General features: G+C 34.8%; 48 protein-coding genes and 1 pseudogene (2 of these 49 cut by a window edge). 45 read left to right on the top strand and 4 right to left on the bottom strand.

The genetic code is table 11. The annotated features are described in order from the left end of the window. The 23 genes and pseudogenes from cas9 to ACTJFD_RS01830 all read left to right on the top strand — a co-directional run. A protein-coding gene (cas9, locus tag ACTJFD_RS01940; protein ID WP_442259350.1) for a type II CRISPR RNA-guided endonuclease Cas9 crosses the window boundary here: on the top strand, window positions 1-2402 show its 3' portion. The gene continues 1051 nt to the left of window position 1, outside the view; the window shows 2402 of its 3453 coding nt (coding positions 1052-3453); its start codon lies off the left edge, out of view; the stop codon is at window positions 2400-2402. A gap of 660 nt (window positions 2403-3062) precedes the next feature. Beyond that, a complete protein-coding gene (locus ACTJFD_RS01935; RefSeq protein WP_442259349.1) occupies window positions 3063-3962 on the top strand; it encodes a LysR family transcriptional regulator in 900 nt (299 codons plus the stop codon). Window positions 3963-4034: 72 nt separating this feature from the next. After that, window positions 4035-4973 carry an NAD(P)H-binding protein gene (locus ACTJFD_RS01930; protein ID WP_442259348.1) on the top strand — a complete coding sequence of 313 codons (939 nt, stop codon included), beginning with the start codon at window positions 4035-4037 and terminating at the stop codon, window positions 4971-4973. A gap of 83 nt (window positions 4974-5056) precedes the next feature. After that, entirely contained in the window at window positions 5057-5314 is a 258-nt protein-coding gene (locus ACTJFD_RS01925; RefSeq protein WP_442259347.1) for a hypothetical protein, read from the top strand. Between the two features lie 157 nt (window positions 5315-5471). Further along, on the top strand, window positions 5472-5810 hold the full coding sequence (locus ACTJFD_RS01920) for a PadR family transcriptional regulator (RefSeq protein ID WP_442259346.1): 339 nt from the start codon (window positions 5472-5474) through the stop codon (window positions 5808-5810). Then, on the top strand, window positions 5800-6657 hold the full coding sequence (locus ACTJFD_RS01915; RefSeq protein WP_442259345.1) for a hypothetical protein: 858 nt from the start codon (window positions 5800-5802) through the stop codon (window positions 6655-6657). Before ACTJFD_RS01920 ends, ACTJFD_RS01915 begins: the two co-directional genes overlap by 11 nt. Window positions 6658-6715: 58 nt before the next feature. Continuing rightward, a complete protein-coding gene (locus ACTJFD_RS01910) occupies window positions 6716-7471 on the top strand; it encodes a MerR family transcriptional regulator (protein WP_442259344.1) in 756 nt (251 codons plus the stop codon). A 158-nt stretch (window positions 7472-7629) separates the two neighbouring features. Then, window positions 7630-8538, top strand: a complete 909-nt coding sequence (locus ACTJFD_RS01905) for an ABC transporter ATP-binding protein (protein ID WP_442259343.1) — start codon at window positions 7630-7632, stop codon at window positions 8536-8538. Further along, the gene (locus ACTJFD_RS01900; protein WP_442259342.1) at window positions 8531-9295 is read left to right on the top strand and encodes an ABC transporter permease; all 765 of its coding nucleotides are present in this window, start codon (window positions 8531-8533) and stop codon (window positions 9293-9295) included. Before ACTJFD_RS01905 ends, ACTJFD_RS01900 begins: the two co-directional genes overlap by 8 nt. Window positions 9296-9313: 18 nt before the next feature. Continuing rightward, entirely contained in the window at window positions 9314-9526 is a 213-nt protein-coding gene (locus tag ACTJFD_RS01895; RefSeq protein ID WP_442259341.1) for a DUF3955 domain-containing protein, read from the top strand. A 132-nt stretch (window positions 9527-9658) separates the two neighbouring features. Further along, a complete protein-coding gene (locus tag ACTJFD_RS01890; protein ID WP_442259340.1) occupies window positions 9659-10255 on the top strand; it encodes a PepSY domain-containing protein in 597 nt (198 codons plus the stop codon). Between the two features lie 107 nt (window positions 10256-10362). Then, window positions 10363-11337: an ABC transporter substrate-binding protein gene (locus ACTJFD_RS01885; RefSeq protein ID WP_442259339.1), complete on the top strand. Its 975-nt coding sequence runs from the start codon at window positions 10363-10365 to the stop codon at window positions 11335-11337. Between the two features lie 12 nt (window positions 11338-11349). Next, a complete protein-coding gene (locus ACTJFD_RS01880; protein WP_442259338.1) occupies window positions 11350-12090 on the top strand; it encodes an ABC transporter ATP-binding protein in 741 nt (246 codons plus the stop codon). Beyond that, window positions 12087-12839: an ABC transporter permease gene (locus ACTJFD_RS01875; RefSeq protein WP_442259337.1), complete on the top strand. Its 753-nt coding sequence runs from the start codon at window positions 12087-12089 to the stop codon at window positions 12837-12839. The genes ACTJFD_RS01880 and ACTJFD_RS01875 overlap by 4 nt, the downstream gene beginning before the upstream one ends. 22 nt (window positions 12840-12861) lie before the next feature. Then, window positions 12862-13995 (top strand): VanZ family protein, encoded by a 1134-nt coding sequence (locus ACTJFD_RS01870; protein ID WP_442259336.1) that lies wholly within the window; start codon window positions 12862-12864, stop codon window positions 13993-13995. 233 nt (window positions 13996-14228) lie between these two features. Further along, window positions 14229-15359: an MFS transporter gene (locus tag ACTJFD_RS01865; protein ID WP_442259379.1), complete on the top strand. Its 1131-nt coding sequence runs from the start codon at window positions 14229-14231 to the stop codon at window positions 15357-15359. A gap of 95 nt (window positions 15360-15454) precedes the next feature. Continuing rightward, entirely contained in the window at window positions 15455-16051 is a 597-nt protein-coding gene (locus ACTJFD_RS01860) for a nitroreductase family protein (RefSeq protein WP_442259335.1), read from the top strand. 125 nt (window positions 16052-16176) lie between these two features. Continuing rightward, window positions 16177-17680 (top strand): annotated as a pseudogene (locus ACTJFD_RS01855) (phosphomannomutase/phosphoglucomutase). Beyond that, complete coding sequence (locus ACTJFD_RS01850) at window positions 17681-18016, top strand: nitrous oxide-stimulated promoter family protein (RefSeq protein WP_442259334.1); 336 nt, start codon at window positions 17681-17683, stop codon at window positions 18014-18016. Between the two features lie 293 nt (window positions 18017-18309). After that, window positions 18310-19755: a proline--tRNA ligase gene (gene proS / locus ACTJFD_RS01845; protein WP_442259333.1), complete on the top strand. Its 1446-nt coding sequence runs from the start codon at window positions 18310-18312 to the stop codon at window positions 19753-19755. A gap of 209 nt (window positions 19756-19964) precedes the next feature. Continuing rightward, on the top strand, window positions 19965-20714 hold the full coding sequence (locus ACTJFD_RS01840; RefSeq protein WP_442259332.1) for a helix-turn-helix domain-containing protein: 750 nt from the start codon (window positions 19965-19967) through the stop codon (window positions 20712-20714). A gap of 121 nt (window positions 20715-20835) precedes the next feature. After that, a complete protein-coding gene (locus tag ACTJFD_RS01835) occupies window positions 20836-21039 on the top strand; it encodes a helix-turn-helix transcriptional regulator (protein ID WP_442259331.1) in 204 nt (67 codons plus the stop codon). Continuing rightward, on the top strand, window positions 21029-21559 hold the full coding sequence (locus ACTJFD_RS01830) for a DUF3278 domain-containing protein (protein ID WP_442259330.1): 531 nt from the start codon (window positions 21029-21031) through the stop codon (window positions 21557-21559). The genes ACTJFD_RS01835 and ACTJFD_RS01830 overlap by 11 nt, the downstream gene beginning before the upstream one ends. A gap of 92 nt (window positions 21560-21651) precedes the next feature. Here the strand turns inward: ACTJFD_RS01830 and ACTJFD_RS01825 are convergent, their stop codons facing one another. Next, window positions 21652-22011: a hypothetical protein gene (locus tag ACTJFD_RS01825; RefSeq protein ID WP_442259329.1), complete on the bottom strand. Its 360-nt coding sequence runs from the start codon at window positions 22009-22011 to the stop codon at window positions 21652-21654. Window positions 22012-22093: 82 nt separating this feature from the next. On the opposite strand from ACTJFD_RS01825, the gene ACTJFD_RS01820 reads away from it, so the two are divergent. Then, window positions 22094-22666, top strand: coding sequence for a DUF3267 domain-containing protein (locus ACTJFD_RS01820; RefSeq protein WP_442259328.1), 573 nt, complete (start codon window positions 22094-22096; stop codon window positions 22664-22666). Here the strand turns inward: ACTJFD_RS01820 and ACTJFD_RS01815 are convergent. Further along, entirely contained in the window at window positions 22621-23517 is an 897-nt protein-coding gene (locus ACTJFD_RS01815) for an RluA family pseudouridine synthase (protein ID WP_442259327.1), read from the bottom strand. The genes ACTJFD_RS01820 and ACTJFD_RS01815 overlap by 46 nt on opposite strands. A gap of 168 nt (window positions 23518-23685) precedes the next feature. Here ACTJFD_RS01815 and ACTJFD_RS01810 point away from each other — a divergent pair, with 168 nt between their 5' ends. The 8 genes from ACTJFD_RS01810 to ACTJFD_RS01775 all read left to right on the top strand — a co-directional run bounded on the left by ACTJFD_RS01810 (window position 23686) and on the right by ACTJFD_RS01775 (window position 43936). Then, entirely contained in the window at window positions 23686-25833 is a 2148-nt protein-coding gene (locus ACTJFD_RS01810; RefSeq protein ID WP_442259326.1) for a PBP1A family penicillin-binding protein, read from the top strand. Window positions 25834-25921: 88 nt separating this feature from the next. Next, window positions 25922-26269, top strand: coding sequence for a YlbF family regulator (locus ACTJFD_RS01805; RefSeq protein WP_442259325.1), 348 nt, complete (start codon window positions 25922-25924; stop codon window positions 26267-26269). A 107-nt stretch (window positions 26270-26376) separates the two neighbouring features. Continuing rightward, window positions 26377-27597, top strand: coding sequence for a metallophosphoesterase family protein (locus ACTJFD_RS01800; protein WP_442259324.1), 1221 nt, complete (start codon window positions 26377-26379; stop codon window positions 27595-27597). Beyond that, a complete protein-coding gene (locus tag ACTJFD_RS01795) occupies window positions 27594-30347 on the top strand; it encodes an AAA family ATPase (RefSeq protein WP_442259323.1) in 2754 nt (917 codons plus the stop codon). The genes ACTJFD_RS01800 and ACTJFD_RS01795 overlap by 4 nt, the downstream gene beginning before the upstream one ends. Continuing rightward, window positions 30344-31288 carry a 3'-5' exoribonuclease YhaM family protein gene (locus ACTJFD_RS01790; RefSeq protein ID WP_442259322.1) on the top strand — a complete coding sequence of 315 codons (945 nt, stop codon included), beginning with the start codon at window positions 30344-30346 and terminating at the stop codon, window positions 31286-31288. Before ACTJFD_RS01795 ends, ACTJFD_RS01790 begins: the two co-directional genes overlap by 4 nt. A gap of 529 nt (window positions 31289-31817) precedes the next feature. Beyond that, window positions 31818-36827: an InlB B-repeat-containing protein gene (locus ACTJFD_RS01785; RefSeq protein WP_442259321.1), complete on the top strand. Its 5010-nt coding sequence runs from the start codon at window positions 31818-31820 to the stop codon at window positions 36825-36827. An 81-nt stretch (window positions 36828-36908) separates the two neighbouring features. Continuing rightward, on the top strand, window positions 36909-40349 hold the full coding sequence (locus ACTJFD_RS01780) for a hypothetical protein (RefSeq protein WP_442259320.1): 3441 nt from the start codon (window positions 36909-36911) through the stop codon (window positions 40347-40349). Between the two features lie 164 nt (window positions 40350-40513). Continuing rightward, on the top strand, window positions 40514-43936 hold the full coding sequence (locus ACTJFD_RS01775) for an InlB B-repeat-containing protein (RefSeq protein WP_442259319.1): 3423 nt from the start codon (window positions 40514-40516) through the stop codon (window positions 43934-43936). Window positions 43937-43984: 48 nt separating this feature from the next. On the opposite strand, the gene ACTJFD_RS01770 is transcribed toward ACTJFD_RS01775, so the two are convergent. After that, a complete protein-coding gene (locus ACTJFD_RS01770; protein ID WP_442259318.1) occupies window positions 43985-44767 on the bottom strand; it encodes a class A sortase in 783 nt (260 codons plus the stop codon). A 278-nt stretch (window positions 44768-45045) separates the two neighbouring features. Here ACTJFD_RS01770 and ACTJFD_RS01765 point away from each other — a divergent pair, with 278 nt between their 5' ends. From ACTJFD_RS01765 to acpS, 7 genes are all read left to right on the top strand, one after another. Further along, window positions 45046-45819 (top strand): hypothetical protein, encoded by a 774-nt coding sequence (locus tag ACTJFD_RS01765; protein WP_442259317.1) that lies wholly within the window; start codon window positions 45046-45048, stop codon window positions 45817-45819. A gap of 156 nt (window positions 45820-45975) precedes the next feature. Next, window positions 45976-47019 (top strand): D-alanine--D-alanine ligase, encoded by a 1044-nt coding sequence (locus ACTJFD_RS01760; protein WP_442259316.1) that lies wholly within the window; start codon window positions 45976-45978, stop codon window positions 47017-47019. Window positions 47020-47087: 68 nt separating this feature from the next. Further along, window positions 47088-48455 (top strand): UDP-N-acetylmuramoyl-tripeptide--D-alanyl-D-alanine ligase, encoded by a 1368-nt coding sequence (locus ACTJFD_RS01755; RefSeq protein ID WP_442259315.1) that lies wholly within the window; start codon window positions 47088-47090, stop codon window positions 48453-48455. A gap of 108 nt (window positions 48456-48563) precedes the next feature. Further along, a complete protein-coding gene (locus ACTJFD_RS01750; RefSeq protein WP_442259314.1) occupies window positions 48564-50153 on the top strand; it encodes a DEAD/DEAH box helicase in 1590 nt (529 codons plus the stop codon). Window positions 50154-50293: 140 nt separating this feature from the next. Then, the gene (locus tag ACTJFD_RS01745) at window positions 50294-50953 is read left to right on the top strand and encodes a deoxynucleoside kinase (RefSeq protein WP_442259313.1); all 660 of its coding nucleotides are present in this window, start codon (window positions 50294-50296) and stop codon (window positions 50951-50953) included. Between the two features lie 31 nt (window positions 50954-50984). Next, entirely contained in the window at window positions 50985-51689 is a 705-nt protein-coding gene (locus ACTJFD_RS01740) for a deoxynucleoside kinase (RefSeq protein ID WP_442259378.1), read from the top strand. A gap of 22 nt (window positions 51690-51711) precedes the next feature. Beyond that, window positions 51712-52068 (top strand): holo-ACP synthase, encoded by a 357-nt coding sequence (acpS, locus tag ACTJFD_RS01735; protein ID WP_442259312.1) that lies wholly within the window; start codon window positions 51712-51714, stop codon window positions 52066-52068. 156 nt (window positions 52069-52224) lie between these two features. Here acpS and ACTJFD_RS01730 read toward each other — a convergent pair whose 3' ends face one another. Then, a complete protein-coding gene (locus ACTJFD_RS01730; RefSeq protein ID WP_442259311.1) occupies window positions 52225-52620 on the bottom strand; it encodes a hypothetical protein in 396 nt (131 codons plus the stop codon). Window positions 52621-52711: 91 nt separating this feature from the next. Here ACTJFD_RS01730 and ACTJFD_RS01725 point away from each other — a divergent pair, with 91 nt between their 5' ends. From ACTJFD_RS01725 to priA, 6 genes are all read left to right on the top strand, one after another. After that, window positions 52712-54424 carry a patatin-like phospholipase family protein gene (locus tag ACTJFD_RS01725; RefSeq protein WP_442259310.1) on the top strand — a complete coding sequence of 571 codons (1713 nt, stop codon included), beginning with the start codon at window positions 52712-52714 and terminating at the stop codon, window positions 54422-54424. Next, window positions 54414-54632 (top strand): YdbC family protein, encoded by a 219-nt coding sequence (locus ACTJFD_RS01720; protein ID WP_442259309.1) that lies wholly within the window; start codon window positions 54414-54416, stop codon window positions 54630-54632. Before ACTJFD_RS01725 ends, ACTJFD_RS01720 begins: the two co-directional genes overlap by 11 nt. Before the next feature lie 15 nt (window positions 54633-54647). Next, window positions 54648-55538 carry a YicC/YloC family endoribonuclease gene (locus tag ACTJFD_RS01715; RefSeq protein WP_442259308.1) on the top strand — a complete coding sequence of 297 codons (891 nt, stop codon included), beginning with the start codon at window positions 54648-54650 and terminating at the stop codon, window positions 55536-55538. 115 nt (window positions 55539-55653) lie between these two features. After that, the gene (gmk, locus tag ACTJFD_RS01710) at window positions 55654-56268 is read left to right on the top strand and encodes a guanylate kinase (RefSeq protein WP_442259307.1); all 615 of its coding nucleotides are present in this window, start codon (window positions 55654-55656) and stop codon (window positions 56266-56268) included. After that, a complete protein-coding gene (gene rpoZ, locus ACTJFD_RS01705; RefSeq protein ID WP_442259377.1) occupies window positions 56269-56580 on the top strand; it encodes a DNA-directed RNA polymerase subunit omega in 312 nt (103 codons plus the stop codon). 140 nt (window positions 56581-56720) lie between these two features. Beyond that, on the top strand, window positions 56721-57671 hold the beginning of the coding sequence (gene priA, locus ACTJFD_RS01700; RefSeq protein WP_442259306.1) for a primosomal protein N'. It continues 1467 nt past the right edge of the window; the window shows 951 of its 2418 coding nt (coding positions 1-951); its start codon is at window positions 56721-56723; the stop codon falls past the right edge of the window.

Here is a 57671-nt window from a genome sequence, read left to right as displayed (position 1 = left end):
TAGCTAATTATCGGAATATCAAAAAAAAACTACTTAAAGAAAATATCGACATTAGTGACTGGCCGAATGATTTACTAGATGAGTTGGGACGTATTTTAACTTTAAATACTGAAAATGGTGAGATACGCCGTTTTTTAGAAAACCCTAACTTTCAAGAAGCTTATCCTGTCTTAAAAGCAATCGATTTAGATAAAATAGTTAAAAACAAAGATTGGTTTACTCGAGGGATTCAACAAAGGTGGCATCGATATTCTTTGAAAACGATGAAATTGTTAATTCCGGAATTAATAAGAAGTAATCAATCTGAAGAATATCTTTTAAAGAAGCTGGGTTTACTTGATGAACAGGAAAATCGTTACTTAAATCAAACGGAACTAGATTTAGAATATTTGTCAAAAAATATTTATAATCCAATGGTCAATAAAGCAGTACGACAAATGGCTAAAATTTTTAATGAACTTTATAAAAAATATCCTACAATCGATTTTATTACTCTTGAAATGCCTCGAGATGATAGTGAAGAGGAAATTAAGAAACGGAGCCAACAATTTAAAAAGAAAGTTGATTTAGAAAAAGAACGTGCGTTTTCTGAGTTTGCATCAAAAGCAGAGATTGATGAGGAGCAGTTATGGGGAAAAATTTATCGATCTAAACATTTGTTGACGAAGATTAGATTATGGTATCAACAGCAGGGGGAATGTTTATATTCAGCTGAAGAGATAGACGCAACGCTTCTGTTGAAGAATCCGGAACAATATGAAATAAATCCAATTCTTCCAACGTCGCTTTGCTTTGATGATAGTTTAAATAATAAAGTGCTTTGTTCTCTAGAAGTAGCTAAATTAAAAGATCAGCAGACTCCTTATGAAATGATAATAGAAGGCAAAGGGCGTTCTTTTGAAGATTTTAAAAAACAAGTAGAACAAATGAAACGTTTAGATAAAAGAAAGAAAGACTATTTATTATTAACAAGTAATCTGTTGGAACCAGAAGTTGCTCGTTCTTTTATTTTACGAAATCTTATTGACATGCGTTACGTGTCTCGAATCGTTTTTAATGAATTTCAACAGTTTATTAAAGGCAATCAGTTGGAAACTCAAGTGGCGATAGTTAGGGGGAAGTTTACTAGCTTGTTACGTCGAAAATGGGATCTTGAGCGGGATTATGAAACGTATCATTATTATGCGATGAAAGCAGCCGTTTTAGCTGTGATCCCGACATTGGATATTTGGGATAAACTGGATGTTGTATTTATACCCAAAAGGGTTCAAGGTCGTGATGTTACGATTTTGGCTAGTAAACGATTACATCAAACTGAATTTGAAGCGGCGACGTTTAACGAGCCCTATTTAAATTTTATTGAAGAAGTGCGACAATTGACGCTTCCGATTGAGAAAAAACAATTGAGTCAACATTCTTATCGAAAAATGGTGAAATTCAGCCATCAAGTTAATAAAAAAGTCAATCGTAAAATTAGTGATGCCACGTTATATGCGACGCGACTTCAAAAACTAAATAAAGATAAAGAAGTCACAGATTATATTCTAGGAAAAATAAAAAATATTTATACATTTTCGGGTTATCAAAAGTTTGCTAAGATTTATGAAAAAGATAAAGCCCGTTTTTTGATGTATCATCATGATCCCCAAACATTTAAAAAATTGGAAAAAGTGTTAGAAGAGTATTTACCTAAAGATCAAAATGGGGTATCAGGAGAGCGGGTTAAAAAATTATCAATGAGCCCTTTTGAACGTTATCGCCAAGAACATGGCTATTTAAAGAAATACGCTAAAAAAGGGGATGGACCTATCATTCGCCAAATGAAATTTTATGATAAACAATTAGGGACCCATCTTGATATTACTCCTGACGAAGCCAAAGGTAGAAAAGTTATTTTACAATCTTTAAAACAGTGGCGAACAGACGTTTACTATAATCATACGACAGAAAAATATGAAATTATGGGGATAAAATATTCGGATCTTTCTTTCAATGAAAAAAATCAGTATGGTCTTTTCTTAGAGCAGTATGAAAAAATTAAAATAGAAGAACAAGTCTCTGCAAAGGCTGAATTTATGTTTTCTTTGTATCGTAATGACCGAATTAAGATCATTGATTTAGTGAAGGATGAAGAGGTTGAGCTATTATTTGGCTCACGAAATAGCCCTAATAAAAAAGGGTATGTTGAGTTAAAGCCAATTAATAAGCCACGTTTTTCAAAAAATGAAAGGTTACCTGTTTATGGTAAAGTAGCTGCAAGTGGTCAATTTATTAAACGGTTGTATCAAGCAAACTGTCTGATATTTAAAGTGAATACAGATATCTTGGGAAACCCTTATTATATTAGTAGAGAAGGAAAACACCCTAAGTATTTAATTGACAATAAACGTACGTTTTGCTAAGATGAGCGTGTGAAGGACGCTTCGCACCGTTATTGAATCTTTAAGAACCTACAAAAATAAGGCTTTATGCCGTATTTCCCATTCCTTTTAAGGAATGGGTTTTTTTATTTTAAGTGATAAAAAGACTTGCTTAATAATCGATAGTCAATTCACTTTAATTGTTTTAGAATAAAGAAGGTTGGCCAATACAATCATATTTTAAACTCAAGAAAGATTCAATAACGGAATTAAAGAAAGTGTGTTTTTGAAGAAACAAAGTTAATAGACGGTAGTTATTAAAGGGGGGTATCTTCTATGGATGAATACTGTTTGCTTGACAAGGATGCACATATGAGTTTAACGTATGAATTAGACACTGGATTAAATGAACTCTTTTTAGTTAATGGAAGGAGGAGTTTTTGTACTCTTAAAGATTCAATAATGTTATTATTAAATCTCTTTTTGGTACAAAGACGAGAAAACTTTTAAAAAAGTTTTAGTCCTCCTTCCTTTGTGATATAATTAAGAAAACAAGATAACGGGACTATAGTTTTTGTACTCTTAAAGATTCGGCGGACCAATAGCAAAGGCGCATCCATCATGGATGCGCCTTTGCTATTGGCTTTTCTATTAGAAATACTTTAAACTTAATGATAGTAAATAAATAATGGGGACTTGTCGATGAATAGTGATAAATTAAAATATTTTATAGATATTGTTGAAGAAGGAAGTTTTACAAAAGCAGCAGCAGTAAATTTTGTATCACAAACAACTGTGAGTCAACATGTGGCATCATTAGAAAAAGAATATGAAGTCAAGTTAATCAATCGAAATAAAAAACCTGTAGAATTAACAGAAGCTGGTAAAATTTTCTATCTTGAAGCTAAAAAAGTGATGGTTCAATATCTGAAATTAGAACAACAAATGACCGCTTTAAAACAAGAGAAAACGAGTGTGAAAATCAGCTATCACTCAATTGTTGAGCTGAATAGCTTGGTTAGAGTCATCCAGAATATTTCTGAGATGGAGCATATTGAAATTGAATTAGAGAAACGTGCGATTAACACATTAGCTGATAGCTTAAAGCAAGGACTAACGGATTTAGCGATTGGTATTGATTCAGAATTTGCAGACCATCCTGAAATAAAAACGATTGAATTAGCTGAAGGCAAATATGCAGTGATGGTTGGAGAAAATCATCCGTTATATCATTCAGATTATGTTGAAATAAAGGAAATCTATCAATATCCGCTGGTTATGTTATCGCCAAGAGTGATTGGTAAATCTTATCAAATGATGATTGATAAGGCAGAAAACGAAGGATTTATACCTAATATCGTTCAACAAGTAGAAGATGCGGAGACTGAGATGTTTTTAATTCAGACAAAAGATTTGATTGGTTTTTTCCCAGAGACGTATCCGCTAGGAGTGGAAAATCAATCTTTAAGATTGATTCCCTTAAAAAAAAGTCTTCACACCTATAAAATTGTTTTAGCTTATCTTGGTCCGCCAGAGGCATTTGCTATTAATAAAGTCCTTCGTTATGTAAAAAGTGAGATAAGGAAAAGCAATGGCAGATAAACTATTCTTATTGGCGATAGTGAACTTATTCACATATAATTAGGTCATCAAGAGATAGGGGAGAGATTCAAGATGACAAAATTAATTTTAACAGGGGTCGATGGAAATTTAGGGAGTCATGCAGCCGAACAATTAATTAAATTAGCAGATAAAGGCTCATTGGTTTTTTGTGGTTATGATTCAGATAGTTTAGCTAAATATAAAAAACAAGGAATTGATACCAAACAAGTTGATTTTAATCAAGCAATAGATTTAGCTGAACAGTTTGAAGGGGGAAATGTTTTAGCTTTAATTTCAATGCCTTTTGTGGGAGAAAAGAGACAGAAAGCACATAAGAATGTCATTGATGCCGCAAAAGCAGCAGGAATTTCTAAAATTATTTATACTTCTTTAGTTAATGCAGCAGATCCAACAAATCCGAGTGTTGAGAAAATCGATCATGCTTTTACAGAAGATTATATTAAAAAGAGTGGTCTAGATTATATCTTTTTGAGAAATTCACAGTATGCTGAAGCAATGATTACGAATTATTTTATGTACGCTGAAGGGGACGGTGTGCTTAAGAATAGTCAAGGGGCTGGTAAGATGGCTTATATTTCTCGTCAAGATTGTGCAAAAGCTGTGGCACATGCCTTACTTGCCGAAAATGAGCATCAAGCTATTTTGAATATTAATGGTGCTGAATTAATGACAATGACTGATTTTATTGAAATTGGTAATCAAGTAACTGGTGCAAGAGTCACGTATCAAGAATTGACCGATGAAGAAAATTATCAAGAATTTGACGCGCTTGGTGTCCCAAGAACAACAGAAGGTCTGTTTGCAGCAGATTCAAAAGCACCTTATTCTTCTGATGGAATGGTTACTTTTGCTCAAGCCATCCGTGAAGACAAAATGTCAGAATTTACCCAAGATTTTGAAAAATTAACAGGAGAAAAACCAAAAACTGTGCGTTATATGTTTGAGAATGCAGCTGATTATCAAGTGGGCGCACGTCATTCTAAAGATTAAGATAAAAATAAGGTCAAGATAAAAAAAGCGACTTTAGTGTTTCATTCATGTTATACTCAGCTAAATTAAAAGGAGTGATTGAATTGAAACCTGAAGAGCTTTTTTCTCAATTTCAAAATTTATTAGAAAATAATTCGTTAACCGAAGCACAATCTTTTCTAGAAGAAAATATGGGAAACCTAGGTGACTATGGCTCCCAAGCCACAGAGATGTTATCGCAATTTGATGCGAGCGGTTTATTAGACTCCGTGGGTAATTTACCTGAGCAAGCTTCAGAAATCATATCTCAAGTAACAGAAGGTGGCTTTTTAGAGACGCTTTTTTCAATTTTTAAAAAATAATAAATTAGACTTTAAATAGTCTTGGATTTCTTATGATGAGAGTATCCAAGGCTATTATTTTTGTTTGCTAGTATGCTTTACAAACTAGTTAAGATATGTTAGTTTTAATGCATGGTAAGATGTAATACATACTAGTGTGAAGAAGAGAGGGGAGCTTTTGAAAGAAACTCAATTATTAAAAGGGGTTTTAGATGGTTGTGCTTTACAAGTCATTAGTCAACAAGAAATTTATGGGTATGAACTGGTTCAGTATTTGAGAAACCATGGATTTCCTAATATGATTGGCGGAACAATTTATCCTCTTTTACAAAAGTTAGAAAAGCAAGGATTGATTGAGAGCCGTTTAAAACCATCGCAGGAAGGACCTGACCGAAAGTATTTCTACTTAACGAATGAGGGGAAAGAGCATTTGAAAAAATTTAAAGAACAATGGTTTTCTTTAGTTGCTAAAGTAAATCAATTGATTGAAGTGGAGGATCAAGACAATGACAAATGAGAAACAAGAAAAAAATTATCGTGAATTGACCAATACATTAGAAAAAAAATTAAAAAAAGGAAATGTAACTTATTTCGATGATTTAAGAAGTTATCTTTTAACAGCAGGAATATTTTACAATGAAGCAGTTGTGAATCAACAGGTCTATGAAATACTAGTTGATATTTTGGAGGCGCAAAAAAATGGTGAAATAGCGGAAGACTATTTCGGTAAGAATCCTCAGCAAGTTGGAAATGAGTTAATCAAAAACTTTCCTAAAGAAAATGCCAAAAAGAAGCTAACATTTAGCTTATATATTATGTGTGCATTTTGGGTTTTTCAATTGGTGAGTGACTTAGCGAAACCTGGCTTACTCCAATTAAATATTTTAAGCTATTTGGTAACAGGTCTTTTGTCAATATTAGTGGTTCAATTTATCTTTTTCTTAGTTCATCGTTCTATTTATTTGAAACCTACTAATCCGTTACGTAAAAATAAAATCGTTGGTTTTATTTTCCTTTGGGTGATTGCGACGATTGTCTTAGCTGGTTATATTGGCATTTGGATGAAGATGCCGAAAGTTTTAATGTTACCTATTCCCTATCCCATTGATATTGTTCTTATTCTAGCTTTGGTCGGTGGAATTAGTTTTGTTGTGATGAAGGAGAAGATGCGTGAATTTTATCCGATTTTTTTGTTTATTACCGTACTAGGTGGCATCGGTTTGATTTCACGGTTCCCAATGACAGCACACTTATTATCGGGTAAAAATGGATCAATGATTATTTTAGGGATTATCATTGTGACTTATATTATTTATCTATTCTTTTCTAATCGTCAAATGAAAAAATTTAAAAAAACGAAATAAGGTCTTGACCTTCTCGTGACGGTATCCTTTAGACTAATTTTGTGGAGGAGGAGAGTCAATGGAATATACGATCAAAAAAATGGCTGAACTTTCAGGGATAAGTCCAAGAACCTTACGTTATTATGATGAAATTAATTTATTAAAGCCGGCACGAATTAATTCCTCAGGGTATCGAATTTATGGTGAAGCGGAAGTTGATTGTTTACAGAAAATATTAACGTTTCGTACACTAGATTTTTCCTTAGAAACGATTAAACAAATTTTAAACACTTCTAAAGAGGAAGTCGAATCGCTTTTACACCAACAAGAAGTGTTTTTGTTAGAAAAGAGAGAGCAAGTCAACGAAACATTAGCGATCCTTCAACACACTTTAAAAAGGTATGAGGAGGAAAATAAAATGTCAGATGAGCAAAAGTTTGAAAAATTAAAAAAGCAAGATGTAACTAAAAATGAAACAAGGTATGGTCGCGAACTTCGGGAACGTTATGATGAGCAACAAATTATTCAATCGAATGAACATTATCTTAATTTAGATCAATCAACGTTTAAATCCATGCAAAAAACAGAAAATAAACTCGTCGATTTGATGCGTGATTATTTAGTGTCTGAAACACAAAACAAAGAATTACGCTTCAAAATTTTTGAAACGCACAAAAAATGGTTAACTTACTTTGGAATGACTTATAGCAAAGAGTATCATCAAGGTTTGGCTCTCATGTACCAAGAAGATGAGCGCTTCAAGGATTACTACAATCAAAAAGCAGTCGGTTTTGCGGAAGCTTTGAGCGGTATTATTTTAGAGTTTGCAACATAATTTAACGTTATAAAAAATCGTTTTTTTTGATTTTTTATAACGTTTTTTTTATTAAGAAATTCTTAATTCAATAAAAACATATCGTAAAACGATAAAAAAGTATTGCTTTTTAATAAAAAAAGAATTATGCTAGATTTAATAAAAGGAGGGCCGATTGGATGAGTGCAGATGTTTTAGTTTTAAAGAATGTTCATAAAAAAATTAAAGGAAAAACAATCATTAATAATCTTTCATTTCAAGTAAAAGAAGGTGAAGTTTATGGTTTTCTTGGTCCAAATGGAAGTGGTAAAACCACCACGATACGCTTGATAACAGGATTGATTAAATTGAATGGGGGGCAGATTTCAATTTGTGGTCATGATATTACAAAACAAAGAGAGAAAGCTCTTTCTCATATTGGTGGGATTGTTGAAACCCCAGAACTCTATGAATACATGACAGGACGTCAAAATTTAAAATTATTTGCTAATATGGCGACCCCAAAAGTTGATAATCAGCGAATTGAAGAGATGATTCAATTGGTTGACTTGGTAGAAGCGATTGATAAACCAGTCAAAAATTATTCGTTAGGAATGAAACAACGCTTAGGTATAGCACAGGCGTTACTTCATCAACCAAATCTCTTGATTTTAGATGAGCCAACGAATGGTTTAGATCCAGCAGGGATACGTGAGATGCGTGATTATTTCCGTTACTTAGCTGAGAAAGAAAAAGTGACGATTTTGGTTTCTAGTCATTTGTTAAGTGAAATCGAATTGATGTGTGATCGGATTTTAATTATTAAAAATGGTGATTTTATTAAAGAAATTAATTTACATGAAACGCATCAAACGGAAAATAAAATTCGAGTGATTGTCGATAATCCAGATTTTGCCTTAACGTTACTTGAGGCTAAAAAAGTGAATAACCAATGCATTGAGATTGATAGTGAGTATGGGGAAATCCCTAATATTTTAATGTTATTAATTAGCCAAGGTGTCCGTGTTTATGAGGTAACTCCTCAAATTAAGACGCTGGAAGATGAATTTTTAGAAATGACGAAAGGAGGTTTACCTTCTGATGTTTAATTTGATAAAAAATGAGTGGTTAAAAATAACGGTTAGAAAATATAATCTGATCTTTTTAGTTGTTTTGCTAGTTTTACAATTAGCGAGTGCTTTTATTATCCGTTCATGGGAGCCAATAGGGCAACGTTTTCCAAATGCAGCCACGTATACGCAATTTAATTTTGGTGTGACCTTTTTTTTACTAACGATGTTTAGTATAACGTTGATGGTTCAGTCTTTCTCAAACGAGTTCCAACAGGGAACTATTAAACAATTATTGATTCGACCTAGAAAACGTGTTGCGATTTTAATAGCTAAGCTTGTTGCGGTCTTGACCTTGTCTATTTTGTATCAGGTTCTAGCAGCAGGAGTTTCAATCCTTTTTGGTGGAATTTTATTTGGTTGGGACACGAAAGAAATTGGTTGGTTAACTTTACTTAAACTAGCAGCATATGAGTTTTCTCCCCTTCTATTTTATGTTGTTTTAGCGTGTTTACTAGTGGTAATTTTTAAAACGACGCTTTTACCTGCCTTGGTGACACTACTACTTTTTTTGTTTCAAGCACAACTAGTGAATCTTTCTGGATTAATTTTAAAAAAAGCAGATCGGTTTTTTATATTGAAGCATGTTGCTTTGAAAAACTATGATTCACAATTGGCAATGAGTGATCCGCCAATGTCATTTAATTTAATTACGTCGGTTTTATTTATTTTATGTCATTTATTGATAATGTTAATCATCGCGAGTCTCATTTTTGAAAAAGAAGATATTTTATAAAAAGAAAAGAGGAAAAATATGAAGAAAATTATCGTTTCAATCATTATTTTATTAATTGGTGTGGTTTGTTTAATGGGTGGAAAACTTGCGCCAAGTGAAGTCCTTCCATCAGGTCAATTATCAGAGCCTTTCTTTTTCTTGTTACCGATTGGTTCTTTATTAGTTCTAATTGGGTTGATTGCTTTAATTGTTAGCTTGATCTTAACCGCTAAGTCAAAAAAAAGAGGTTAAAAAGGAAACCACTCTGAAATTTAATTCAGAGTGGTTTTAAAAAATAAATTTTTCTTTATTTAATTCATAAAACGAGAGTATTTAGCTTTTTTTTGTTAAACTAAAGTGGACTAATTTGAAGGAGGAAGAACATTGAAAAAAAAATATCTCTTAATCGGTTTAACTTTAGCAACGACTTTATCGTTAGCGGCTTGTTCTAAAGCAAATGAAACAGGGAATAAACAATCGTCAAATAGTAAAACAGAACAAGCAAGCAAGCAAAAAGATGAAAACTCAAAATTGACAGGATTAAAAGTATCTTTAGAGGAAGCCGTTGATAAGTACCAAGAAACGTATCCAGACACAGATATTACGAGTGTTGAGTTAGATTCTAAATTGGGTGATGTTTATTATAATGTCAAAGGTCGCGATGACGACCGTGAATATGAGATTTCAGTAAACGCTGAAACACAAGAAATAAAAAAAGGTCGCGATGAAAAGATTGATGCCGAAGAACAAGGGAAAGAGCAGCGTGAGGCTGAACGACTTGATTTAGCTAAGGTAATGAACCCAGAAGAAGCAATAAAAATTGCTGAAAAAGAAGTGGGAACAGGACATGCGACGGAAGCTGAACTCGATAAAGAGTTGTCGATTACTTTTTGGGATATTAAAATTAAAGATGGTTTGAAAGAAACCAACGTTAAAGTTAATGCCGTTTCAGGCGAGGTTCTAGAAACAGAAAAAGACTAAAAATTAAAAGGGTTGAAACAACTTGCCTAGCATTTTGTTTCGACCCTTCTTTTTTTTGTTGTATAATGAAAGACGTGGCAAATTTTAAAGTATCATAGGAGGAAAAAATGAATTACAAACAATTAGTATCAGGTTTAATTATTGCAGGATTGGGTTTTGCTCTAGCGGGGTGTACGGCTAAGCCGAAAGAAAAAGAATCGGTAACGAAACAAGAAAATCAAGAGAAATTATCTCTAAGTTTTGGAGCAATGCCTGCGGTGGATAGTCTACCTGTTTATATAGCTGAAAAAGAGGGATATTTTAAAGAGGAAGGCCTTACTTTAGATTTACAACGCTTTAAATCTCCTAAAGATCGAGATGCGGCTTTTTCAAGTGGTCATTTAGAAGGAGCAAATTCGGACTTAATAGCAGTAAGTGCTTATCAAATGGGTGATTTGGAGGCTAAAATTGTTAGTCAATCGAGTGGGACATTTTCAATTTTGACAGGGGATGAATCTGTCAAATCGCTGAAGGAATTAAAGGATAAGAAAGTAGGCTATGCGAAAAATCAGGCACCCTTTTATTTTTTAGATCAAGCCGTGGAAACAGAAGGTCTGAGTGTTAATGATTTAGGGTTTGAAGAAGTTCCACAGATTCCAGTTCGTGTAGAATTAGTAAAAAACAAAAAAATTGCGGCAACTGTTGTTCCTGAGCCTTTTCGAACGATTGGTTTAGCTAGTGGTCTAACTGAATTAGCGAATAGTAATGAATTAGACATTCAGACGACGGTTTTTGCCTTCACTGCTCAAGCTTTGAAAGAGAATAAAAAAGCCATTCAAGCCTTTTATCGCGCTTACGATAAGGGGGTCGATTATTTAAATACACATGAGCTAGATGACTATTATGATGTGTTAGAAAAAAATATCGGTTTTTCTCAAGAGATTAAAGATCAGGTTGAATTACCTAAATATGTTCATGCGAAACAAGTCGATGAAAGCCAGTTAAAAGCGGCTTTTGATTGGTCAACAGAACAAGGGATTTTAACAAAGAAATGGCAAACCAATGATGTTTTAAGTTCCCTATTATCAGAAACTAAAGATTAAGGAGGAGAGAGCATGCTTCGTCTAGAGGAGATTAGGCTAGCGTATGAAGACCAAACCATTTTGGAGAAGATAAGTTTAGACGTAGCGACGGAAGAGCTAATCACCCTTATTGGACCAAGTGGAACGGGTAAATCTTCTTTAATTCGTGGCGTGATGGGGTTAGTTCCTTTGGCAGAAGGCCAGGTTTTATTGAATCATGAGCCCATCTCAACTAAGAAACATGCGTTGGGATGGATTCCACAAAATTATGGCTTATTACCTTGGCAGTCTGTCGAGGTAAACATTATGACAGGTATTCGTTTAAGACATCAAGACTGGACGCATTCCAGACAGCAATTATTCGATCATTTAGTTGAAACGCTTGATTTAGAGCGAGTGCTGAAAAAATATCCCAGTCAATTAAGTGGCGGACAGCAGCAACGTGTTTCAATTGCTCGAGCCTTGTTGCTTGATCCGGATGCTTTATTTTTAGATGAACCTTTTTCAGCCTTAGATGCGTTAACACGAGAAAAAATCCAGCTTTTATTTTTGACACAATGGTCTGAACGTCCGGTACCAACCATGATGATTACTCATGATGTCGAAGAAGCTGTTTATTTGGGGCATCGCATTGTCTTATTGTCTGGGCAACCTGCAACGATTAAAAAAGTTTGGCAAAACCCGTGCGTGAACTATTTACCAGAGGAACGTCGAGAACATGCTGCTTTTTATCCGTTGGTTCAATCGATTCGAGAGGAGTTACGACAAGGATGAAAAAAAAGCGATCGCAATCAAGAAGTACTTTTTTAGCTTTACTCGGTTTATTAATCGCTTGGACGCTACTTAGTAAGTGGCTAAATCAATCGATGCTTCCTAGTCCTTTGCTTGTTTTTAAACATCTTCTAACACTTAATCCGACAGAGGTTTTTTATCATTTGTATAATAGCTTAGTTCGTCTGTTTTGGGGGATTTTGTTAGCTGTTGTGGTGGGAACAGGAATCGGTTTATTGATGGGACGCTCACAAAAGTGGAATCAGTGGCTAGATCCCTTGGTTTACTTAACTTATCCTATTCCCAAAGTTGCTTTACTGCCGATTTTTATGTTGTTATTTGGTTTAGGTGATTTATCTAAAATTATCTTGATCGCTTTAATTGTTGTTTTTCAAGTAATTCTTTCGGTTCGAGATGGAGTTAAAGGGATTCCGACAAGCTATTATGAAAATTATCGTGTTCTAGGTGCTAGTGGATGGCAGATTTTTCAAAAAATTACACTGCCCAATGCACTATCTTCTGTTTTAAGTGCGATTCGAGTCGCTTTAGGTACAGCAATCGCTATTTTGTTTTTTACAGAAGTGTATGGAACTCAGTATGGCTTAGGTTATTTTATTATGGATGCTTGGGGTCGATTAGATTATCTAGATATGTATAGCGGTATTTTTATTTTGAGTTTGGTGGCTTTTTTATTATTTTGGGTCATTGACAAAACTGAACATTTTTTGTTAAAGTGGCGTCAATATACTTAAAAAAAGAAAAGAGGTGCTTTGAATGATTCGGACCTATTTGACACCGATTATGGTTGCGTTAGGGACATTTATCGTATTGGCTTTTTTAGGAACGGTTCCATGGGCTATTTATCAATATCGAAAGCATGGGTATTTAAACTTTTGGCGAAATTTCATGATTTTTTCTTTTATCTTTTATGGATTAACAGCCTTTTTCTTAGTCAGTTTGCCTTTTCCAGAAACGCGACACAATGCCCCTCTTTTACAAGGGACTGGAGTTCAGTTGAACCCTTTACATTTTTTACAGACCTTTCAACAAGTACCAGGTTTTGATTGGCGTGCCTCTAATACGTATCCATTATTGATAAAATCCTTTACATTTTTAGAAGTTTTTTTTAATGTCTTACTGTTGGTGCCGTTAGGCGTTTATATTCGTTACTTTGTCAAAAAGATCTCCCGTTGGTATTGGGCATTATTGGGAGGGTTTGGTACTTCTTTATTTTTTGAAGTTTCTCAGATTACTGCTTTCTTTGGCTATTTTGACCACCCTTATCGTTATTTTGATACCGTTGATCTTGTGATGAATACAACAGGAACGTTATTGGGCTTTTTCGTTGCTCCTTTGTTCTTGTTTTTTATTCCAAATCGAGAGGAACTTCAAGTACATGATGAGAAATATCGTCCAAATCAGTTAGCTTCATATGGTGCCCAATTGATTGATGTTTGGTTAAGCTTAAGTGTGGCTAGTTTTTTAGCACATTTACCTTTTCACACAGGACTGGTAGCAATCGATCGTTTGTTATGGGGCTTTTTATTAGTCGTTATTATGCCCTTATTTTTTAAAGGTCGAACATTGGGTGGTTTAGTTGTTCGGATTCGTTTGCAGCCAGTTGATCAAGCAAAGACCTTTATTTCACCTTTGTTTTTACGTTATCTTTTGATTTTTTTACCAGGTGCCTTTGTCGAATTTACACAATTAATTAATACAAAACAAACGATGAATAAAAGTCTAGTGGTGATTCAAGTAACTTTGTCGATCGTTGTATTTTTAATGTATGCGATGATTACAATTGATATTTTACGTAAGTGGCTCAAGAAATACCCAGAACCTTATTTTAATCAATACCCAAAAGTTGAAGCAGTTCGTTATGCTAAGAAAAAGAAATCAAAAAATTGAGGTTTAAATAAGAGTGAGATAATCGTTTTAAAGAAGGAGGCTGGCCGATAAAAGGTCAGCCTTTTGTTTTATTTTTATTCTCCTTTTTTCATGAAAATTAAAAAAATTTCTTTTCAAAATTTTGAAAGTATGGTTTAATAGTAAAAATACTTAAAAAAGGGAGTTGATTGTTCGTGTCTAGAGAACAAAAGAAGGTGCTTTTAGCCACCGCAGCAGGAATTGGTTTAGAGAATATGGACATTATGTTTTTAGCTTTTTCGTTATCCTCCATTATTCAATCTTTTCATATTAGTGGGACGCAAGCAGGTTTGATTGCGACAGTAACTAATTTGGGAATGTTGGTTGGGGGTATTTTTTTTGGACTCATGGCCGACCGTGTTGGACGTGTTAAAGTTTTTTCTTATACGGTTATTGTTTTTAGTCTCGCTTCCCTTTGTATGTTCTTTGCTTCAAATATCTATTTAGTTTATCTCTTTCGTTTTATTGCGGGATTGGGAGCAGGTGGAGAGTATGGGGCTTGTATGTCTCTAGTTTCCGAAACATTTGATAAAAAGAATTTAGGTAAAGCCTCTTCTGTGGTTGCAATAGGTGCTCAAGTTGGAGCAATCATGGCCGCTTTACTTGCTTCTCTGATTATTCCAAGATTTGGCTGGCAGATGTTATATGTAATCGGGGTTCTACCTGTTCTACTTGTTCTTTGGATCCGCCGTGATATTAAAGAACCTGAAGTTTTTGAAAAAACAAAAACAAAAAATGAACGCCCTAGAATAGGATTATTGTTTAAAGATAAAAAGACAACGTGGCAAACGATGGGTCTAACGCTGATGGTAACGGTTCAGATTGCGGGCTACTTTGGTTTAATGAACTGGCTCCCTTCCATTATGCAACAACAACTTGGCTTATCGGTTTCAGGTTCTTCTCTTTGGATGGTGAGTACGATTATTGGCATGTCTTTAGGAATGTTAACCTTTGGAACGGTAATGGATAAATTAGGTCCTCGTCTTTCTTTTGGGATTTTCTTATTGGCTTCATCGGTGACAGTCTATCTATTGACGTTGGCGAAGGGGCAATGGTCTCTTTTATTAGCGGCGATTATTGTCGGCTATTTTATTAACGGGATGTATGGTGGTTATGGAGCGATTATTAGTTCGCTTTATCCGACAGAAATTAAAGCAACGGCAAACAATTTTATTATGAATGTTGGTCGAGCAATCGGTGGCTTTTCATCAGTCTTAATTGGCTTTATAATGGATCAATACTCATTAATGGTAGTTGTGATGTTTTTATCTATCATTTATTTGATTAGTTTTGTAGTCATGTTAAGTTTACCCGGATTAAAAAATTATCTCGCAAAAAACAATTAAAAAAGTGAGCATATCTTTTTACTTACAAATAGTAAGCATGTATACTATTATTTGTTAAGTTAATTCATTTAAATAGAAAAGGATCGGTGCAATACATGCCAGAATTTATGAATATATTAAAAAAACGTCGTTCAATTTACACTTTAGGAAAAGAAGTATCTTTAAAAGATGAAGAAATAGAATCTTTAATCAAAGAAGTTGTTAAACATTCACCAACAGCATTTAATTCACAAACACAGCGAGTGGTTATCTTATTTGATAAGGCTCATCAAAAATTATGGGATCTCACAGAAACAGCATTAAAACCGGTAACGCCACCAGAAGCATTTCCAAATACTCAAGCTAAGTTACAAGGTTTTTCTCAAGCCAAAGGGACTGTTTTGTTCTTTGAAGATACTGATATTGTCAAAGGGTTGCAAGAGCAATTTGCTTTATATGCCGATAATTTTCCAGTGTGGTCTGAACAAGCAAGTGGCTTAACGCAATCGAACGTTTGGTTAGCTTTATCAGAAGCTGGACTTGGTGCTAATTTACAACATTACAATCCATTGATTGACGCAGCTGTTCAAAAAGAATGGTCTCTCCCAACAACATGGAGCTTACGTGCACAACTTGTTTTTGGTTCAATTGAAGCGGATGCCGGTGAAAAAGAATTTATGGATGAAACAGATCGTTATCAAGTTTTCCACTAAATTTAAAATAATAAAAGTTGGTATGAGGTCAGAAAGCTGGCTCTCATACGAACTTTTTTCTATTTTTATCCTATGTTATAATGATAAAAATGAAACCCTTTTCTAAAAGAGAGATGGAGGAAAATATGGCACTAACAGAATTAATGAACGGTTCTGATATTCGTGGGATTGCGATTTCAACCGAAAAAGGTCAGGCAAACCTGACTAAAGACGTTACGAATGTAATTGCTCAAGGAATTTTAAAATGGTTTGATGAAAAAAAAGAAAAATTAGAGTCACCCTTAAAAATAGCGATTGGTCATGATAGTCGCTTATCCGCAAGTGAACTAAAACAGGGATTAATCGAGGGGTTTTTAACACAAGAAGTGACGGTTTTAGATGTTGGCTTAGCGACGACACCCGCTTTATTTATGGCGACTCAATTTGCGGAAACCAAAGCGGATATCGGTGTGATGATTACCGCGAGTCATCTTCCTTTTTATTATAATGGGATTAAGCTCTTTACTAAAGAAGGCGGTGCTGAACATGAAGATATCGAATGGATCTTGACCGCTGCTGCAACTTACCAGGTAGAAAAAGGAAATATTGGTAGCGTGACTGCTCAAGAGTTACTCCCTTTATATGCGCAAGATTTAGTAAAAAAAATCCAAGAAGGGACAGGTACGGCTCAACCTTTGGCAGGATTTCATCTAGTTGTCGATGCCGGTAATGGGGCAGGAGGTTTTTTTGCAGCGGCTGTTTTAGAACCACTAGGTGCTAATACCGCAGGCAGTCAATTTTTAGAGCCGGATGGTCATTTTCCTAATCACATGCCAAATCCAGATAATAAAGAAGCGATGGCGAGTATTCAATCGGCTGTTTTGAAGGAAAAAGCGGATTTGGGTATTATTTTTGATACGGATGTTGATCGAGCGGCAGTTGTTGATGCTTCAGGGCAAGTGATTAATCGCAATAATTTAATTGCCGTATTAGCAACAATGGTTCTGGAAGAGGTTCCAGGAAGTACGATTGTCACGAATTCACCGACATCGAGTCATTTAAAGGATTTTATTGAATTATTAGGAGGTCATCAAGTTCGTTATTTATGTGGATATCGAAATGTAATTAATAAAGCAATCGAACTCAATCAAGAAGGAATTGAAACGCCACTAGCGATTGAGACGAGTGGTCATGCTGCATTTAAGGAGAATTACTTTCTTGATGATGGTGCTTATGTGATTGCTAAAATTTTGATGCTCTTACCAAAATTACGTGAAAAAAATCAAACCATTAGTGATCTGATTGCACAATTACAACAGCCTGCTGAAGCTGAGGAAGTTCGCTTTAGGATGTGTGAGGTTGATGATCGAAAATATGGGGTTAAAATCATCGATGAGTTGGCTTCATTTGTAAAAGAAACGGCAGGAATGATTGAAGATCCAGAAACAGATGAAGGTATTCGTGTGACACTGACTTCACCGTTGGGACAGGGTGCGCTTGAGTTTGCATGAACCTCTTTTAGTCTTACAAGTCGAAAATGATGAATTCGGTAAAAATCAAAGGGTCTTTGAAACGTTGGCCCCTTTTTTCAATCGGTATGCTAACTTAGATATTGAGAAGCTTAAAAATCGGCTTGAGTCAGGTCAGTAAATGAAAGAAAAAAATCAGGGACCTCGGATAACATTTGAACGAAAAACAGTCCAAGCGATGATTGAAATTTATTATCGTCAATTCAAAGATGAAACCTCAAGAGAGGAAAAAGAAGAAGTCATGGAGTATGCGATGCAACGCCTTGATTTTTGTTGTTTTGGTGAAGAAAAACCAACATGTAAAGTCTGTCCTGTTCATTGTTATAAAAAAAGTTATCGTTTGAAAATGCAAAAAATTATGCGTTACTCGGGTCCGCGAATGTTACTCTATCATCCGTGGATGTCTTTTCAACATATGTTTAAAGAAAAAAGGTACCAACGTAAAATTGACAATTGATTTTAAGAATGTTACTATTCAATTTGACTATGCCGTATACATAGAGAGAAATGTTTTAGGACTAGTAAAGGAATCTTGACGATTGGATTAGAGAGAAGTCGCTTGCTGAAAAGACTTTATCGTATAAGCCCTTGAACCTGCCTACTGAGATAATATTTATAGGTTTGATACCTTTATCATCACATAAGTTGTAAAGTAAACTCTACTTTGAAGCAAGGTGGTACCGCCATTTTAGGTCCTTGCGTCAAAGTAGTTTTTTTTATTTTTAAATGACCACTATAGGAGGAAAAAAAATGGCTAAAAAGCAAGGTTTTGTTAAACAAATAACAAGTCGTGATGACGATTTTGCCAAATGGTATACAGATGTATGTTTAAAGGCTGAGTTATGTGATTATTCAAGTGTGAAAGGGTGCATGATTTTACGCCCAACAGGAACTGCATTGTGGGAAAACTTAAGAGACATTATTGATGCTAAGTTGAAAGCAACGGGACATCAAAATGTGACAATGCCAATGTTTATTCCAGAAAGTTTGTTATTAAAAGAAGCCGAACACGTTGAAGGTTTTGCGCCAGAAGTTGCGTGGGTAACTCACGGTGGCGACAAAGAATTAGAAGAACGTTTAGCTATTCGTCCGACTTCAGAAGTTCTATTCTGTGAACATTTCAAAAAAATTATTCATTCACACCGTGACTTACCTATTTTATATAACCAATGGGTAAGTGTTGTGCGTTGGGAAAAAAATACGCGTCCTTTCTTAAGAACGACTGAATTTTTCTGGCAAGAAGGTCATACTGCTCATGCGACTCATGATGAAGCAGAAAAAGAAACATTAGATATGTTAGCATTATATGTGTATATTTGTGAAGAAATTTTAGCGATTCCAGTAGTTTCTGGTTTGAAATCAGAGAAAGAAAAATTTGCAGGTGCAGAAAAAACATATACAAATGAAACCTTGATGTATGATGGAAAAGCGCTTCAAATCGCAACATCACATAACTTAGGTGATCACTTTGGTAAAGCGTTCGAAATTACTTATGCGGATAAAGAAGGTAAAGAACAAAACGTCTTTACGACTTCTTGGGGAATTACAACGCGTTCAATTGGTGGGATGATCATGGTTCATAGTGATGATCGTGGTCTAGTTTTACCTCCACGTATCGCACCAACACAAGTCTTGATTGTACCAATTGCACAACATAAAGAAGGCGTTCTTGATAAAGCATATGAGTTACGTGATCAATTAAAAACAGACATGACGGTCGCAGTTGACTCTAGTGATAAACAACCAGGATGGAAGTTTAGTGAAGCTGAGATGAAAGGTTATCCAATTCGTTTAGAAATTGGACCGAAAGATATCGAAGCTGGACATGTGGTAGCCGTTCGTCGTGATACTTTAGAAAAAGTAACATTACCATTAGATTCTAATTTAAATGAAACACTTCAAACGTTATTAGATACTATTCATCAAGATATGTTTGTTGCTGCTAAGGCTCGTCAAGATGAAAAAACACGTGAAGCCCACACGGCAGAAGAATTCTTTGAACTGATTGAAGAAGGTGGTTTCGTGATCGCTCCTTGGTCAGGGGATCCTGCTGTTGAAGAAATGATTAAAGAAAAATGTGGTGCCACTTCTCGTTGTTGGAGTTTCGCTCGTCAAAATGATGATTTAACAGGTGTTAAAGATTTATGGAATGGTGAAGATGCGAAATATATGATGCATTGGGCTAAAGCTTACTAAAAAAATAACCTCATGTTCTCTTTTATTATAAAAGAGAACATGAGGTTTTCTGGTAATAAAAGATTATTCCAACGGCTGTGAATTTTATTGAAAGCTAGTGTTAACAAGGATGCTACGGATTGTAGCAAGATAAAATTGAGGTTAGCCACAGATGAAAGCTATGTTTATTTTAAAAAAATATCATAATAAAAAGAAGGAGGTGAGTTTGAATGGAACTAAATGAACGTTTAAAAAGTGCTCGAACGAATAAAGGTTATACACAGCAAGAAGTCGCAGATATTTTACATATATCAAGAACAACCGTTTCAAGTTGGGAGGTCGGGCGAACGCTACCAAGTTTAGCTTTTGTGGTTGATTTAAGTAACTTATATGACTTGTCTCTGGATATTTTATTAAAGGAGGACATGGCCATGGTTGAACAAACGACTAAAGATGTCAAAGCAAAAAAATATTATAAAGGTCTACTTATTGGGATTGTTTCTACAGTCTTACTATTGTTTACGGTGAGCGTGATTTGGCTAATAATTGTTAAGAAAGACTATCAATATTTGGAAAAAAATTGGGAGCCTATTCAAGATAGTTTTATCTACCGAGAAGGGACAATTACAATGATGGCGCCTAAATTTAATTTAAAGGAAGAAGTTCGTTTTTCTTTATTTAGGAAAGAACCAATCTGGATCATGAGTTATTTTGAAGAGGAGACGACATCTAAGGTGAGTTTAATGTTTAGACAGGATAAAGTCTTTGCTAGTGTCCCACTCACTAAAAATCAATCCATTTCTGGAGATGTTAGAATTGACGAAAAAATCCAGATGATTCCGGATCAGGATAATGTAGGCACGTTAATGATGCCAGAAACGATAGTAGTAGTGAATCAATTTTTAACTGAAAATAAGAAAGAATTAAAAAAATTGTATAAAGCTACTAAAAAGCAGTATCGCTTGGTTAATCAAAAATAATTAAAAAGGGTAGCCTAGAAAGGTTATCCTTTTTTTATTTTTTTATTGTGTCACATATACTTGACTTTCTATGAAACTGAGCATAGAATTAAGTCATATATATATGACAAAGGAGATTGCAATGAATCGAGTCCGTGACTATCGTCAGATTAAGAAAATGTCACAATTGGCATTGGCCAAAGAGATAGGAGTGGCTAGGCAAACGGTGAATTTAATTGAAAATAATAAATTTAACCCATCGTTAGAATTGTGTATTAAATTAGCACGAGTATTAGGAACAGATTTAAATCAGTTGTTTTGGGAGGAAGAAAAAGATGAAAAGTAAAGAAACAATGACACAAAAATTATTGAAGCGCTTATTAGGAATTAATGGAGTCTTTGATGAGTATCGTGAGCAAGAGGCAAATCGGATAGGAGCCAACGTTTTTGCTTGGTTGTGGTGGTACTTGATGCTTTCAAATATGATTGCTTTTATGGTTGCAATAAAATATCCAGTTATTACATTATGGACCTTACTCAGTGTACATACCATCGTTTTTGCCTTTATCATTCCAGCCTATCTGCTGTTAGCTGTCTCCGACCGTAAGCTAGATGAGTATGAGGTGACCGAAGAAGAGGAGCCTAAAGTCAAAAGAAGAATGAAGAAAAAAGCCGTTTTATCTGCTGTTTTATTTATGTCACTTTTTGTGATTCAAGATATCGTTGATATCATGATTTTTGATGGTAAGTGGCAGGATTTAGTTAGTCTACCTCGAGTCATCGGTTTATTTATAGGAGGCTGTTTTTTTGGTGGGGTAATGTACTCACTCGTGTTAGTTAATTTAAGAAAGGCACCAAAAGAATAATCAATTGTTTAAGGTAAATTGAACGTGGTCATTCAAATAGAAAAACTTTTTTAATTCTTCTCCAAATGAGAAAAATCAAAAAAGTTTTTAGATTATTTTTTTGGAAACTTTTCAAATACTTTTTTTAATTGGTTTTTGTTAGTTTGATACTTATAAACGATATGAAAAATACCAGCACACATTAGCGTGATACTGTAAATAAAATTCTTTTCCCAAAAGATAAAACCATCAATTACAGCAATGGCACTAAGCATGATGAAAAAAGAAAGGTACATAGAGCTGAACATTTTTTTGACAGTCATTTTTTGGAAATAGGCTTCCCATTCTAATGAAGTCAAGGGTCTGAATCGCTGTTTTAATTTATAAAAAACAACCAGAAGTCCAACAGATGCAAGGGCGGCGATTTTAATTGAGATTATAAAAATAAAAAATGTTTCAATAATAAATAACATAGTAACTCCTTTAATGATAAAATTTCAAGATATACAAGATGAATTAAATAGGCTAAAATGAGAATTGAAAGAGGTGAATCATTTGAAGTTATACCGCTCGTTAAATCTTTTAGACAACGAAAAACTAATAAAAAAATTAAATCTTTGGTCACTTGCTTTAACCGTTTTATTTTTTCTTTTATTTATAGCTCTTGCGGTTTTTTTAAAGCCATCATTCACATTCAATTATTCTCTTAGGCAATTGTTTTTTATTTTAATTTTACTTGTTGGTTTTGTGCTTTTACATGAAGTAATTCATGCTTTTTTCTTTAAATGGTTTAATCCAAAAGGAAAGGTCCGTTTTGGATTTAAAAGTGGAATGGCCTATGCAACGAGTCCTGGCTCATTATACCGTAAGAACCCGTTTTTAGTCATCGTATTGGCTCCTTTTGTAGTCATTACTTTATTATTAGTCATCTTGCTATGGATGAACGTTCTTTCTCCGGAAGTTTTCATTATCATAGGAACATTCCATAGTTCTGCTTGTATTGGTGATTTTTATTATGTTTATTTGCTCTTAAGGTTACCTAAAGACGTTCAAGTTGAAGATACTTCTGTGGGTATTGATTTTTATTTTCCAGAAAAGTCATCATTTTGGTTGGATAATAAAGGCTGAGCTTCCACACAAATAGTCTCCTTAGTAAAGGGATGAACCAGTGATAATTCTTTAGCATGTAATTGTAAACGGCTCACTTTTCGGGTGAGTCTTTTTTCATATAGAGGATCACCGATAATGGGGTGCCCAATGGCTTCTAGATGAACTCTAATTTGATGCGTTCGCCCAGTTTCCAATTGACACGTTACCCAGGTTGTTTTAGCTGTTTCTTTGAACGGTGTGACGTGCGTGACCGCTTTTTGACCCTGTTGTTCGTCAACCACCCGTTTGCGTCGATCTTGGCGGTGGCGTCCGATTTTTTTATCAATAGTAAAAGGCTCGGTAGAAGCAAAGTGTCCCGCGACTTCTGCTTCATAGAGACGTTGAATGCCTTTTTGTTCTAAAATCCGACCCAAAATAGGTAAAATCACTGGATTTTTAGCGAATAAAATAGCGCCACTAGTCTCTTTATCAAGACGATGAACAACGTAAGGGACTTGATTTTTTTCTTTGAGATAAGCTGCGACATCATTAAAGAGTGTATTGGTTTCATCTGGTTGATTAGGATGTGTTTTGACTCCGACTTTTTTATTTAGAATAATCAGATGTTCATCTTCAAAAAGAATATGACAGTTTGCTTTATTTCCGAATTGAAGAGTAGGGAGTGGATAGTCACTTTCTTCAAAAATTAAAGTGATAAGATCACCGGCTTGGACCTTTTCATGAAATAAGATAGGTTGTCCATTACAAAGGACATTTTTACGAGTTCTTAGGAAGTGTCGGACTTTCCGTGGAATCAGCCAGTCCTGTTCTAATAGATTTCTTATATCGGTAGGTTGTTGTGTCTTGGGTAAAGTTATACTAAATTTCATTATTTAAGCTCCTAAAAATTAACGTATTTTTAGAAATTGTAACACAGAAAATTAATAAATTCATGTCATGATAGGACTGAAATGAATTTAAGACTTTAGTAGCATACGGAAAAAGCGAGTTTATGCTAAAATTAAGGAGCAATTATAAAAGGTAGCAAAGGAGTTTATATGGACTTTAAAAAAATAATAGCGACCATTAAAAGTTACGCTATTCATGCGTGGCAGTGGTTCAAACCTTATTGGAAGAAGTTTTCAACAAGCTTTGGTCGGATTTGGAAAAAATACCACCTAACCAAAGTCGTCCTGTTATTAATGTTAACAGTGACATTAGTGACGAGTACTTATTTATTTTATTTAGCCAAAACGGCAAATATTGATACCTTAAAAACAGGGTTGGAACAAGTCACAACGATTTATGATGACAAAGGCGAAGAAGCGGGAACTCTAGCTGTTTATGGAGCGAAAGGGAGCTTTGTTCCGATTGACCAAGTCTCACCTTATATTAAAGACGCTTTAATTTCTACTGAAGACCGTCGTTTTTATAAGCATCATGGGTACGATGTGAAAGGAATCGCTCGGGCCGTGGTTCGAAAAGTGGTTCGGCGTAATAATAGTGGGGGTGGTGGGAGTACCATTACTCAGCAATTAGCAAAGAATGCAAAATTGACACAAGAACAGACCTTAACAAGAAAAGCGAAAGAGTTATTTTTAGCAATCGAAATTGAAAAAAAATATTCAAAAGATGAAATTTTAGAGATGTATCTCAATAAATCTTATTTTGGTAGTGGGGTTTGGGGAGTCGAAGATGCGTCAAAAAAATATTTTGGAAAAAGTGCTAAGGATGTAACGATAGATGAAGCGGCAGTCCTTGTCGGGATGTTGAAAGGTCCGAGTATTTATAACCCGATTGATCATATGGATAATGCCATTGCTAGACGAGATACAGTGCTTTCCGTCATGGTTGATAATGGTAAGTTAGATGAGGCGACGGCACAAACCTTAATGAAAGAACCTTTATATTTGACGGATACCTATCAGCCAGATCATGATTCTTATCGCTATCCTTATTATTTTGATAAAGTGATTGACGAAGCAGTTAAAGTAACGAAATTAGATGATAGTGATATTTCAAATGGTGGGTATAAAATTTTTACGTCATTAAATCAACAATACCAACAAGGTATGGATACGACGTTTGCTAATGATAGTTTGTTTCCTCCGAAAGCTTCAGACGGGGCAATAGTTGAAGGTGCTTCTGTCGCTTTGGACCCTAAAACAGGAGGAGTGCTGAGTATTATTGGAGGGCGAGATTATCAATATCGAGGGTTAAATCGAGTAACAGATTCAAAATTACCACCAGGCTCAACGATGAAACCTCTCTCTGTTTACACCCCTGCTTTGGAAGCGGGGTATAAGCCGGATGATATTTTACAAGATCAAGCACTCGATTATTATGATGTGAAAAATTATTCGCAAACCTATAGTGGGGAAGTTCCAATGTACGAAGCTTTAGCCCAAAGTTTAAATGCCCCTGCTGTTTGGTTAATGCATGAAATTGGGATAGACCGTGGATTTAAGAAAACAGAGCAATTTGGCGTCACACTTGATGAAAAAGATCGCTACTACGGATTGGCATTAGGTGGCTTGACGAAAGGAACAACGCCATTATCAATGGCAAGTGCGTATAGTGTTTTTGCTAATCAGGGGATGCGCAAAGAACCACATTTTATTACTCGAATTGAAGATCCAACAGGTGTGATTATTTACGAAAATCAAAAAGCAAAAGAAAAACGGGTGACAACCCCAGAAGTTGCTGATTCGATGACAAGTATGCTCCAAAGTGTTTTTAGTTCTGGAACAGGGATAGAAGCTAAACCACAGGGATATACCATTGCTGGTAAAACAGGAACCACAGAGAATACAAGTGTGGACGGCATGTCAAAAGATCAGTGGATTATCGGTTATACACCAGATGTGGTCGTGACGACTTGGATTGGTTTTGATAAAAGTGGTCCAGATCATTATCTAACAGGATCGAGTGGCAGTAATTTAGCCGGAATTTTTAAAGATGAAACGCAACGGATACTAGCGGCCTCCCCCAACACTTCTTTTACAATAAAAGATGCCAGTCAACCAGAGGAAGAATCAAGTACCAGTCAACAGTGGGGTGAACAATTGGATGATATTGGTGATAAAGTCAAAGAAGGAGCGAGTACAGTTGGTGGTAAGGTTAAAGAAGGAGCGGGTCGTTTAACTGAAGGTGTTCGGGAAGGTGCACAACGAGTTGGTGATTTTTGGTCGAAAATCTGGGAATAAAAAGGAATGGATAGGCTTTTAAAAGAAAGCGTGTTACAATAAAAAAGTACATCATTCAAAAAAGATAAGTTAAGAGGAGCGAATTAAGATGACAGTTAATATTTATGATACAGCTAATCAATTAGAACGTGAAATTCGTGAAACAAACGAATACAAAGCTTTAGAAACAGCTTTTAAAAATATGAAAGCTGACGCAGCAGTTTTTGAATTATTTACAGAATTCCAAATGTTGCAAGTAACGTTACAACAAAAACAAATGCAAGGTCAAGAAATTACAGAAGAAGATATTTTAGCTTCTCAAGAATTATCAGTTCGTGTTCAAGAGTCAGAATTAATCAAAGCATTGATGGAGAAAGAACAAACTTTCAGTAATGTCATCAATGATTTAAACCAATTAATTATGAAACCTGTTCAAGAATTATATCAATTAGACTAAAATTAAACCAAGAGATAACCTTCCTTTGAAAAAAGGGGAGTTATCTCTGTTTTTTTGTAGCAAATTCTTCTTGAAATTAGTATGATATAAGGAAGGAGGGATAACCCATGAAACTTATACATGTCGCTGATTTACATTTAGATCAATCTTTTTCAGGAATTATTTCAGAGCAATCAATGATAAAAAGTAGCGTTCAACACGCGAATCAGCAAACGTTCACCTCCATTATTAATGAATGTATGAACCAATCCATTGATGTTTTGTTAATAACTGGCGATACGTTTCATCAACCGAAGATTTCGATTCAAACGCAACGCTTCTTTATCGAACAATTGTTACGTTTAAAAGAGGCGGACATTAAGGTCGTTTTATCTTTTGGTAATCATGATTTTTATTCAGAATTACGTTATTGGTTTGAGTGGCCAGAAAATGTTGTTTTATTTGAAAATGAAGCAGTCGAAACGAAAATTATCACTTCTGCTATCGGAGAAAAACTAGCGATTAGTGGCTTTTCTTATCAAGACAGATGGTTAAATACTTCTAAAACAGCTTCTTATCCACCAAGAAATCAAGAGGTAGATTATCACATTGGTTTTTATCATGGAGAGATAGCTCAAGAAGGGCACTACGCGCCTTTTCAAGTTAGCGAATTGGCGAAAGATTACGATTACTGGGCATTGGGACACATTCATGCGGCCCAAGTCGTTTCTAAACAGCCACTAGCAATTTATCCAGGAACTCCCCAAGGACACCATCGTAAAGAAGATAAAGTAAAAGGTGTTGTGTTCTTAGAATTATCAGCGGGAGTTAAAAATTATCAATGGTTACCTGTTGCCAACATTGTCTGGAAAACCAAGCAATACGATTTGAATACAGAAATCACGCAACGAAAAGAAGTCTTAACGTGGTTACTAGACCAACTACAAGGCCTTTCGTTAAATGCTCCACTTACTGTTTTAAGTGCATCTTTGAAAGTAACAGATGAGTCAGTTATAGCCTTTTTACAAGAAGATGAAGACTCATTATTAGGTTATCTACAAGAAGAGTTACTTAAGCAAACGAAGGGGAAATTGTGGCTCAGTCGTTTGACATGTCATTATGAGCATACCCAAGCTTTTGTGATGGGCTTTGATTCGAGTTTGATTGATGATTTAAGTCAGGGCTTGATGAAACCAGAGCGATTTGCTCAGCAAGGTCAAGATTTATTAAGAAATGACGTGATTGCTAAATACTTGCGTTGGGATGAAAGTGATATTCAAGAGGTAATTGAAAAAAGCAGTCAATTGATTAAAAATGATATTGATTTTGGGGATGAGGTGACACATTGAAATTTAAAACACTTAACATTACTGGTTTTGGTCATTTTTCAGAACAAACGTTTGAATTGGATGAAAAAAGTCAGTTGATTTTTGGAGAAAATGAAGCAGGTAAATCAACGCTGTATCATTTTATTCGAACTATTTTATTTGGATTTCCTAAAAAAAGAGAACAAATCCGTGATTTTACACCGCGTTCAGGTCAAAGATATGGTGGAAATATTGTTATTCAACATGGAACATATGGAGAAGTCACGATTGAGCGTTTTAAAGAAACGCGAAGCGGACAAGCCAAGGTGATTTTACCAGATGGACAAGAAGGCAATGATTATCTTTTAGAAAAATTATTAGCCCCACTAACAAAAGATGTGTTTGATCAAATCTTTAGTTTCCAACAAGAACAATTGCTTGATTTAGGTGATTTAAATGAAACGAAACTGCAACATTTATTATTAACGGTGGGTCTAACCGGTAGTGAACAATTAAACCAGGTTAGTCAACGTTTTTTTAAAAAACGACAACAATTATTTAAACCAACTGGGCGTGTTCCAAAGTTAAATCAAAAGTTAACTCAGTTTAAAGTTTTAGAGACTAAAATAGAGCAAGTAGAACAAGAAGAAGCCACGTATCAAGCGAAACAATTACGCTATCAGGAAATCGAGCGTGATTTAAGTCAGGCTTCGGCGATAAAACAACAATTGATAAAACAGCGCGATTATTTAGCAAATCAACAAAAGCGGATTTCACAATATGTTGAGTGGGAAACACTTAATAAAGAAAAACAGCCTGAAAAAAGAGTTTCGGATGAGCAATTGAAAGAAATCAAAACCACTTTCCAAGAGTATCGTTTTTTAGAAAAGAAAGAGCATAAGTTACTTAAACAACACGAAGGGTTGAACGATTTAAGTTCACCCGCTTATCTTTTTTATTTAAACAATCAACGTCAGCTTGAAGAAACGTTAAGTCATCAATTACAAGTCGAGCGTTTGAGCCAACAGGCAGAGACAAACCAACACCAAATTCAGCAAATAGAAGATGAAAAAGCAGCGCTTTATCATACGTATGATTTAAAACCAATTCAAGCAAGTGAAGCGGATATGCAAAAGGTGATTACTTCGATTCGAGAAGTAGCAGAAGAGGAAGAAGAATTCATTCGAGATAAGATTGTCTTAGATAATGAAATCAGTCGTGTGACGTTAAAACGTAAAGAATTAGATCATCAGTTAACGACCTTAGAAAAAGAATTAAAACTGCATGAAAAACAAGCGAAAACAACGGAAGAAAAGGAAGCTAATTCTCTCAATTTACCGATTGTTTTAATTGGTGGGGCAGCAGTATTGGCTGTTATTGCCGGTTTTTCATCAGCAACTTGGCTGTTTTTAATTGTGGGCTTATTAGTCGCAATCGGTGTCTTTATGATTTGGCGTTCTGCTAAAGAACAAAAAGAGCTTGAACGAATTCCTCGGATTGATATTTCGTATCCGAAAGAACAATATGCTGTTCAATTGGCACAGTCGGATGAAAATGAGCAAGAATACCATCGCTTGCAAAGTGAGAAAGAAACATTACAGATGAAATTGAATGTTATTATGGAACAAAAGGTCTCTTGGAATAAACTTTATGGTCTCAATCCAAAAGAATCATTAAATAATTGGCTAAGTAAATTACCCGTTTACTACCAAATTATGGCATTGGAAGAAAAGCAACAACACGCCCAAGAGAGCTTAAAGGCTTTAAAAGAAGAATTATCAGGTTACCAAGACCGTTTAGCATTTACTTCTGATTGGTTACCCATTAGCGGACAAGAGGTTAAAAATGGGTATCAATTGCTTAGTCAATTTATCAAAGAACAACAAAGCGTTCGTGAAGAAGTTCAACTTTTAGAAGGAGAACAGGCTAGTATTCCGATGCAGTTAACTCGAATTCGTGAAGAGTTACAAAAACTCGAAGTTCGTTTGCAAAGTTTGATCCCTCAATTAACGAATTTTCATTCTGATAAAGTCGTTCGTTTTCTCGCGGAACAAGAAGCCTATCGTGAAGAAGAACAGCGTTTAGCCGACTTAACCTTACGCTTAGAAGATTATTTTGATTTAAGTAAAAGTTATCAATTAGCAACAATCAATGAAGATTATTTTGCTTTGACTGATCAATTAGACCAATGGGAAAACAATCAAGAAGAACAGCAAAAAGAGAGTCAAGCGCTTCGCTTTGACTTGCAAAAAATGGAAGAAAAAGGAACGTTGGATGAACTTTATCAGCAACGTGAGAATGACTTGACTGAAATCAAGGAATTAGCGGAAGCGTGGTTAGGCTACAAATTAGCGGAAGATATCCTACAAGAAGTTTTCGATTATTTATCTGATCAACAACTACCGCAAGTATTAGCCTTAACGTCAGAGTACTTTAGTATCTTAACAGGCGGCAAGTACCCACAAGTTGTTTTTAAACAAGGAAAATTAATAGTTCAAGATCGCAAGTTACAAAAATGGGAAGCGACACAACTATCAACTGGTACAAAAGACCAGTTATACATTGCTTTTCGTTTAGGTTTTATTCAACTTCATGCCCATGATTATGATGCGCCAATTATGATTGATGATGGTTGGTTACATTTCGATTCAGGGCGTAAAGAGATTTTCTTTAAAGTCATGATTGCCTTAGGAAAAACAAGACAAATTATCTGTTTGTCTTCAGATGAAGAAATGAAAGCATACTTTGAAAAAAATGGCATTGATATCATTAACTTGGGAGGAAAAAAATGACAAAAAAATTAAGAGAATTAGTGGTCGATGAAACGTTTGAGATGTTTGTATTACTAAAAAATGCGGATGTCCGCTTAGCTCGAAACGGTAAAAAATTTATTGCCTTTACTTTCCAAGACACATCAGGGACGGTTGACGGAAAATATTGGGGAGCTTCAGATGAAGAAATTGAGCTTTTCACTTCGGGTAAAGTTGTTTTTTTAAATGGGAAAAGAGAACTTTATCAAAATATGCCACAAATTAAAATTCTTCATTTGCGAGTAACGAATGAAGGTGAACCGAGTGAGCCCACGCTTTATATGGAAAAAGCACCTGTCAAAATTGAGGAACTCCAAGAAGAGCTGAATCGTTTCCTATTTGATATTAATCATGCAAAGTGGCAACGAGTGGTTCGTTTCTTACTTAATAAGTACCAAAAAGAATTTTTTGATTTTCCTGCAGCTAAAAGAAATCATCATGCTTTCGCTGGTGGCTTAGCCTACCATACGGTAACAATGCTTCGACTAGCTAAAGCGGTTTGTGAGCAGTATTCACAAGTGAATCCTTCCCTTCTGTATGCAGGAATTATTTTGCATGATTTAGGAAAAGTTCGTGAGTTATCGGGAGCCTTGTCAACAGAGTATACGCTTTCGGGTAACTTGTTAGGGCATATTGTTATGATTGATGAAGAGATTACAAAAGCTTGTCAAGAGTTGACGATCAATGATACCGATGAAGACATCATTATATTAAAACATGTCATTTTAGCCCATCACGGTTTATTAGAATATGGGTCGCCAGTTCGACCTAAAATAATGGAAGCTGAAATTTTACATCAGTTGGATAATTTAGATGCGTCTATTCAAATGATGTTGGGGGCTTTAAAACAAGTCAATCCTGGTGAATATACAGAACGAATTTTTGGCTTAGATAATCGTAACTTCTATCTACCTAAAATATAAGAATAAAAGGATTTTAACCTATCTATTTTCTAGATAATTCTAGAAAATAGATAGGTTTTTTTGTTTTTAATTCCTGTTTTGATTAGGAAAGAAAAGGAGAAGTAATTTATTTTAAAAAAACAAAAGAACAATATTCTCATTTAGAATGTCATAAAAAAAATAAAATAACTTAAAAAAAAGCCCCTTTCCTCAAAAGGTCTAGACATATAAGTGATGACATGAGGGATAAAGGTAATAATAACTATAAATCAATAACTAACTTTAAAATAGAGGCTAGTCATCTTTAATAGTAATAAATACAAAGAGATAATATGTATAACAAAACTACGTTTATTTCATTGTTATAATATGCTATCATCTATAATGTGAACACATTTTAGTTAAAAGTAAATAATAATGTTATTTTTGGAGGATATTGTAAAATGAATGAAAGAAAAAAATGAAGATATTGATTTGTTGCGAAAAATAAGGTCGCTTTTTTAAAGGTGACAAGTATCAATAGAATAATTATTTTTAAGGAGTTCTAAATATGAAAAAGAAATTAAAGTTAGTTTTTATTTTTCTGGTAATGCTAGTATCGTGTGTCTTTTATTTTACTGAGCAGAGTGAAGCTATATCAATAAAGGAGCATGAGAAAGTTACGACACTCGAGTCGAGGGGAAGTGAAGAACTGGATGTAAAACATAGTTATACACCAAAATTTATTGTTGGAGAAACTAGGGTAGAAGCGTTTAATGCGGATGGAACGATAGCTGAGAAGAGTATGATAGCTAAAGAATTTTTCGTAGGAGAAGGTATTATTCTAAAAGTTTCTGAAGGAGAAGTTAATAAAGGAACGGTTGTTTATTATAACATGGGAACATATGAAGGAAAGAATGTTAATATTCGTCTAAATATGTCATCGAACTCATCTAATGTAATGATAGGGACAGATGAAAACACCTATTTGATGACATTTGGTACCCCTAAAACTCAAAAAAATAAGATTGATGTTTCTTTGGAATTTTTTGATGATGAAAACAAACCGCTTAAAATAAGTGGTAATTGGACGTTTTCGGCAGTAAATGCATACAAGAAATTACGTTTTCCAAATGATTTCTTTATTCGTGGTTACGTTTTAAAAAATACTTATATAACTTATGAATCTAAAGGGGAACAAATTGAATTGTCAGGTGGGAAAGCCGGAGCTAACGATGGGGATCAAAGTTATATTACCCTAACATTTTCTGATAAAACAGGTTTTGATTATAGCTATGAAAGTACAGAATTAAGTACATATGCTGTTCGATTTGACCCAAATTTATTACCAAGTATTCCAAAGATTGACTTATCTGTAAAAGGAGGTAAGGTATTAGGTCAATTTAGGGAAGAAAAGAAATCTCTTTTTACATATACTCAACGGATTCCTTATACTAACGCAGTTGATTATCTAAATCACTATCAATTAGAAATAGAAGTGGATCCATTGATTGAAATACTATCAGAAGAGGATTTCATAAAAGGTGTTAATATTATAGACGATTTAGGAGCTGATCGGAAAAGTGACTTTAATATTTCGATAGATACCAATCAGAAAAAATTGAAAATATCGGGTAAATCAGAGGTTTTAAATCAAGAAAATTTTTATGATAAAATTTATCGTATTTCGTTATCTGGTAAGACGAGAGAAGAAGATTACTCTAAAAGAGTTGAAGTTAAAAGTGAGGGAATGGTGGAATATAAACGAAAAAAAACAGGTTCACCAACACAAATATCTCATTCAAATAAAGCAATAACAACATTAGAACCTTCAACAGTGGGTGAACTAGAATTTGATTTATCGAGAACCAAAAACAAAATACAAATTGACGAGCTAACATTAAAAGATAAAGTTAATGAAAAGTATGAATTATTAGACATTCGATTTCCAGAAAAATTGAAATTAAATTATGATACAGCTTTTTTGAATGATAAAAAATGGTTTAAAATCGAAAATGAAACAGACGAGCCTGGCTGGAAGTCACTTTCATTTTCAATGAAAGCTGATAATAAAAAAGCCACGATTGAAAAATTTTTAAAAAGTATTGATTGGGAAGCAGATAGTAAGACTGAAAAAAATGTAGCCGAAAATATCAAAATTAGTTTAGAGGGCGAAGTTTATACGGAAAGAAAAGATGAGAATGAAGTAACCCATTATTATAAATTTGTTCCTAAAGATATCAAGATGGGGGCAGATAGTTACACGTGGTTTGATGCCTATAATGATGCGAAAAAAATGAAGTTTAAAGGCTTGACGGGTTATTTGGCAACACTTACTTCAGCGGAAGAACATGACTTTGTTTATGATAATATCGCTAAACAATCAGGTTTTTTTGGAGGCTCTCGAATGTTGTTAAAAGACTCAAAAGAAAATAAACCGATTAAAATTGAAGATTTTCCTCAAATTAGTCGAAAAATTGAAGATTACGCCTTGGATATTGAAATAGCAGATAAATGGTATTGGGTTGCGGGACCAGAAGCGGGTAAAGTTTTTTATAATAAACCATTATATGAAAAAGGCTATCCTGGTTATGATTTAGAAAAAGGGGAAGAAAAAGTCTATAACGGATTCGCAAATCCTGAGAATCTTCCTAATACGGGCTTGATTGAGCCCAATAACTCAAGTGCTACTGTACATGGTGGTGAAACAATTCTTGAATTTGCTCAGAGTAATAGCAATAAGTACTGGAACGACTTACCAAGTATCAGTCACTCAAAGAATCATTTAGAAGGTTATTACGCTGAGTTTTCAGAATATGGGGGACAAAAAGAAGAAGAGCTAGGAACATCTAGTGACTTTACAGCGACCGATGCAACGGCTAAAATTCCTAAGCCAGTTGAATATATTTATAAATCAAGTACATCAGAGATTAAAGAGAAAAAAATCCATCCTGATAAGATTAAGATAGGTACGAATCTAACGGCACCAGTTGCTCCGAATATTAAATATTATTCACACAAAACTATTGATAAACCACTAATTATCGTAAGTGATAAAAAACAAGAAGTGACTTACACCTATACACCGATTGACTATACTTTAGAATATGACGCAAATAAAGGTGTTGGTACGATTGCTTCTCAGAAATTTAATGCAGAAAGTCAAGTTAGTTTAAATGATAACCAATCAGGATTTACTCGCGAAGACTATAAATTCGGTTCTTGGAATACGAAAAGTGATGGAAAAGGAACCGAACATTCTCCAGGTGTAGTTCTCTTAGGAAAAGATTTGTTAACTAGCTATTCTGAGATTAAAGACCAGAAAGTGACGATCTATGCCAAATGGTTATTGAATACTAAAGGTCAAGTTAAATTTGCAGTAGAACGTAAAGGTCACGAGTTGAAATTAATCAATCTTGTGTTGGATCAACGGATTAATAAAAAATACAGTTTAATGCGACTTGAATTACCGAAAGATGTCACTATTGACTATGGTAAAGAGGATATTAATTTTCCCGAAGGTTGGTTTGAACTTAATATGTCCGAAGAGGATGGGGAGCACATTCAGGCTATATCAATGGAATCGGATAATTCTCTAGCAAAGATTAAAAAGTTTTTAGAAGATATTCGTTTTAAATCTGATAGTCAATCGAAAGCAGTAGATTCGGGGAAAATAAAAATAGTTCTATATCAGGATGTTTATACATCTTTTATTATTCCTAATCCAAGTGATAAAGAACGACCAGGGACTCGCCATTACTATAAATTCATTAAAAATGAAGATATTAATTGGAAAAGTATCGATAAAGATAATCCGAAAGGACACCAACCATCCTTATTAGAAACATATAATTTAGCAAAAAAAGAAAAATTTAGAGGAATGAAAGGCTATCTTGCAACTTTGACTTCAGCTGAAGAACATAATTTTATGTATGAAAATATCGCTAAACAATCAGGATGGCTAGGTGGGACAAGAATTGTTACTAAAGAAGGACAAAAAATAAAAAATGAATTAAGTGTCAGTATGGATGAAAAAGATTATGAAGTGATTGATATGACTAAAGCAAATGAATGGTACTGGATGTCAGGACCAGAATCTGGGACGGTATTCTTTAACAAACCTGTTTATGATAAGAGTGATCCTCCACTTAATGGCGCGGTTGAGGGAGAATATCAAGGTTTTAGAAATCCACATAATATTGCTTCAGGTAGCATTGAACCGAATAATACAGAAGGAGATGAGAATGCATTAGAATTCGCATCTGCTTCTGGAACAAGATGGTGGAATGATTTATCTCAAGATCCCAAAAATATACCGGGTAGTTATCAATATATTAAAGGTTTTTACGTTGAGTTCTCTGAATATGAAGGAGGAGATAAGGAAACTGCAGGTGATGTTGATGCTGAGTCTCTACATACTGAAGCAAGTGCAGACGTACCACAAGCTATTTATAAACAGTATCAATCCACATCAGCTAAAGTTTTATCGCCAGAAGTGATTGATGAACAAATGCTTAAAATTGGTGACACGTGGCAAGCACCAGAAAAAAAGGTTGAGCATTATGAAACGCCAGTCATCACACCGAATTCATTTAAAGTGAAACGTGACGCGGCTCAGTTGGTTACGTATCAATACACGCCGAAAAACTATACGCTCACGTATGATGGAAATGGAGGCAATGGAACAATCGCACCACAAACGTTTACGATTGAAACGCCAAGTCTAACATTGGCAAGCGGCGAAGCGATGACTAAAAAGGGGTATCTACCCAAACGTTGGCAATCGACAAAAACAGCAGGTGATACGTATACTTTTGGTCAAAAACTAACAGGTGAACAGTTGTTTAAAGGGAATACAACGCTTTATGTGGGCTGGGAAGAACATAAAGTTCAGGTGACGTTGAACTACCTTTTAGAAAATAGTAATCAAGAGCTTGTCGCATTGAAAGACGTGATGGATGGTAAGAAAGAAGTGAAACCAGTTGAAAAGATGTATCAAGTGGGAACGCCTATTCCTTCTATTTTGACAAAAGAAACAAAAGATTTTGATTATTATCTTCCCTTGAAAGATAAAACGAAGTTTAAAATTGGTACTGCGGCTGAAACAACGACACAACCAGCAGAGTTGACGGAAAAGGGGATAACTGTGACGTTCATTTATCAAGGAACTCTAGCATTAGAAGTTCCTAAGGTTGTGAGTTTTAAACCCACGAAGTTAGCTGTAACTCCGCCTAAAAATATTGAATTAACTGACTCTGATCACTTGAAAGTGATTAATACACAAGGTGCCGGTGGAAATTGGCAAGTCAGAGCGAAGCTTGAAAAAATGATGACAAGAAACAATCAAAAATTATTGGGAGAAATTACGTATCTTCCTTCAGCGAATCAGACACCTATTGTTTTTAATGAAACATTGAAACCGATTATCAATAATCAGACAAACCAACAGATAGATACAACGATTCCTTTATTAGAAACAGAAAAAGGGTTACGTTTAAGTCTTGAGAGTGGTAATTTGATGGGAACATATGGTGAAGGGATTATCAAGTGGGAGTTAGGTGATTATCCTAAAATTAAATAAAAAGGATCACCATTTTTTGATAAAAAATCAAAAAGTGGTGATTCATTTTACTTTAAAATAAGTTAAAAAAGGAAGTAAAAAATGTTTAAATTGAAAAAAAATTTAAGAAAGATGCTGTTTTTGTCGTTGTTTATCATTTTTATCTTATTTGGTTTGCCCCAAACGGTGTTCGGTGTTTTTGATGAAGTTGATGTGAATAGCAACTGGCGACCGATGTCTGAATTATCTGGAATTAATAGTTTACGAATAAGAGGAGAAAAAATTTTAGATAAAGAATATAGTTTTACGCCAAAATTTATCAAAAATCAAACAAAAGTTACTACTGGAAGCGATATAATCGTTTCGGGTATTGATGATGTGTGGAATCGGCCAAGTATGCCTGGTTTATCTAAGCGTTTTAAATTCATAAGTAAAAACAAACCTTACAGAGGATATGTCCTTTATGAAAATGTAGGGAAATATTTGGGTGAACAAGTTAACTTAAAGATGTCTTTTACCTCAAACTCTGCAAATCTGGTGGATGTTGGAGTTGATGAAAACACTTTTTTATCAATAGGTTTAGGTGGTTTGGGTTCTGCAAATGCTGAAGTTACATTTGAGTTTTTTAATAATCGAAATGAACCTTTGGAGATTAATGGTTATTGGACTTTTTATCGCTTGAATTATTACAAAATAATTAAGCTCAACAGAAGTGATTTTAACAATTTTTATATGTTGGACATTGCGAAGTATAAACATATAAAAACAAACAATTTTCTTTATTTATATGTTGATGATAGTAAATATACTGGAGATGGTGATGAGAGTTATTTAACAACTACGTTTAATAAAAAATCTAAAATATCGTATGGAGTGACCACGGTGCAAGGTCAGACGGGACCGGTGATTAGATTTACGTCTAATTCATTACCTGCAGTACCAATGTTTGATATTTATGGCTTTGGTGAGCGTGTCAGAATGGAAGATCGTACCAAGGTTATGAAGCTTTTTGAGTTTGAGCAACGTGTCCCTTTTACTAATAAAGAAAACTATCAAAGCAAATATGAAGTGAAAACGAAAATTGATGATTCTTTACTTGTTAATACATCCGGAGTTGAAATAAAGAATGACTTAGGTCAAGATGTAAAAAACTTATTTGACGTCTCGTTGGTAAATTCGGAACTAAAAATAGTGGCAAAAGCAACGACTTTGAAAACAGCCTCCTTCTATGACCGAGTCTATACGTTCATAGTTAATGGCAAGTCCACAGAAAAATTAACGAAACAACAAGTTCGAGCAAATCATGTGGGAACATTAACGGTGAAACAAAACGGTGTTGACGTTGAATATAAAAGTAAAAGTATTGAAACGATTTTAGAGTGGTCGACAGAGGGAGAAATCGCTTTAGACTTAAAAAGGAAAAGCAATCGAATTGATTTTGATAATGTCCAAATTAAAGAAAAAGTCAGTGGCCAATACAAAGTATTAGATATTCGCTACCCAAGTAACCAAACGATTCACTATTCTAACGCGTTTGTTAGTAATAATAATTGGGAAATTATCAAAAATGAAAATAACGCAAAAGATATGAATTCGTTGTCATTTGTGATTGAAAAGAATAATTCTGCAAGTAAAATAAAAGATTTTTTAACCAATCAAGTTTATTTTGAAGCAAATGAAACACAAGAAAAAGCAACGAAAGAAACGATTCTAGTTCGTTTACTAGGTGAGGTAATTATTGAAAGAGAGGGAGAAGATAAAAAAACACATTATTACAAATTCGTACCAGAAGTGAAGTATTGGTTGGATGCTTATAATGCAGCTAAAAAAGAACGGTATAAAGGGTTGAAAGGTTATCTTTTAACTATAACTTCGAAGGAAGAACATGATTTTGTTTTTGACAATATTGCCAAAGAACCAGGGTGGTTAGGTGGAACCCGTATGTTAATCAATGGGAAAACTAAAATTAACGATGAAGATAGCTTAAGTAATAATATGAGTGACTATGATCATAAAGCATCAAATGCTGAGGCTTGGTATTGGGTGAATGGTCCAGAAGCAAGAAAAAACTTTTATAGTATTCGTTCATATAATCGTAATTTAAAACCACCTGAACGTGATAAACAAGGTAAAATAGCTGGTGTTTATGAAGGGTTTAGGAATCCGACAAATAATAATAATAATAATAACTACTATCAACCAGATAATTCTCATAGTGGAATGGGTGAATATGTTCTTCAATTTGCACAAGATAAAACCAAATACTGGAATGATTTATATAATGAATACACAGAAAAGATAGGAAATAAAGGGTATTATGTCGAATTTTCAGAATATGGTAATCAAATAGAAGATGAGTTAGCACCCTCGACCACAACAGCGTCTGCCGAAGGGGTGGTACCTAAACCCATTACTTATTCCTATCAATCGAGTTCGCTTAAAAAGTTAAAAGACAATAGTCAATATCAGGAAACGTATAAAATTGGGACGGTCGTTCCATCGCCTCAAGAGCCGACTTTTGCTCATTATCAATTTGCGAAGGTTTCTAATTCTTCAATTGTAGCTAGTTCAAACAAACAGGAAATAATTTATACTTATCATCCTATTAAGTATCAGCTAGCGTACGATTCAAATGGAGGAACCGGTAGCATTCCGACTCAAGAGTTTACAATCGAGACGACTAATTTAAAAATAGCAAGTCAAGCGGGTTTTAGTCGTAAAGGATATCTCCAAACACGTTGGCGGACAAAAAAAGGAGAGAGTGCCACTTTTTACGACTTTAATCAAGCCGTTTCGTTCAATGAATTAAAAGGAAATACGACTCTTTATGCAGATTGGAAAGAACATAACGCAGAGGTTGTTTTTACTTTTTACTTAAAAGATGGAGCAGGAAGGTTAGTCCCGTTGAAAGATCTAGCAGCGAATCAGTCAGTTGTAACGGCTAAAACTAAAACATATCCTGTTAAAACAACAGTCGCAAGTATTCTTTCGGATCCTTCAGTGAAGCAAACGTTCAATAATTATATTTTACAAGAAACATTTTATCAAGTAGGGGCCGGTACTGAGAGCAAAACGAAACCAGCAGAACTGACGGTTGAGGGGTTGAAAATTAAACATGTTTATCAGGGAACGCTTGCGTTAAAAGTACCACCTGTAATCAGTTTTAAACCAACCGCATCAGCATTAACCCCTCCTAAAAACATTAGTTTAACCAAACAAGAAAAATTAGAAGTGATTAATACACAAGGTGCCGGTGGAAATTGGCAAGTCAGAGCGAAGCTTGAAAAAATGATGACAAGAAACAATCAAAAATTATTGGGAGAAATTACGTATCTTCCTTCAGCGAATCAGACACCTATTGTTTTTAATGAAACATTGAAACCGATTATCAATAATCAGACAAACCAACAGATAGATACAACGATTCCTTTATTAGAAACAGAAAAAGGGTTACGTTTAAGTCTTGAGAGTGGTAATTTGATGGGAACATATGGTGAAGGGATTATCAAGTGGGAGTTAGGTGATTATCCTAAAGTGAATTAAACAGTAAAACACCTTATCTTTAGATGCGTTTTTTAAGATAATGGTGTTTTTTTGCTGTTTTTATGAAGTTAGTTGATAAAAATAGATAAAATGGTATTATTGATAGTGTGTATCTTCAAAAAGTGATTATAAAATAAAATAAAGTTTTAAAGGGGTTGTGTTTGGTGAGTAAGCGAATGAAAATGATGGGTGTGCTTTTTTTAACTCTTCTTTTTGTCTTCTTTTTTTCTACAGGTAAGGTGGCAGCAGAGACTTCAATAAAAAATCATGGTAGAGTAACAACGCTCCAAAGTAGAGGTGGCGCAGAGTTAGAAGCTAAGTATAGCTATACTCCTAAATTTATTGTAGGGAAGACAAGAGTCGAAGCGTACGATAAAGATGGAAAAGAAGTTGATCGAAAAACGATTAATGACCAATTCTTTAAAGGAGAAGGTGTTTATTTTAACTCTGCGAGAGGTACAGTTAACGAAGGAACTGTCATCTATCGTAACATGGGAGAATACGAAGGGAAAAATGTAAACATTCGTCTGAAAATGAGCTCGACTTCACCAAAGGTAGCCGTTGGAACGGATGAGAATACCTTTTTGATGACGTTTGGTTTTAGTTCTCAACACAATGGAGAAAAGATTGATGTATCATTAGAATTTTTTGATGATGAGGACCAAGCCATCGAGTTAAGTGGAAACTGGACATTTTCTGCGGTAAATGGTTTTAAAAAGCTACGATTTAAAGAGAATTTCTTTGATAAAGCATACGTTTTATCAAATACTAAAATTAAATACAATTTGAAAGAGGAACTTATTGAATTAATAGGTGAACAATCTGGTGATATCAATGGGGACCATACCTATCTGACGATGGCTTTTTCAAAACAGTCTTTTTTTGATTATAGTTATGAATGTGTCAATGCAACGACGTATGCAGTCCGCTTTGATCCAACGTCCTTAGCCAGTATCCCTGAGTTACCTTTATTTGTAAAAGGGGAAATTATCCCAGGACAATACAGAGAAAATAAGCGAACTCTTTTTACTTATACGCAACGTGTACCTTACACAGATAAAGTGGATTATTTAAAGAGTTATCAACTATCAGTACCATTGGATCCAGCCATTGAAAGAATAACAAACTTTCTTTCTGATGTGACCATTACGGACAGTTTAGGAAAAAATAGAAAAGCAGATTTTGATGTAATGGTGATATCAAATAGGTTAGAAATCAGGGCAAAAGCAGCTGTTTTAACTGAACCTCGTTTTTATGATAAAATCTATGAATTTAGTTTTGCGGGGAAAACGGCAGACAAAGATTATTTTCGAACGATTAAACTGCCACTTGAAGGGACTGTGACCTTTGCGAGGAACAAAGCCGTTTGGAAAATTTTTAAATCAACTTCAAACAAGGCAGAAACGGTTTTAGAATCATCAACAGCAGGAGACGTGACTTTAAATTTAGAAAGAGAATTAAAACATTTAAAGTTTACGGATGTTGTTGTTAAAGACAAAGTAGATTTTAAGTATGAAGCACTTGATATTAAATATCCGAGTAATTATAACATTCACTTTACAGAAGCATTTATTACTAAAAATAAATGGAATATTATAAAAAATGAAAATAATGCGAAAGGAATGAATTCACTTACATTTGGGATGAAATCTGATCCTAACTCTAAAAAAAATGATGCAGCAACAATCAAGGAATTTTTAAAAGATAATATTTATTTTGAAGTAGATGGAACGTCAGAAAAAGCAACGAAAGAGACCGTTTCAGTTCGTTTGTTAGGTGAGGTAATCATCGAAAGGAAAGGCGAAGACGATAAATCACATTATTATAAATTTATGCCGGATGTCATGCCTTGGTTAGCGGCCTATAATACAGCCAAGAAGGAAAGATACAAGAATCTACAAGGGTATCTTTTAACAATAACTTCAGAAGAAGAACATGATTTTGTTTTTAAAAATATCGCTAAAAATCCAGGGTGGTTAGGCGGTACGCGAATGGTTCAAAAGCAAAAAGGTTCAAGTAAAATGGTGAAAATTATGGATGAAGAAAACTTATCAGAAGATATAACTAAATATGAATTTAAAAGTAAAGAAGCTGAAGCTTGGTATTGGGCAGATGGTCCCGAAGCTGGGCGAAACTTCTTTAGTATTCGCAAATATGAACCGAAAAATCCGTTGAAAGGAAAAATACCAGGCGTTTATGAAGCCTTTAGAAATCCGAGTAATTATAAGGATAAGGATTATTATCAACCTGATAATTCAAACGGGGGTAAGGGCGAGTATGTGTTGCAATTTGCTCAAAACCACACAAAGTATTGGAATGACTTGCATAATGAGTTTGTCAGATATGATGGTAATCTTGGTTATTATGTTGAGTTTTCTGAATATGGAGATCAAAAAGAAGACGAATTTGCTTATCAAACAACGTTGGTCTTGGCTGAAGCAGATATTCCTAAACCCGTTAGGTTTCACTATCGGTCAACGTCAGGCAAGACTCTAAAAGAAAGTAAACAATATGGAGGAAACTATAAAATAGGCAACGCGGTCATACCGCCGGGAGAGCCAATACTTAATCACTATGAAGATCCGGTGTCATCTCATCCTTCTGGGATTATAGGTAGTGCTACTCCAATCGATATCGTTTATACTTATGAACCAACAAAGTATAAAGTAACCTATGATGCTAATGGAGGTACCGGAAATATTCCAGCCCAAGAATTTACAATTGAAAACGAAACGGTGAAGCTAGCAGGTGGGAATGCCTTTAGTCGGAAAGGTTATCTGCAAACCCGTTGGCAAGCAGAAAAAACAAATCCAACCACTTTTTATGATTTTGATCAGACCGTAAAATTCAATTTGAATAAGGGAGACGTAACTCTCTATGCAGATTGGAAAGAACATAATGCTGAAGTGCAATTTGATTTTTATTTGAAAAATACCACCGGAGAGTTAGTTCCTTTGAAAGATCTCGATGCTAATCAGGGCGTTGTCGGTCCAAAAACGAAAGTCTATCCCGTCCAAACGCCGCTGACTACGATTTTGGCAGACCCATCCATCAAGCAGAATTATAATTACTATCAGCTATTGGAAACGAGATATCAAGTGGGAACGAAACCAGAAACCACTGTTCGGCCAACTGAATTAACGATTGAAAACTTAAGAATTAAGCGTATCTATCAAGGAACATTGGGATTACAAGTACCTAAAGAGTTAACGTTCAAAAGTAAACAACTCTTATCAGCTCCTTTACAAAATATTGAGTTAAATAGTCCAGGTAGTTTAAAAGTGATTAACACTAAAGGGCAAGGTGGAAATTGGCAGGTGAAAGCGGAGTTAGTTAGTATGATGAAACGGGGTGAACGCCCATTGCTTGGTTCCATTACTTATCGTTCATCTAATGGTGGGGAAGCGATAACGTTGCAATCTGGTATGCAAAAAATTGAAACGAGTCAGTCTGATCAGATTGATACCTCATTACCTCTGCAACAAGCGGACAAAGGTCTTCGTTTAAATGTAAAGAGTGGTAATTTATTCGGAAAATACGGACAAGGAATCATTAAGTGGGAAGTTGGCGACTATCCAACACCATAAAAATAAAAGTATCTCTCAAAACGATGATTCGTTTTGGGAGATACTTTTTTAATAAACATTATTTTGTGATAATTTAAAGGCATCGTTAATGTCTTGTGTAGCCGCACTGCTGGCTACCTTTTTGACAAGTTGACCTTGAACGATCAAACGGTTTTCTCCGCTCGTATCACAGGTAACTAAAGTAACAAGTTCTTTTCCTTGCACCTCATCGATGACTTCAACACGTGTTGGTTCTACGTATTCTTTCATCGTAATGGTATATTCATACACATAATCTAAATCAGTTAAATAAATTGTTTGTCCGAGTTCAACACGGACAAGCGGAGCAAAAAGTAAGGAAGGATCGTACATATAATGACTAGCTAAACCATAATTTCCTTTTCCCATTTGTTGATCTTCTTTCATCGTTCCAGCTCCAACAGCAATAGAATAATTAGAAATCCCTTTAAAAATCGGCAGATTGAGTTCAACGCTAGGAATGGCAATTCCACCAATCACATTCATATCGGCTGTGTTGCTTTTAGATTTAGTTACTAAACCTAGGTCGAGAGATTCAACTTTATCAAAATCAAAGGTAGCTTCTTTTTTCTCGTTTTTCTTAACATCCGCTGCTGAGTATTGATGGATTTGATATTTTTTTGTAGAATCTTTCACCATTAAGTTTTTGATTTGGTTATTAAAGACTAAAGCAAGACCAACCATCAATAGAACAACAATTATTAAATTTAAAAAAATATTTTTAATCACAGTTCCTACTGATTTTTTTTGTTTTTTATTTCTACGGGAACGACTGGGCATTTTAGAAGTTTGTTTCTTTTTTTTGATAATCATTACCCCCTTTCATTAGTAATAATATCATACCATAGACAGCGCTATTTGAGGATATTTTAGCTTCAAAAATGATTAAATTAAAGGAAATAAGATAAGGAAGGAAGATAACGTGTTTCTAATATCTTTCCATATTACATAAGTGTTTCGAGTAAACGCTTTACGAGGTGTTGTTGTAACATAAACTTAATTTTAGAGATGTCATTTTACTAACTATAAATGAAAAAATAATGGTATAGTTAGGTTAGAGAAGTAGAAAAGTTATGAAAGAGAGGTGATAAGTGTTGCGAAATCGTTTGTATATTCATTTGGATGGCATCAGTAATTCAATATTATCTAAGGGAATCTCACATGATGATTTCCATCGTTACACGAGGCATCGCCCGAGTAATCTCTTATTACTGAATCCAAATGACAGAGAAGGTGAGTATGAAACTCACACTAACTTTCGTGTTATCCGTAGTGAAGAAGCAGTAGAGCGTTATTTTAATTTAATCAAAACACGTGAGGATAAGGAAGTTCGTTGGATTGATTTTGCTGATTATGATGTTTTAGCTCGGTTAACAGCGAATGAAATAGCTGAATTATTGTATTTTGGACACATGAAAATGCAACTTAGATCTCCTTTTTTTTATAAATTACAAAATAATTATGCTTTTTTTAATGTTAACGATTCTTTGTCCAAAATGTATTTTAGAAATATTGAAGAATTTTATATTATTCTTTCAAAAAAAATGACGCAAGTAACGACGCATAAAATAAATTTAAATAATTCTTTTTTTCGTCGTCGTCAAACCATTTCTGAAATACCACTAGATTTGATTGAACAACTGAAGCCTCTGATGCAAGAAGGAATCGTTTTTGATTTTGAGCAAATGGGCTTGAAATCAAGCACCTATCAAATTCCCATTTATGTCGTTGAGGATAATCTTCGAAAAATAGATAAAGATTGTTTTCAATCTGAAGAGAAAATCGGTCGGTTGATTTATGATGGTAAACGTCAAGAATGGCAAATTGAAAAAGAAGAGTATCAGTCTCTTTTTATGCAACAATAAAAAAATGATGGAACATGTCCTCTCGTAGACTTAAGCTGAGAGACATGTTTTTTTGTGAAAACAATATTTTTAAATGGTTATTTTTTGTGTGTCATAGTATTTTTTTTGAAAATACAGTATAATAAATGTCTAAGTGTAAAATCAGGAGGACTAAGAATGAAAATATCATTAATCTATGGTGGAAAAAGTGCAGAGCATGATGTTTCAATATTATCAGCGTTTTCGATTTTAAAAGCAATTTACTATAATTACTATGAAGTTCAAGCAGTTTATATTGATAAATCAGGCAATTGGTTAAAAGGACCCTTATTTAAAGAAGCGCCAAAGTCTGAAGAGGAATTGCATCTAACGTTAGATAATGCTCAACCTATTTCGCCAAGTGACTTAAAAGAAAAAAATACGATTATATTCCCTGTTCTTCATGGACCAAATGGAGAAGATGGAACAGTTCAAGGCTTATTTGAAGTTTTAGATATGCCTTATGTAGGCGCAGGTGTTTTGGCAAGTGCTTGTGCGATGGATAAAATTATTGCGAAACAAATTTTCCAACAAGTGGGTATCCCTCAGTTACCTTACGTCGCTGTAACGAAGCTAGAGTATGAAACATCGGCTCAAGATGTTTGTAAAAAATGTGAAGGAACTCTTATTTATCCAATGTTTGTCAAACCAGCTAATATGGGGTCGAGTGTGGGAATTAATAAGGCAAGTAATCATGAAGAGTTACTAAAAGCGATTGAAGAAGCTTTTCATTATGATCGACGTGTTGTGATTGAACAAGGCGTTGATGCTCGCGAATTAGAGATTGCCGTTTTAGGTAATGATGAAATAAGAACAACAAAAGCTGGCGAAATTGTTAAAGATGTAGCTTTTTACACTTATGAATCAAAATATATTGATAATCAAGTGAAATTACAAATACCTGCAGAAGTAACGGATGAGTTGCATGAGAAAATGCAAAATTATGCTGAAAAAGCGTATCAAGCTTTAGATGGTAGTGGCTTGAGCCGTTGTGATTTCTTCTTAACATCGAATGGAGAAGTCTTTTTGAATGAAATTAATACGTTGCCAGGGTTTACTCCGTTTAGTATGTATCCATTATTGTGGGAAAATATGGGATTAGGCTATAGTGATTTGTTAGAAGAGCTGATTCAATTAGCCAAATTACGTTACGAAAAAAAACAACAAATTAAAATCTACTAATCAAACGTTGACAGGCTGGGAGGCGCAAAGACCCAGTCTGTTTCACTTGAAATGAGGAGGAAGAACAAGTGGAACTAACCGTTGAAGAAATAGCCATAGCTGTTCAAGCCAAACGACAATCTGAAACAGCTAAAAATTTAAAAATTAATCAAATTGAATTTGATACTCGTAAAATTGAAGTTAATTGTCTTTTTGTGCCTTTAAAAGGAAAACGAGATGGACATGATTTTATAGGCCAAGCGTTTGAGAATGGCGCGGTGGTTACTCTTTCCGATCGACCATTAACTGAAGGAATCCCTTATATTGAGGTTGAAGATACTTTAATCGCTTTACAAAGGTTAGCGGCGTATTACTTAAAAAAAATAAACCCGCAAGTCATTGGGATTACAGGAAGTAATGGAAAGACAACGACAAAAGATATGACAGCCTCCGTTTTAGCGACCGGTTATCGGACGTATAAAACACAAGGTAATTTTAATAATCAAATTGGTTTACCTTATACCATTTTACATATGCCTCAAGAAACAGAAATGTTAGTCCTTGAAATGGGGATGGATCATGCGGGTGAGATTGAAGCACTGACAAAGATTGCTCATCCAGATGTTGCTGCGATTACATTAATTGGCGAATCCCATATTGAGTTTTTTGAATCTCGTGCAGGCATAGCGGCTGCTAAAATGGAAATTGCACAAGGGCTTCAAAAGAATGGCTTATTGATTGTACCAAACGATGAGCCATTGCTAGTCCCGTTACTAAAAGAAGTGTTTCAACAAGTCGTAACGTTTGGCCTGGTGCCAGAAGCAACGCTCGAGGGACAGGTAGTATCAGAATCTCAAGCACAAACGTTGTTTCAAACCAATCAATTTGATGAGGTTACTTTTTCTATTCCTGTTTTAGGAACCTATAATGTGAAAAATGCGCTAATTGCTCTTTTGGTGGGACAGTATTATCAACTCTCAACAGAACAGCTGGCTGCTGGATTAGCTCACTTTGCATTAACTAAAAATCGAACGCAATGGTTAAAAACCCCGAATGAAATTGCGATTCTTAGTGACGTTTATAATGCTAATCCTACCGCGATGCGTTTGGTAGTGGATAGTTTTAGTAATCTTGAGTTTGAAGGTAAAAAAATAGTAGTTCTAGGGGATATGTTAGAATTAGGAAAATTATCAAAAGATTTACATGAAAGTGTGGCGCCACATTTAGACCCTGAAAAAATTGACAGTGTCTATTTATTTGGACCAGAAATGCAAGCTCTTTATCAGAAACTACAACCGCTTTATGGTAAAAGCGTTCATCATTTTGGTTGTTCTCAAAAAGATGAAATGTTATCAGAGCTAGTCGCAGTAGGGAAAAAAGGCGATGCTATTTTGTTTAAAGCGAGTAATGGCATGAATTTGAATGAAATAGTTGAAAAAATGTTAGAAATATGTTAGAAAACAGCAGTGAATTGATTGTATAATAAAAGATTATGTGATATTATTATACGAATGCTGTATTTTCAGAAACAAGTTGAGTAACAGCGATAATTAGGAGGATATTATTTGAAATTTAATGAATTAAATTTAGACGCAAATATACTAAAAGCAATTGAAACGGCCGGTTTTGAAGAAGCAACACCAGTCCAAAGTGAAACAATCCCATTAGCACTTGAAGGTAAAGATGTTATTGGTCAAGCACAAACAGGAACGGGTAAAACGGCGGCTTTTGGTTTACCAATGTTACAAAAAATCGATGCAGAGAGCGGAGCATTACAAGGGTTAGTGATTGCACCAACACGTGAATTAGCGATCCAAACACAAGAAGAATTATTCCGTTTAGGCCGAGACAAAAAAGTTAAAGTACAAGTGGTTTATGGAGGAGCTGACATTAACCGTCAAATCCGTGCCCTTAAAAACAAACCACATATTATTGTAGGAACGCCAGGTCGTTTACTTGATCATATTAAACGTCGTACACTAAAATTAGACACTGTTGAAACATTAGTTTTAGATGAAGCAGATGAAATGTTAAACATGGGATTCTTAGAAGATATCGAAAGTATTATCTCTAAAGTTCCAGCAGATCGTCAAACACTATTATTCTCAGCAACGATGCCTGATAGTATTAAGCGAATTGGTGTCAAGTTCATGAACAAACCTGAACACATTCGAATTAAAGCGACGCAATTGTCAGCAAACTTAATAGACCAATACTATGTTCGTTGTAAAGAGTTTGAAAAATTTGATGTAATGACTCGTTTGTTTGATGTTCAAAACCCTGAATTAACGATTGTCTTTGGACGTACGAAACGTCGCGTGGATGAATTAGCTAGAGGTCTAGAACTAAGAGGCTATAAAGCAGAAGGAATCCATGGTGATTTACCACAACACAAACGTATGAGTGTTTTACGTGCCTTTAAAAATAACGAATTAGACATTTTAGTGGCAACAGACGTAGCAGCTCGTGGGTTAGATATCTCTGGAGTGAGTCATGTCTATAACTACGATATTCCACAAGATCCTGAAAGTTATATTCACCGTATTGGTCGTACAGGTCGTGCGGGTAATGAAGGAATGTCAGTTACGTTTGTAACACCTAACGAAATGGGTTACCTACATGTTATTGAAGAATTAACTAAAAAGAAAATGACACCATTAAGCCCACCATCTAAAAAAGAAGCATTTGAAGGACAAATTGGTGCTTCTTTAGAAGATATTAAAGAAATGTTGCAAGAAAACGGATTAGAACGTTACCAAGCAGCAGCAAGTGATTTATTGGAAAACTTCTCAGCTGAAGATATTGCAGCACTTTTAATCAAACAAATTGCTAAAGATGATGCAGCCGAAGTCCCAGTGAAAATCACACCAGAACGTCCATTGCCATCACGTAACAAACGTGGCGGAGGCGGTGGTGGAGGCCGCGGTGGCAACAATCGCCGTAGCGGTGGTAATAACAACCGTAATCGTGACGGTGGTCGTAACCGTGATGGTCGTGGTGGAAATCGTGATCGTGACAACCGAAATAGTAGTCGCAAACGTGATAATAAACCAAGTGAAAATCAAGGAAATAGCAATAGTAATCAAGGAAAACCAAATAATAAACAAAGTCGTGATAAGAGTAGAGGCTTTGTTATTCGCAATAAATCTAACTAGATTGCTCATTGCGTTTGAAATCATGCAAGTTGCGAAAGCGACGCATGATTTTTTTTGTAAAAAAGATTGCTTAAATCTATATGTTGTATTAAAATGATAGAAGTATACAATATATAGTGTGTTGAGAGAGGTGCCAAAAGTTGAAAATATTTATTTCTGGTGCTGTTGGTGTTGGAAAAACGACGTTAGCAGAACTATTATCTAGAGAGTTGGATTTACCTATTTATATGGAAAATATCTCAGATAATGAGTTTTTACCAATGTATTATCAAAATCCGAAACGTTATGCATTGACATTACAAATGTCTTTTTTACAGCACCGTGTTCGTCAAGCTAGAGAAGCGATGCAAACAGATTATTATATTATGGATCGCTCTTTACATGATGATTTACTTTTTTTTAAAGCGATTTATGATTCAGGTAGAACAACACCTTCAGAGTGGACTCTTTACCAACAATTATTTGAATTATTGACGATTGATATTTTTTCTTCTATTGGTTATCAGCCAGATTTATTTATTTTTATCGATGCATCAGATCAAGAAATTTTAAATAGAATAGAGAAAAGGCAACGTTCATTTGAAAAAGTAGAAAATCAAGCTGATTTGGAAAAGTATTTTTTACTTCTTGCTAAAAGTTATCGTGAGTGGATGTATGCTTATGAAGAGAGTCCAAAGTTAATTATTAATAGTGCAGAATTAAATTTTTTAACAGATGAAAGTGCTGAAAAAGAAATTATTCGTCAAGTGAAGGAAAAGTTAAATCTTAAAAGTACTCAAACCTATTTATTTGGTTTATGATTGTTAAGGAGTTAATACTATGTCGAAGGGAATGGAAGAAGTCGTGATTGTTTTAGCAGGCACAATAGGTGCGGGAAAAAGTTCTTTAACCAAAATGATAGCAGCAGAACTTGGTACAGAAGCTTTTTATGAAAGTGTTGAGGATAATGAAGTCTTACCTTTGTTTTATTCAGATCCTAAAAAGTATGCTTTTTTACTTCAAATTTATTTTTTAAATCGCCGATTTGCAACAATAAAAAAGGCGTTGCAACACAAAAATAATGTTCTAGATCGTTCCATTTATGAAGATAGTTTGCTGTTCCATCTTAATGCAGATTTAGGAAGAGCTTCTGAGATTGAAGTTAGAGTATACGATGAACTTTTGGATAATATGTTGGAAGAACTGGAAAATTTTCCTTCTAAAAAACGTCCGGATTTGATGATTCATATTAAGGTTTCATTTGAAACTATGTTGCGTAGGATCGAAAAAAGAGGTCGTTCTTATGAACAGATTACATATGATCCTTCTTTATATGACTATTATCAAGAATTAAATCGTCGCTATGATGAGTGGTTTAAAGAATTTGACATTTGTCCAAAATTAGAGATTGATGGAGACCAATTTGATTTTATTGAAGAAGAAGAGGCTGCTAAACAAGTCATGGTTCAGATAAAAGAAAAATTAGCCGAACTTGGAAACCTAGAAGAAGAGCCACAGTATACCTCTGATAAAAATCAAGTTCGAGGGATTTTTTAGATGAAGTGAAAGAGGTGGTCAATTGATAAAAGGAGTCGGGATTGATTTGGTTGAACTGGAACGAATGCAACAAATTATAGAAAAGCGTCCTGCCTTTATTCGTCGTGTTCTAACAGATTCTGAGTTTGTTATGTATGAAGAATGCGGTCCTAAACGTAAGGTGGAATTTTTAGCAGGTCGTTTTGCTTGTAAAGAAGCTTTTTCTAAGGCTTATGGAACTGGAATTGGTAAAGAAGTGACTCTGCAAGGCATTGAAGTTTTAAAAGATGAAGCCGGCCGACCGATTGTGACGAAATCGCCATTTGAGGGAAACGTTCATGTTTCGATAACGCATACGGATCAGGTGGCAATGGCTCAGATTGTTTTAGAATATCTTTGAAAAGGTATGGCGATTAGGAGGTTCTCCTAGTCGCCATTCTTTTTGTTTTTAGACCTCTCTAGGGTTATTCTGTTCAATTTTGGGGAGATAGGTTAAAATAAAGAGAGTGGCAGTAAAAAGTCAAAAATAAAAAGACTTGGTTAATTTACCAAAGTCTTACTTACTCGCAAAAACATGACGTGAAAAATCAGGATTAATCAGTGATATTTTTTTGATATATTGAGCAGAAATCATTTTGACTTGATTATCTTTTTGAAGTTTGACAACTAAAGATTCAGGGTTACTTGGATGTTGATAAAGGCGTCCTACAAGTGTTTCGTATTTGTCGGCTTGTTTAGCTTTAGCTAAATCTTTGTACTGAATAACGACAATACTTTTTTGAGCGATGGCTTGGTTGATAAGTTTAAAAATATGTTGACGACGCTCTTTTTTAGCAATATCATCATCTAAAAAAGTTGCTAAGAAACGTTGAGAAGATTCCGAAAGAAACTGTTTAAATTTGTTAGGTTGTGGATGTTCTGGATTGAAATCCACCGAATCCTTATCTGCCATAGTTTAGCCCCCTTTGTCTATCTATATTGTATTATACGAAGTCAGGAAGAGCTAGTCAAATGAATTACGATGAAATTAGGAGGAAAAATTGATGTTAAAAAAGCTATATCTCTCACAATTGTTGAATAAAGAAAAACAATTAGTTGAAATGACTCTTTGGCTTCCTTTCGCCCCTTCTAAGAATCAAGCTTGGAAAGTATTTTTAAAACGTTTAAAGACGGGAGAAACAGCCCATTTTTGCTATGGTTATTGGGAAGAACAAGAGTTGATTGCAATTGTAGATGGTTATTGGAAAGAAGATTTATGTGAAATTACGAGTAGTTTCGTGTTAAAAAAGCACTTTAGTTGGTCTCGTTTTTTCAAACTGTGCGCAGCAGTTGCAAGAGAAAAAAGAAAACAAAAAATTAAAATGACGTTACCAAAACCACTTTTAATCGAAACTACTATTTTTTCAGAATACGATTATGTTATCGTTGAAGAAAAGGAAAGGTTTCATTTTATCCAAACGTTGACGTATCGAACGGGCTTAGTTTTGGGAGGAGGCGGAGCGAAAGGTTCTTATCAAATTGGGGCTTGGAAAGCATTGCGTGAGCTAGCGATTGTTCCGTCGGCTGTCAGTGGTACATCCGTCGGCGCATTAAATGGTGGATTAGTGGTTCAAGATGAGTTTGAAACGGCGAAAGAAATGTGGGAAACGCTTCAAACAAAAGATATCCTTAATTTACCACAAGATACTCCTTTTGAAACGTACGAAGCAGATGAATGGGTGCGTCACGCTCGACTTTTAACAAGGTCTGCGTTGCGCTCAATTGGTGTTGATACTACGCCATTGAAAGAACTCATTTTAAAAAAACTGTCTCCAGAAAAATTGATCGCTAGTCCAATCGATTTTTATTTAGTGACAACGAACGCCTTAGGTTTTTCAGAAGTAGTCATTAATAAAAAAGAAGTGACGGAAGAAGAACTACCGCAATGGTTTTTGGCCTCCTCTTCTTTTTTTCCAGCGATGTCTGCTTGTAAAATAAAAGGTGACTATTATATTGATGGTGGTTATCGTAATAACGTGCCGCAAGATGTGTTAGAAAAACCAGGAATTACGGATTTAATTGTGATTGATGTCAGTGGACCTGGATTTAACAAAAATATTAAACCAACACTAGATTATCCGATTCTTCATTTGAAAAGCAAATGGGGATTAGGCAGTGTCCTTTTATTTGATACGGAACGTGCAAAGTGGAATATGGAATTAGGATATCTAGAAATGATGAAAGTCTTAGGACAATTGGAAGGTGACCGTTATAGTTTTCTCGAAGAAAATTTTAAGATAACATTAAAACAATGGGATACTAAATTTTATGGTTTTTTAAAACAAAAGCTTCCTTATCTAGGGTGGACTGAACAAGAATTCAAACATAAGCTATTGATTGAATTGGCGAAGCAAGACCTTGTTTTGGAACGTTTTATTTTGTATTTATTAGAAAAAGTAGCAGGTTATTGTCAGTTAGAACCAACAGTAGCGTATACAATAGAAAAAATGATGGCTCTGTGTTTGGTTTATTTGGATAAAAAAGAAGTGCCTCAAGTGAAGCGTTTGAAGTCAATGGGGGAATGGATTGATCGTTATATCCAAGATTCGGCAATCAAGACACAACAACACTTTTTTTGGGAAGCTTTGGATATCCTAAGAGAACAAAAAGAGCCGAAGCAAGAGTTAAAACAATTATTTAATTATTCAATGACTTTAGGACTTGAAGTTTTATTCTTACTTTATATAGAAAGGTGTTTAAAAAATAATGGCAGATAAATTTTCATTTGAAATTATTGAAACGATTGGTATTTTATCAGAGAATGCGAAAGGGTGGCGTAAGGAACTAAACTTGGTGAGTTGGAATGAGCGTCCTCCTAAATTTGATCTCCGTGATTGGGATAGCCAGCATGAGAAGATGGGAAAGGGAATTACCTTAACGAATGAAGAGTTTAACGAATTGAAAAAACTATTTAAAGAAATGTAAAGAGAGTAGGCGTTAATGAGCATGAAAAGTATGACAGGATATGGTAAAGCACTTCATCACGGTGACGCGTATGATATTGTAATTGAATTGAAAGCTGTTAATCATCGGTTTTTAGATATTGCGCTTCGGATGCCCAAAGAATTCAATGCGTTAGAGCGTCCCTTAAAAAAGCAGGTCAAGGAAAAAATTGGTCGGGGTCGAGTGGAGTGTTTTATCACAGTATCTAAAGAAACAGGAGCAGGCGGGCAAGTTCGGATTAACTGGCCTTTATTAGATCAGTTAGTTGAGGAATTAACACAAGCGGAAAAAACACGCTATCTTGGTACCTCTTTTTCAGCACAAGGTATTTTAACAAGCGCTCTCCTTCAAGAAAATTTATTCGAGGTACGGGAAGAAGAGCTACCTGCAGAAGCGTTGACAGAAGATTTACAAGCTGTTTTTGCAGAAGCGTTGACATTATTTGATACCAGTCGCTTGGCAGAGGGAACAGAAATTAAAGAAGTTTTAGCTCAATATTTAGGCTCAGCCAAACAAGCTGTGAAAGAAATTCGCTTAGAGCAAGAAAATTATGAAGCCGATTATCAGAATAAATTGTTTGATAAAGTTCAAGCTCTTGTTTCGGGTCCAATTCACGAAGAACGACTTTATACAGAAGTCGCTTTATTATTGGAAAAAGGCGACGTGAGTGAAGAATTAGAACGCTTATTTATTCATTTAAATCAAACGACGATCCTATTGGAAAAAACGGGTCCTGTTGGTAAAGAAATCGATTTTCTAATTCAAGAAATGAATCGTGAAACGAATACAATAGGGTCGAAAACGACCTTAGTTGGAGTAAAAGAAAAGGTTATTTTGTTGAAAACCTTGATTGAAAAGATGAGAGAGCAGATTCAAAACATTGAATAACGGCTGTTTTAAAAAAGTCTGCCCTTGATTTTATGGATTCAATACTTGCAATTAGGTGCTAGACGGTGCATTATAGTAATTAAAACAAGAATTTTTGTTAAGGAAGGAAGACAGTATGTCAGAACGAGGGTTATTGATTGTTTTATCAGGTCCATCCGGTGTTGGTAAGGGTACCGTTCGCAAAGCGCTATTTGAAAGTGAAGGGTCAAGTTATGAATACTCTATCTCAATGACGACCCGTCAAATGAGAACGGGAGAAGTTGAGGGAGTTGATTATTTTTTCCGCTCAAAGGAAGAGTTTGAAGGTTTAATTGATTCTGGAAAAATGTTAGAGTATGCAGAATACGTTAACAATTACTACGGTACACCGTTAGATTATGTGAATCAAACATTAGATGAAGGAAAAGATGTTTTTTTGGAGATTGAAGTCCAAGGAGCAATGAAAGTCAAAGAGAAAATGCCCGATGGCGTATTTATCTTTTTAACCCCACCTGATTTTACCGAACTAAAATCAAGAATTGTCAATCGAGGGACTGATGATATGTCCGTGATTGAAGAACGAATGAAAGTTGCTCGTGCCGAAATTGAAATGATGAGTCATTATGACTATGCTGTAGTAAATGATGAAGTTCCATTGGCTGTTGAACGAATTCAAAAAATTATTGCAAGTGAACATTGTCGTGTGATGCGCGTGATCGATACTTATGAAAAAATGTTAAAGGAGTTTTAAATTATGTTATATCCATCAATTGATTTGTTATTAGAAAAAGTAGATTCTAAATATTCGCTGGTGATTTTATCAAGCAAGCGAGCGCATGAACTTGAAGAAGGTGCGCAACCGATGATCGAAACGGATAAATTTGTTTCTGTCAAAAATGTTGGTCGAGCACTAGAAGAAATTGCAGCGGGTGACGTTGTGATTGATCCTGATCCAGAATTAAAAAGAGAATTAATTAGACGCCAAGAAGAAGAAAGAAAAGCGATTAAACGTCGTGAGCATCAAGAACTAGAATCAAGAATTACAAAAGATAATCGCCTTTAAGAATAGCTAAATAAAATAAGGGGTCTGTGACAAAACGTTTTCGTTTGTCGCAGACCTCTATTATTCGTGGAGCATCTACTTCTTTTTAAAAAGGTTAGTATTTGATACAATAAGCCAGAGGAAAGGGGAGGTGAAGGACTTTGACTAAAGTTGCTGAAATTATTGTTGATGTACCTGCTATGCAAACCAATCAACCCTACAGTTATTTGATTCCAGATGAATTAAAAGAAGTTGCTATTATAGGGATGCGTGTTGAAGTTCCCTTTGGACAAGGGGATCGTCGAATTCAGGGTTTTATTATTGACATCAAAGAAATTGATTTAGAGTCAAAAACGCCCTTAAAGCATATTATAGGTGTCCTAGATTTACATCCAGTTTTAAACTCAGAATTATTGGCATTAGCAGATGAAATGGCTAAAACAACTTATTCTTTTAAAATTACTTGCTTACAAACTATGTTGCCAAGCGTTATGCGTTCTTCTTATAAGAAATGGGTGACATTACTAGGTTCAGTTCCGAAAGAAATTGAAGAGAAACTTTTTTTAGGACTAGCTGAAATCGAATGGGAAGAAGTCGTCGATTCTCCTTATTTTCCAGAGCTATTAAAATTAAAAGCAGCAGGGCAAGTCGATATTCGTTATGAAGTGGTCACTAAAAATAAAATTAAAACCAAGAAAGTTATTCGTCGAATTAAAACGATTGCTGAATTAATGGAATTAAAAAGTAGTTTACGCAAAAATGCGCATCAAAAACACCGTCTGCTGCTTTTTTTACAAACATTAGAAGAATCTAAAGAGATTTCGTTAAATGAGCTCATCCGAGAACATGATTTTTCACGAGCTGTCATTAATGATGCGGCCAAAGCAGGGTGGTTAGAGCTGCTTGAACGTGAGATTTATCGTGATCCGTATGCTTTCCAGTCTTTCAAACAGGATTATCCTTTACCACTAAATGCTGAACAAACGGAAGCGCTCAATCATGTGACTGTCGCAATAGAAGAGGAAACATCGACTGTTTTTTTACTTGAAGGTGTGACGGGCAGTGGTAAGACAGAAGTTTACTTGCAGGCCATTTCTAAAATATTAGAAAAA

Origin of the sequence: Vagococcus sp. (genome assembly GCF_052102835.1) — a bacterium.
GTDB lineage: Bacteria > Bacillota > Bacilli > Lactobacillales > Vagococcaceae > Vagococcus.
This window is presented reverse-complemented; position numbering and strand designations above follow the sequence as displayed.

Bases quoted from the DNA above. Each gene is read 5' to 3' on its own strand.
- ACTJFD_RS01930 (WP_442259348.1), top strand. From the start codon at position 4,035: ATGACAAAATTAATTTTAACAGGGGTCGATGGAAATTTAGGGAGTCAT.
- ACTJFD_RS01875 (WP_442259337.1), top strand. From the start codon at position 12,087: ATGAAAAAAAAGCGATCGCAATCAAGAAGTACTTTTTTAGCTTTACTC.
- proS (WP_442259333.1), top strand. From the start codon at position 18,310: ATGGCTAAAAAGCAAGGTTTTGTTAAACAAATAACAAGTCGTGATGAC.
- ACTJFD_RS01805 (WP_442259325.1), top strand. From the start codon at position 25,922: ATGACAGTTAATATTTATGATACAGCTAATCAATTAGAACGTGAAATT.
- ACTJFD_RS01840 (WP_442259332.1), top strand. From the start codon at position 19,965: ATGGAACTAAATGAACGTTTAAAAAGTGCTCGAACGAATAAAGGTTAT.
- ACTJFD_RS01885 (WP_442259339.1), top strand. From the start codon at position 10,363: ATGAATTACAAACAATTAGTATCAGGTTTAATTATTGCAGGATTGGGT.
- ACTJFD_RS01850 (WP_442259334.1), top strand. From the start codon at position 17,681: ATGAAAGAAAAAAATCAGGGACCTCGGATAACATTTGAACGAAAAACA.
- ACTJFD_RS01740 (WP_442259378.1), top strand. From the start codon at position 50,985: ATGGAAGAAGTCGTGATTGTTTTAGCAGGCACAATAGGTGCGGGAAAA.
- ACTJFD_RS01915 (WP_442259345.1), top strand. From the start codon at position 5,800: ATGACAAATGAGAAACAAGAAAAAAATTATCGTGAATTGACCAATACA.
- ACTJFD_RS01880 (WP_442259338.1), top strand. From the start codon at position 11,350: ATGCTTCGTCTAGAGGAGATTAGGCTAGCGTATGAAGACCAAACCATT.
- ACTJFD_RS01730 (WP_442259311.1), bottom strand. From the start codon at position 52,620: ATGGCAGATAAGGATTCGGTGGATTTCAATCCAGAACATCCACAACCT.
- gmk (WP_442259307.1), top strand. From the start codon at position 55,654: ATGTCAGAACGAGGGTTATTGATTGTTTTATCAGGTCCATCCGGTGTT.
- ACTJFD_RS01835 (WP_442259331.1), top strand. From the start codon at position 20,836: ATGAATCGAGTCCGTGACTATCGTCAGATTAAGAAAATGTCACAATTG.
- ACTJFD_RS01800 (WP_442259324.1), top strand. From the start codon at position 26,377: ATGAAACTTATACATGTCGCTGATTTACATTTAGATCAATCTTTTTCA.
- ACTJFD_RS01760 (WP_442259316.1), top strand. From the start codon at position 45,976: ATGAAAATATCATTAATCTATGGTGGAAAAAGTGCAGAGCATGATGTT.
- ACTJFD_RS01870 (WP_442259336.1), top strand. From the start codon at position 12,862: ATGATTCGGACCTATTTGACACCGATTATGGTTGCGTTAGGGACATTT.
- ACTJFD_RS01865 (WP_442259379.1), top strand. From the start codon at position 14,229: ATGGACATTATGTTTTTAGCTTTTTCGTTATCCTCCATTATTCAATCT.
- ACTJFD_RS01790 (WP_442259322.1), top strand. From the start codon at position 30,344: ATGACAAAAAAATTAAGAGAATTAGTGGTCGATGAAACGTTTGAGATG.
- ACTJFD_RS01935 (WP_442259349.1), top strand. From the start codon at position 3,063: ATGAATAGTGATAAATTAAAATATTTTATAGATATTGTTGAAGAAGGA.
- ACTJFD_RS01895 (WP_442259341.1), top strand. From the start codon at position 9,314: ATGAAGAAAATTATCGTTTCAATCATTATTTTATTAATTGGTGTGGTT.
- ACTJFD_RS01780 (WP_442259320.1), top strand. From the start codon at position 36,909: ATGTTTAAATTGAAAAAAAATTTAAGAAAGATGCTGTTTTTGTCGTTG.
- ACTJFD_RS01810 (WP_442259326.1), top strand. From the start codon at position 23,686: ATGGACTTTAAAAAAATAATAGCGACCATTAAAAGTTACGCTATTCAT.
- ACTJFD_RS01910 (WP_442259344.1), top strand. From the start codon at position 6,716: ATGGAATATACGATCAAAAAAATGGCTGAACTTTCAGGGATAAGTCCA.
- ACTJFD_RS01900 (WP_442259342.1), top strand. From the start codon at position 8,531: ATGTTTAATTTGATAAAAAATGAGTGGTTAAAAATAACGGTTAGAAAA.
- ACTJFD_RS01725 (WP_442259310.1), top strand. From the start codon at position 52,712: ATGTTAAAAAAGCTATATCTCTCACAATTGTTGAATAAAGAAAAACAA.
- ACTJFD_RS01770 (WP_442259318.1), bottom strand. From the start codon at position 44,767: ATGATTATCAAAAAAAAGAAACAAACTTCTAAAATGCCCAGTCGTTCC.
- ACTJFD_RS01905 (WP_442259343.1), top strand. From the start codon at position 7,630: ATGAGTGCAGATGTTTTAGTTTTAAAGAATGTTCATAAAAAAATTAAA.
- ACTJFD_RS01785 (WP_442259321.1), top strand. From the start codon at position 31,818: ATGAAAAAGAAATTAAAGTTAGTTTTTATTTTTCTGGTAATGCTAGTA.
- ACTJFD_RS01860 (WP_442259335.1), top strand. From the start codon at position 15,455: ATGCCAGAATTTATGAATATATTAAAAAAACGTCGTTCAATTTACACT.
- ACTJFD_RS01825 (WP_442259329.1), bottom strand. From the start codon at position 22,011: ATGTTATTTATTATTGAAACATTTTTTATTTTTATAATCTCAATTAAA.
- ACTJFD_RS01715 (WP_442259308.1), top strand. From the start codon at position 54,648: ATGAGCATGAAAAGTATGACAGGATATGGTAAAGCACTTCATCACGGT.
- ACTJFD_RS01720 (WP_442259309.1), top strand. From the start codon at position 54,414: ATGGCAGATAAATTTTCATTTGAAATTATTGAAACGATTGGTATTTTA.
- ACTJFD_RS01830 (WP_442259330.1), top strand. From the start codon at position 21,029: ATGAAAAGTAAAGAAACAATGACACAAAAATTATTGAAGCGCTTATTA.
- ACTJFD_RS01815 (WP_442259327.1), bottom strand. From the start codon at position 23,517: ATGAAATTTAGTATAACTTTACCCAAGACACAACAACCTACCGATATA.